General features: G+C 56.5%; 49 protein-coding genes, 2 tRNA genes and 4 pseudogenes (1 of these 55 running past the window's edge). 20 read left to right on the top strand and 35 right to left on the bottom strand.

Going from position 1 to position 57,159, the window contains the following annotated elements:
• Positions 1-178: 178 nt before the first annotated feature.
• Positions 179-2,455, top strand: coding sequence for a bifunctional 23S rRNA (guanine(2069)-N(7))-methyltransferase RlmK/23S rRNA (guanine(2445)-N(2))-methyltransferase RlmL (gene rlmKL / locus RHM59_RS05160; protein ID WP_322286104.1), 2,277 nt, complete (start codon positions 179-181; stop codon positions 2,453-2,455).
• Between the two features lie 68 nt (positions 2,456-2,523).
• On the opposite strand, the gene dacB is transcribed toward rlmKL, so the two are convergent.
• Positions 2,524-3,993, bottom strand: a complete 1,470-nt coding sequence (gene dacB, locus RHM59_RS05155) for a D-alanyl-D-alanine carboxypeptidase/D-alanyl-D-alanine-endopeptidase (RefSeq protein ID WP_322170015.1) — start codon at positions 3,991-3,993, stop codon at positions 2,524-2,526.
• A gap of 321 nt (positions 3,994-4,314) precedes the next feature.
• Here dacB and RHM59_RS05150 point away from each other — a divergent pair, with 321 nt between their 5' ends.
• Positions 4,315-4,659, top strand: a complete 345-nt coding sequence (locus RHM59_RS05150) for a YggL family protein (RefSeq protein WP_322170018.1) — start codon at positions 4,315-4,317, stop codon at positions 4,657-4,659.
• Between the two features lie 77 nt (positions 4,660-4,736).
• Here the strand turns inward: RHM59_RS05150 and RHM59_RS05145 are convergent, their stop codons facing one another.
• The 16 genes and pseudogenes from RHM59_RS05145 to RHM59_RS25370 form a co-directional block, all read right to left on the bottom strand.
• Positions 4,737-7,697 carry an HD domain-containing phosphohydrolase gene (locus RHM59_RS05145; RefSeq protein WP_322286103.1) on the bottom strand — a complete coding sequence of 987 codons (2,961 nt, stop codon included), beginning with the start codon at positions 7,695-7,697 and terminating at the stop codon, positions 4,737-4,739.
• A gap of 96 nt (positions 7,698-7,793) precedes the next feature.
• The gene (locus tag RHM59_RS05140; RefSeq protein ID WP_322170024.1) at positions 7,794-8,267 is read right to left on the bottom strand and encodes a GNAT family N-acetyltransferase; all 474 of its coding nucleotides are present in this window, start codon (positions 8,265-8,267) and stop codon (positions 7,794-7,796) included.
• 27 nt (positions 8,268-8,294) lie between these two features.
• Positions 8,295-11,945: a transporter substrate-binding domain-containing protein gene (locus RHM59_RS05135; RefSeq protein ID WP_416195054.1), complete on the bottom strand. Its 3,651-nt coding sequence runs from the start codon at positions 11,943-11,945 to the stop codon at positions 8,295-8,297.
• Positions 11,946-11,953: 8 nt separating this feature from the next.
• A complete protein-coding gene (locus tag RHM59_RS05130) occupies positions 11,954-12,580 on the bottom strand; it encodes a response regulator transcription factor (protein WP_322170027.1) in 627 nt (208 codons plus the stop codon).
• Positions 12,581-12,919: 339 nt separating this feature from the next.
• Entirely contained in the window at positions 12,920-13,333 is a 414-nt protein-coding gene (locus tag RHM59_RS05125) for a response regulator (protein WP_322286102.1), read from the bottom strand.
• A 316-nt stretch (positions 13,334-13,649) separates the two neighbouring features.
• The gene (locus RHM59_RS05120; RefSeq protein ID WP_322286101.1) at positions 13,650-14,981 is read right to left on the bottom strand and encodes a deoxyguanosinetriphosphate triphosphohydrolase; all 1,332 of its coding nucleotides are present in this window, start codon (positions 14,979-14,981) and stop codon (positions 13,650-13,652) included.
• 250 nt (positions 14,982-15,231) lie between these two features.
• A complete protein-coding gene (locus RHM59_RS05115) occupies positions 15,232-16,305 on the bottom strand; it encodes a chemotaxis response regulator protein-glutamate methylesterase (RefSeq protein ID WP_322170036.1) in 1,074 nt (357 codons plus the stop codon).
• The gene (locus tag RHM59_RS05110) at positions 16,271-16,801 is read right to left on the bottom strand and encodes a chemotaxis protein CheD (RefSeq protein ID WP_322170039.1); all 531 of its coding nucleotides are present in this window, start codon (positions 16,799-16,801) and stop codon (positions 16,271-16,273) included. Before RHM59_RS05110 ends, RHM59_RS05115 begins: the two co-directional genes overlap by 35 nt.
• Positions 16,798-17,607: a protein-glutamate O-methyltransferase CheR gene (locus RHM59_RS05105; protein ID WP_322170043.1), complete on the bottom strand. Its 810-nt coding sequence runs from the start codon at positions 17,605-17,607 to the stop codon at positions 16,798-16,800. The genes RHM59_RS05110 and RHM59_RS05105 overlap by 4 nt, the downstream gene beginning before the upstream one ends.
• An 18-nt stretch (positions 17,608-17,625) precedes the next feature.
• Entirely contained in the window at positions 17,626-18,159 is a 534-nt protein-coding gene (locus RHM59_RS05100; protein ID WP_322170046.1) for a chemotaxis protein CheW, read from the bottom strand.
• Between the two features lie 38 nt (positions 18,160-18,197).
• The gene (locus tag RHM59_RS05095; protein ID WP_322286100.1) at positions 18,198-19,856 is read right to left on the bottom strand and encodes a methyl-accepting chemotaxis protein; all 1,659 of its coding nucleotides are present in this window, start codon (positions 19,854-19,856) and stop codon (positions 18,198-18,200) included.
• Positions 19,853-21,619 (bottom strand): annotated as a pseudogene (locus RHM59_RS05090) (chemotaxis protein CheA); the annotation flags it as partial. The pseudogene RHM59_RS05090 and the gene RHM59_RS05095, both read right to left, overlap by 4 nt.
• 93 nt (positions 21,620-21,712) lie before the next feature.
• A pseudogene (locus tag RHM59_RS25375) lies at positions 21,713-22,105 on the bottom strand (Hpt domain-containing protein); the annotation flags it as partial.
• 55 nt (positions 22,106-22,160) lie between these two features.
• The gene (locus RHM59_RS05085; protein WP_322286098.1) at positions 22,161-22,484 is read right to left on the bottom strand and encodes an STAS domain-containing protein; all 324 of its coding nucleotides are present in this window, start codon (positions 22,482-22,484) and stop codon (positions 22,161-22,163) included.
• Between the two features lie 12 nt (positions 22,485-22,496).
• On the bottom strand, positions 22,497-22,865 hold the full coding sequence (locus tag RHM59_RS05080) for a response regulator (RefSeq protein WP_322286097.1): 369 nt from the start codon (positions 22,863-22,865) through the stop codon (positions 22,497-22,499).
• A 10-nt stretch (positions 22,866-22,875) separates the two neighbouring features.
• Positions 22,876-23,553, bottom strand: coding sequence for a methyl-accepting chemotaxis protein (locus RHM59_RS25370; RefSeq protein ID WP_416195080.1), 678 nt, complete (start codon positions 23,551-23,553; stop codon positions 22,876-22,878).
• 944 nt (positions 23,554-24,497) lie between these two features.
• Here RHM59_RS25370 and RHM59_RS05070 point away from each other — a divergent pair.
• From RHM59_RS05070 to tnpC, 3 genes and pseudogenes are all read left to right on the top strand, one after another.
• Positions 24,498-24,571: transfer RNA gene (locus tag RHM59_RS05070), tRNA-Cys, on the top strand.
• 139 nt (positions 24,572-24,710) lie between these two features.
• Positions 24,711-24,797: transfer RNA gene (locus RHM59_RS05065), tRNA-Leu, on the top strand.
• Between the two features lie 186 nt (positions 24,798-24,983).
• A pseudogene (gene tnpC, locus RHM59_RS05055) lies at positions 24,984-26,272 on the top strand (IS66 family transposase); the annotation flags it as partial.
• Positions 26,273-26,318: 46 nt separating this feature from the next.
• Here the strand turns inward: tnpC and RHM59_RS05050 are convergent.
• On the bottom strand, positions 26,319-27,083 hold the full coding sequence (locus tag RHM59_RS05050; protein WP_322286667.1) for a helix-turn-helix transcriptional regulator: 765 nt from the start codon (positions 27,081-27,083) through the stop codon (positions 26,319-26,321).
• 121 nt (positions 27,084-27,204) lie between these two features.
• Here RHM59_RS05050 and RHM59_RS05045 point away from each other — a divergent pair, with 121 nt between their 5' ends.
• The 4 genes and pseudogenes from RHM59_RS05045 (at position 27,205) to RHM59_RS05025 (ending at position 30,373) form a co-directional block, all read left to right on the top strand.
• Complete coding sequence (locus RHM59_RS05045; RefSeq protein WP_322170060.1) at positions 27,205-28,011, top strand: sulfite exporter TauE/SafE family protein; 807 nt, start codon at positions 27,205-27,207, stop codon at positions 28,009-28,011.
• Positions 28,012-28,392: 381 nt separating this feature from the next.
• Positions 28,393-28,733: pseudogene (locus RHM59_RS05040) on the top strand (type II toxin-antitoxin system HigB family toxin).
• On the top strand, positions 28,723-29,082 hold the full coding sequence (locus RHM59_RS05030; RefSeq protein ID WP_322286094.1) for a helix-turn-helix domain-containing protein: 360 nt from the start codon (positions 28,723-28,725) through the stop codon (positions 29,080-29,082). Before RHM59_RS05040 ends, RHM59_RS05030 begins: the two are co-directional and overlap by 11 nt.
• Positions 29,083-29,245: 163 nt before the next feature.
• Positions 29,246-30,373, top strand: coding sequence for a diguanylate cyclase (locus RHM59_RS05025; RefSeq protein WP_322286093.1), 1,128 nt, complete (start codon positions 29,246-29,248; stop codon positions 30,371-30,373).
• 117 nt (positions 30,374-30,490) lie between these two features.
• Here the strand turns inward: RHM59_RS05025 and RHM59_RS05020 are convergent, their stop codons facing one another.
• Entirely contained in the window at positions 30,491-30,919 is a 429-nt protein-coding gene (locus RHM59_RS05020; protein ID WP_322170069.1) for a potassium channel family protein, read from the bottom strand.
• A 902-nt stretch (positions 30,920-31,821) separates the two neighbouring features.
• Entirely contained in the window at positions 31,822-32,193 is a 372-nt protein-coding gene (locus RHM59_RS05015) for a helix-turn-helix domain-containing protein (protein ID WP_322170072.1), read from the bottom strand.
• A 724-nt stretch (positions 32,194-32,917) separates the two neighbouring features.
• Between RHM59_RS05015 and RHM59_RS05010 the strand changes: the two genes are divergently transcribed.
• On the top strand, positions 32,918-33,133 hold the full coding sequence (locus RHM59_RS05010; protein WP_322286092.1) for a hypothetical protein: 216 nt from the start codon (positions 32,918-32,920) through the stop codon (positions 33,131-33,133).
• Positions 33,134-33,144: 11 nt separating this feature from the next.
• Here the strand turns inward: RHM59_RS05010 and RHM59_RS05005 are convergent, their stop codons facing one another.
• The 3 genes from RHM59_RS05005 to RHM59_RS04995 form a co-directional block, all read right to left on the bottom strand.
• Positions 33,145-33,387, bottom strand: coding sequence for a hypothetical protein (locus RHM59_RS05005; RefSeq protein WP_322170077.1), 243 nt, complete (start codon positions 33,385-33,387; stop codon positions 33,145-33,147).
• Positions 33,388-33,466: 79 nt separating this feature from the next.
• Positions 33,467-36,163 carry an excinuclease ABC subunit UvrA gene (locus RHM59_RS05000; protein WP_322286091.1) on the bottom strand — a complete coding sequence of 899 codons (2,697 nt, stop codon included), beginning with the start codon at positions 36,161-36,163 and terminating at the stop codon, positions 33,467-33,469.
• 46 nt (positions 36,164-36,209) lie between these two features.
• On the bottom strand, positions 36,210-36,917 hold the full coding sequence (locus tag RHM59_RS04995) for a hypothetical protein (protein ID WP_322286090.1): 708 nt from the start codon (positions 36,915-36,917) through the stop codon (positions 36,210-36,212).
• A gap of 303 nt (positions 36,918-37,220) precedes the next feature.
• Here RHM59_RS04995 and RHM59_RS04990 point away from each other — a divergent pair, with 303 nt between their 5' ends.
• A complete protein-coding gene (locus RHM59_RS04990) occupies positions 37,221-37,613 on the top strand; it encodes a helix-turn-helix domain-containing protein (RefSeq protein ID WP_322286089.1) in 393 nt (130 codons plus the stop codon).
• A gap of 19 nt (positions 37,614-37,632) precedes the next feature.
• On the opposite strand, the gene RHM59_RS04985 is transcribed toward RHM59_RS04990, so the two are convergent.
• The 6 genes from RHM59_RS04985 to RHM59_RS04960 all read right to left on the bottom strand — a co-directional run bounded on the left by RHM59_RS04985 (position 37,633) and on the right by RHM59_RS04960 (position 43,454).
• The gene (locus tag RHM59_RS04985) at positions 37,633-38,685 is read right to left on the bottom strand and encodes a DNA topoisomerase IB (protein ID WP_322286088.1); all 1,053 of its coding nucleotides are present in this window, start codon (positions 38,683-38,685) and stop codon (positions 37,633-37,635) included.
• A 71-nt stretch (positions 38,686-38,756) separates the two neighbouring features.
• Positions 38,757-39,854, bottom strand: coding sequence for a molybdenum ABC transporter ATP-binding protein (gene modC / locus RHM59_RS04980; protein WP_322286087.1), 1,098 nt, complete (start codon positions 39,852-39,854; stop codon positions 38,757-38,759).
• Between the two features lie 3 nt (positions 39,855-39,857).
• The gene (gene modB / locus RHM59_RS04975) at positions 39,858-40,538 is read right to left on the bottom strand and encodes a molybdate ABC transporter permease subunit (protein ID WP_322170094.1); all 681 of its coding nucleotides are present in this window, start codon (positions 40,536-40,538) and stop codon (positions 39,858-39,860) included.
• Entirely contained in the window at positions 40,539-41,243 is a 705-nt protein-coding gene (gene modA, locus RHM59_RS04970; RefSeq protein WP_416194796.1) for a molybdate ABC transporter substrate-binding protein, read from the bottom strand.
• Positions 41,244-41,421: 178 nt separating this feature from the next.
• Positions 41,422-42,498, bottom strand: a complete 1,077-nt coding sequence (locus tag RHM59_RS04965; RefSeq protein ID WP_322286086.1) for a nitronate monooxygenase — start codon at positions 42,496-42,498, stop codon at positions 41,422-41,424.
• Positions 42,499-42,563: 65 nt separating this feature from the next.
• A complete protein-coding gene (locus RHM59_RS04960; protein ID WP_322286085.1) occupies positions 42,564-43,454 on the bottom strand; it encodes an alpha/beta hydrolase in 891 nt (296 codons plus the stop codon).
• 148 nt (positions 43,455-43,602) lie between these two features.
• On the opposite strand from RHM59_RS04960, the gene RHM59_RS04955 reads away from it, so the two are divergent.
• From RHM59_RS04955 to RHM59_RS04945, 3 genes are all read left to right on the top strand, one after another.
• The gene (locus RHM59_RS04955; RefSeq protein WP_322286084.1) at positions 43,603-44,238 is read left to right on the top strand and encodes a TetR/AcrR family transcriptional regulator; all 636 of its coding nucleotides are present in this window, start codon (positions 43,603-43,605) and stop codon (positions 44,236-44,238) included.
• Positions 44,239-44,283: 45 nt separating this feature from the next.
• Complete coding sequence (locus tag RHM59_RS04950; protein WP_322170108.1) at positions 44,284-45,267, top strand: MDR family oxidoreductase; 984 nt, start codon at positions 44,284-44,286, stop codon at positions 45,265-45,267.
• Between the two features lie 74 nt (positions 45,268-45,341).
• Complete coding sequence (locus RHM59_RS04945) at positions 45,342-45,935, top strand: CGNR zinc finger domain-containing protein (RefSeq protein WP_322286083.1); 594 nt, start codon at positions 45,342-45,344, stop codon at positions 45,933-45,935.
• A 19-nt stretch (positions 45,936-45,954) separates the two neighbouring features.
• Here the strand turns inward: RHM59_RS04945 and copD are convergent, their stop codons facing one another.
• The 3 genes from copD to RHM59_RS04930 all read right to left on the bottom strand — a co-directional run bounded on the left by copD (position 45,955) and on the right by RHM59_RS04930 (position 48,066).
• Complete coding sequence (copD, locus tag RHM59_RS04940; protein WP_322286082.1) at positions 45,955-46,833, bottom strand: copper homeostasis membrane protein CopD; 879 nt, start codon at positions 46,831-46,833, stop codon at positions 45,955-45,957.
• A 4-nt stretch (positions 46,834-46,837) separates the two neighbouring features.
• Positions 46,838-47,215, bottom strand: a complete 378-nt coding sequence (gene copC, locus RHM59_RS04935; RefSeq protein ID WP_322286081.1) for a copper homeostasis periplasmic binding protein CopC — start codon at positions 47,213-47,215, stop codon at positions 46,838-46,840.
• A 284-nt stretch (positions 47,216-47,499) separates the two neighbouring features.
• Positions 47,500-48,066, bottom strand: coding sequence for a tetratricopeptide repeat protein (locus RHM59_RS04930; protein ID WP_322170120.1), 567 nt, complete (start codon positions 48,064-48,066; stop codon positions 47,500-47,502).
• A 267-nt stretch (positions 48,067-48,333) separates the two neighbouring features.
• Here RHM59_RS04930 and RHM59_RS04925 point away from each other — a divergent pair, with 267 nt between their 5' ends.
• From RHM59_RS04925 to RHM59_RS04915, 3 genes are all read left to right on the top strand, one after another.
• Positions 48,334-48,939 carry an NADPH-dependent F420 reductase gene (locus RHM59_RS04925; protein WP_322286080.1) on the top strand — a complete coding sequence of 202 codons (606 nt, stop codon included), beginning with the start codon at positions 48,334-48,336 and terminating at the stop codon, positions 48,937-48,939.
• Positions 48,940-49,027: 88 nt separating this feature from the next.
• Positions 49,028-49,945 (top strand): site-specific integrase, encoded by a 918-nt coding sequence (locus RHM59_RS04920; RefSeq protein WP_322286079.1) that lies wholly within the window; start codon positions 49,028-49,030, stop codon positions 49,943-49,945.
• A 461-nt stretch (positions 49,946-50,406) separates the two neighbouring features.
• Entirely contained in the window at positions 50,407-51,735 is a 1,329-nt protein-coding gene (locus tag RHM59_RS04915) for an OprD family porin (RefSeq protein ID WP_322286078.1), read from the top strand.
• Between the two features lie 70 nt (positions 51,736-51,805).
• Here the strand turns inward: RHM59_RS04915 and RHM59_RS04910 are convergent, their stop codons facing one another.
• Positions 51,806-52,630 carry an AraC family transcriptional regulator gene (locus RHM59_RS04910; protein WP_322170129.1) on the bottom strand — a complete coding sequence of 275 codons (825 nt, stop codon included), beginning with the start codon at positions 52,628-52,630 and terminating at the stop codon, positions 51,806-51,808.
• A 135-nt stretch (positions 52,631-52,765) separates the two neighbouring features.
• Between RHM59_RS04910 and RHM59_RS04905 the strand changes: the two genes are divergently transcribed.
• From RHM59_RS04905 to RHM59_RS04895, 3 genes are all read left to right on the top strand, one after another.
• Positions 52,766-53,284: a carboxymuconolactone decarboxylase family protein gene (locus tag RHM59_RS04905; RefSeq protein WP_322286077.1), complete on the top strand. Its 519-nt coding sequence runs from the start codon at positions 52,766-52,768 to the stop codon at positions 53,282-53,284.
• Between the two features lie 287 nt (positions 53,285-53,571).
• The gene (locus RHM59_RS04900; protein WP_322286076.1) at positions 53,572-54,228 is read left to right on the top strand and encodes a hypothetical protein; all 657 of its coding nucleotides are present in this window, start codon (positions 53,572-53,574) and stop codon (positions 54,226-54,228) included.
• A 298-nt stretch (positions 54,229-54,526) separates the two neighbouring features.
• The gene (locus RHM59_RS04895) at positions 54,527-55,906 is read left to right on the top strand and encodes a CoA transferase (protein ID WP_322286075.1); all 1,380 of its coding nucleotides are present in this window, start codon (positions 54,527-54,529) and stop codon (positions 55,904-55,906) included.
• Positions 55,907-55,922: 16 nt separating this feature from the next.
• On the opposite strand, the gene RHM59_RS04890 is transcribed toward RHM59_RS04895, so the two are convergent.
• Both RHM59_RS04890 and RHM59_RS04885 read right to left on the bottom strand, forming a co-directional pair.
• Positions 55,923-56,747, bottom strand: coding sequence for a sulfite exporter TauE/SafE family protein (locus RHM59_RS04890; protein WP_322286074.1), 825 nt, complete (start codon positions 56,745-56,747; stop codon positions 55,923-55,925).
• Positions 56,744-57,159, bottom strand: partial view of an FAD/NAD(P)-binding oxidoreductase gene (locus tag RHM59_RS04885; protein ID WP_322286666.1) — the final stretch only. The gene runs 856 nt beyond the window's last position; 416 of the gene's 1,272 nt are visible here — the last part of the coding sequence; its start codon lies off the right edge, out of view; the stop codon is at positions 56,744-56,746. Before RHM59_RS04885 ends, RHM59_RS04890 begins: the two co-directional genes overlap by 4 nt.

Genomic DNA, 57,159 nt, shown 5'->3' with positions numbered 1-57,159 from the left:
GTTTATCTGATATATAGCATCGCTGCCTTGCAAATGAATGCGCTCCCAAAGGGATCGTTCAAGGTGGAACGGCACAATGTGTGTGCCACGCAGGCGTTCTCCAAGAAAGGCGCCTGTTTAAAATCTGGTTGGGCAATGCGTTGCCTCACCGCTACTCGCCTAAGGCGTTGGATTATCCATGTCGGACCGTTTTGAACTCTTCCTCACCTGTCCCAAAGGCCTTGAGGGCCTACTCGCTGAAGAAGCGACCGGGCTTGGCCTTGAGGAAACCCGCGAACATACCTCAGCCATTCGCGGCCTCGCAGACATGGAGACCGCCTACCGGCTGTGCCTCTGGTCGCGCTTGGCTAACCGTGTGTTGCTGGTTATCAAGCGTTTTCCCATGAAAGACGCCGAGGACCTGTATCACGGGGTCCTGGACGTTGAGTGGGAGGATCACCTGGACGCCGAAGGCAGTCTCGCGGTGGAGTTCAGCGGTAACGGTTCGGGCATCGACAACACCCACTTTGGTGCGTTGAAGGTCAAGGACGCGATTGTCGACAAACTGCGCACGCCGTCAGGCCTGCGTCCTTCGGTGGACAAGCTCAACCCTGATCTTCGCGTTCACCTGCGCCTTGATCGCGGGGAAGCTATTTTGTCGCTTGATCTGTCCGGGCACAGCCTGCACCAGCGCGGTTATCGTTTGCAGCAAGGTGCTGCTCCGCTGAAAGAAAACCTTGCCGCTGCAATTTTAGTGCGAGCTGGCTGGCCGCGTATCGCCGCTCAAGGCGGCGCGTTGACTGACCCCATGTGCGGCGTTGGTACCTTCCTGGTAGAAGGCGCCATGATGGCGGCGGATATCGCGCCCAACCTCAAGCGCGAGCGTTGGGGCTTTTCGGCCTGGCTTGGGCACATTCCTGCCATTTGGAAAAAGCTACACGACGAAGCGCAGGAGCGGGCCGACATCGGCCTGGTCAAGCCACCGTTGTGGATCCGTGGTTACGAAGCCGATCCGCGTCTGATCCAACCTGCGCGCAATAACATTGACCGCGCGGGTTTGAGTGATTGGATCAAGGTTTATCAAGGCGAAGTGGCGACCTTTGAGCCGCGTCCTGACCAGAACCAAAAAGGCTTGGTGATCTGTAACCCTCCTTACGGCGAGCGTTTGGGCGATGAAGCCAGTCTGCTTTATCTCTACCAGAACCTCGGCGAGCGTTTGCGACAAGCGTGTCTGAACTGGGAAGCGGCGGTGTTTACCGGTGCGCCGGACCTGGGCAAGCGCATGGGCATCCGCAGTCACAAGCAATACGCGTTCTGGAACGGCGCATTGCCGTGCAAATTATTGCTGATCAAAGTAGTGCCAGATCAATTCGTCACCGGCGAGCGCCGTACGGCTGAACAGCGGCAAGTCGAGCGCGATCAGGTTGAAGCTGATGCCAACGAATCCACCGAAGTCGAAGCGCCGGGCAAGTACGAGAAATACAACAAGAACGGCAATCCGATCAAAACGCCCGAGCCAGTCGTTGAGCACGCGCGCCTGAGCGAAGGCGGGCAGATGTTTGCCAACCGCTTGCAGAAAAACCTCAAATTGCTGGGCAAGTGGGTGCGCCGTGAAGGCATCGACTGCTACCGCGTCTACGACGCCGACATGCCGGAATACTCACTGGCTATCGACCTCTATCACGACTGGGTACACGTTCAGGAATACGCTGCGCCGAAGTCTATTGACCCGGAAAAAGCCTCGGCCCGATTGTTCGATGCGCTGGCAGCTATTCCTCAAGCGCTGAACATCGACAAGAGCCGCGTTGTCATTAAGCGTCGCGAGCGCCAGAGCGGCACCAAGCAGTACGAGCGTCAAAGCGCGCAAGGCCAATTCCGTGAAGTCAGCGAAGGTGGTGTCAAGTTGTTGGTTAACCTGACCGACTACCTGGACACCGGGCTGTTCCTCGATCACCGCCCAATGCGCATGCGGATTCAGCGAGAAGCGGCGGGGAAGCGTTTCCTCAACCTGTACAGCTACACCGGCACTGCCAGCGTGCACGCGGCCAAAGGCGGCGCACGGACCACCACCAGCGTGGACCTCTCGAAGACGTATCTGGATTGGGCGCGGCGCAACCTGTCGCTCAATGGTTTCTCGGATAAAAACCGTTTGGAGCAGGGCGATGTCATGGCCTGGCTGGACGCGAGCCGCGATGAATATGACCTGATCTTCATTGATCCACCGACGTTCTCCAACTCCAAGCGCATGGAAGGGATCTTCGACGTGCAACGAGACCAAGTGCAACTGCTTGATCTGGCGATGGCGCGCCTGGCACCCGGCGGCGTGTTGTATTTCTCGAATAACTTCCGCAAGTTTCAGCTCGATGAAAACTTGAGCGAACGGTACGCGATTGAAGAAATCACCGCCCAAACCGTCGACCCGGATTTTGCCCGTAACACCAAGATCCACCGGGCGTGGCGTATTACCGCGCGGTAAGCAATCGTCGCCCCAACACCTGGCTGAATGGGTCAGGTGTTGGCGCGGCCCGGTGTCTCAGCGGACCATCAAGGCCGTTGCAACGAGATTGAGGTATTGGCCAGCTTCGGTTGGCGATACAGATCAAGCAGTACGGTATCGAGCACGGATGCGGTACCGCCGACCTGCGACCCATTGAGAATCGCCACCACTGCCCACGTGTTGCCATTGCTGTCGCGGCTAAAGCCGGCAATCGCCCGCACGGTGTTCAGGGTGCCGGTTTTGATATGCGCCTCGCCGCGCATTTGCGTGGTTTTGAGACGTTTACGCATGGTGCCGTCAACCCCGACCAGTGGCAGGGAGCTTATGTACTCAGCGGCATACGGGCTCTGCCAGGCAGACTGGAGCATTTGTGCCATTTCTCTCGCGCTGACGCGTTCAGCCCGGGACAGACCTGAGCCGTTTTCCATGACCAAGTGCGTGGCGATAATGCCTTTCTTGGCCAGCCACTGGCGAATCACCCGTTGTGCAGCCTTGGCGTCGTCACCATCGGCATCGTTGCGAAACTTCGCACCCAAGCTCAGAAACAATTGCTGAGCCATGGTGTTGTTACTGAATTTATTGATGTCACGGATGATTTCCGCCAGATCCGGCGAATAGGCCTTGGCCAACAGTCGAGCGTTGCCAGGCACCACCTCTTCCCGGTCCTTGCCTAAAATGCTGCCGCCCAACTCTTGCCAAATCGCGCGCACTGCACCAGCGGTATAAGTCGGGTGATCCAGCAATGACAGATAGGTCTGAGAGCTGCAGCCCTGACCAAGTTGACCACTGATAATCACGCTGATGCTGCCGTCGACCTGAGGCGTCGGCGTGTAGCGCACATCGCCGGTACAGGCGTCGGAGGCCAGCGCCTTGACTTGGTTGTCGAGGTGGATGCTGGCAATTGGAGGCTCAACGGACACCATCACTTTGCCGGCGTCGTTGCGCGCGATAAAGCGCAGGGCCTTGAGGTTGACCATCAGCGCATCGGGCTTGACCAGGAACGGTTGATTTTCATCGTTGCCATCGTCGTTGAACACGGGCAATAGCGGCCGAATGAAATGGCTGCGGTCCAACACCAAGTCTCCCGTTACCTGCAGCACCCCGTTGGCGCGCAGATCGCGCAGCAGCAGCCAGAGTTTTTCCATATTCAGCTTGGGATCACCGCCGCCCTTAAGGTAGAGGTTGCCGTGCAGAACACCATTGCTGACAGTGCCGTCGGTGTAGAACTCGGTTTTCCATTGGTGGTTCGGGCCGAGCATTTCCAGCGCGGCATAGGTTGTCACCAGTTTCATGGTTGACGCCGGGTTGACCGAAACGTCCGCGTTATAGACCGTCGCAACGCCGGGGCCGGTGAGCGGTAAAATGACCAGGGAAAGCGCATCGTTTCGAAGTTTGGCGGCCTGCAGCGCCTGTTGAACCTTGGGCGGTAACGAGGTGTTGATCGGGGCGGCGGCGACGGACATAGCCAGAGGGAAGAAAAGACTGGCGAATAACAGGGGGCGTAAAGATTTGATCATTGGAAATAAAGCCCTACTGCTGAGAAGGGAAAAGTAGAGGGCATGGATGGATTCCCTCGTTGATCTTGACCGTTACCGAGATAAATACGGCCATTCAATAGGCTGCCCGGATCACCTGCATCTGAGCAGAATTGAGCGGCATTATGCCCCAAGCAAGGGTGACGTGTGCCGAGGAAACGCCGTCCAACGGGCAGTTTTTTGTCGATAAACAGCTAATATGGGTCTTAAGCGCGCTCCCGGACGAACATCCGGCACTGAGGCGGGCATTTAGTCGCCCAAGCTGGTAAAGTGCCGCCCGTTATTACTTATGAGGATTGTTCCATGGCCACTAACCGTTCCCAGCGTCTGCGCAAAAAACTCTGCGTTGATGAATTCCAAGAGGTTGGTTTTGAACTCAACCTGGACTTCAAACAAGACCTGGATGATGAGGCTATTGACGCCTTCCTCGATGCCTTCCTGACCGAAGCCATGGATGCCAATGATCTGAACTACGTTGGCGGCGAAGACTTTGGTCTGGTTTGCCTGAAGAAACGCGGCTCGGTTAACGCAGAGCAGCGCGCAGTGGTTGAAGGCTGGCTCAAAGGCCGCAGCGAATTGACAGAAGTGACTGTCAGCCCGTTGATCGACGTTTGGTACCCGGAAAAGCCGATCAATCCGGTTGCCTGATCCACGTTGATACAAAAAAAGCAGGCTCAAATGCCTGCTTTTTTTTGCACTACCTATTCCCCCGAAGTCTCTTCGACCTAGCGTGACCTCCCCATTCCCGCTTTTTCCAACACGCTGTGTTTATCGACGGCGTCGATTTGCTGTGGCTGAAGATAGCGGGTCGCATAGTGCTGATAGATGTCCGCCTGAATGAACAACTCGAACAGGGGCGGGTCGATGTGCTCATCGATACACATCTGCGCCATGATCGACAGCGCTTCACTCAGGCGTTTACCCTTTTTGTAGGGCCGGTCGACGGCCGTCAACGCTTCGAAGATGTCCGCGATGGCCATCATTCGTGCCGCGATACTCATTTCGTCGCGCTTCAAGCGTTTGGGGTATCCCGTCCCGTTCATTTTTTCATGGTGACCGCCAGCGATCTCTGCAACGCCTTTCAGGTGTGCGGGAAACGGTAAACGACTGAGCATCAAAATGGTTTGAACCATGTGATGGTTGATGATGTACCGCTCTTCAGCGGTCAAGGTGCCGCGACGAATGCTCAGGTTGTACAGTTCGCCGCGATTGAATTTGTACGGTGGCACATCCAGTTTGAATCCCCAGGGATTGTCAGCCGGTATTTCTTCAGCCTCTGCGCGCTGGAACAAGTGCTCAGCCCGGTCCACCAGCAAGGTTTCTCTGGCAGGCAATGCCGTCACAGGCTGACGGGCCTGACGGCGGTTCTCCTCCCAGGAAACGCCCAGCCGGTCATCTAGCGTACGCATCCAGCTGCGAGCGCCAATCTGCCGCAGGCGTCGTAAATCGGCATCGTCCATCGCTTCTCCCCCAAGATTGCACCGTGCAACAAAACTGAAGTCGTTATCCAGTTCGGTCAGCTCAAGGTCTCGGGCAGCGGCTAACTGAGGCTCGTGGCTTCCCATTGTTCGTCCTTGCCAATAAGTGACCCAGGCATCGCGTTTTAGCACCTCGAAGCGAGTGCGGATTTCATGAATCCGGTCGTACAAGGTTTCAAGTTTGGTGGCCTTGTCGACCACATATTCGGGAGTGGTGACTTTGCCGCAATCATGCAGCCACGCAGCGATGTTTAAGGTTTCCCATTCGTCTTCGGTTGGGTGGAAGTCGAGAAACGCCGGTTGCTGGCTTGCGGCGGCGGCGCGGGCCAGCATCAGGGTCAACACCGGCACCCGCTGGCAATGGCCGCCGGTGTAAGGGCTCTTCGCGTCGATGGCACCGGCAATCAGCTGGATAAACGAATCCAACAGCAGTTTTTGCCTGGACTGGAGGCGCTGGCTTTCGATGCATACGGCGGCTGCCCCAGAGACAGCCTCGGTGAAGGCTACCCGCTCAGGGCTGATGTTCTCCAGATCAGACGGGGTGCCGGTGTCGGCATGGATTAGATTAAGGGCGCCGATGGTTTCGCCATGCTGATTGCTCAAACGTATACCCAGTAGATGAATCCTCGGCGCGTCAATGGCTTGCATGAGCCCTTGCAGATCGCCTGCGTGCTCGAAGCTCAGCGCAACTACCACGCTGCTCCTGTTCACGACCAAATGTTGCAGCCAGCCGGGTTGTTGATCCGTGTGCAGATCATGGGCGCCTAGGCCGTAGTCCTGCGGCGCATGTTGGGCGCCAAGCATAACGAGACCAACGGGCTCTAGGCATCTGCTCTCGCTATTGACCAAATAAATCAAACCGGCCTGGGCCTGATTGATCGCCACGGTCTCGCAAAGAAGTCGTTGCAGCAGCGTATCGAAGTGGGTTTCGGCGGATAAGCTGGCGGTGATTCGAAGGAAACTGGCCAATGTTGCCTTCATCCGCGCCATGGACAACGACAGCTGGTCGACTTCCAGCACCAGCGATCGATGGCCGGCCGGACTCGTGAAATCAAAACTGCGGATCCCATCAGCTTCGCGCACCAGTGTCCGCAAAGGTTTAACCATGATGCGGGACATCAACCAACCCAGCGGTAAGCACAACAGCAGGGTGCTCAATGCTACCAGCGCTCCTTGCCATCGCAGGCGTATGGCGTCTGCCAACAGCTCATCCTCTGGCACTAACATTGCCAGTTGCAGCCCGGATGGACCGCCTTCTTTCAGATGGCTATGGGCAACTATCCAGTCGCGGTTACCCAGTGTCAGGCGGCTTGTGGATTCTACTCCTTGATCAAATAACCCCTTTAACGCCGGGCTTAGGTCTTTCGCGTTGACCAAATGGGCCGTGCCGCTTTCGATCACCAACTTTGAACTATCGGGGTACGCCACTGCGTTGCCGTTGCTGTCGAACACCACCACCTCGGTACTGGCGGTGATCTTGTGTTTGGCCAGTGTCGCGGACAAGGCATCTAGGGTCAGGTCTGCCGCGATAACGCTGTCCGTGCCACTTCGACGGGCCAATGTAGTGCCCACCACATGGCGGTTTAAAAAGACATAGGGTTCACTGGTGATCTGATCGGAACCGGCGCGGGCTTGCTCAAACCACCCCCAATCACGGGGGTCGAACCGTTCGTTCAGGTTTTCCTGTTGGCTGATCAAGTGCAGTGCGGCGTCGAAAAACAGCGACTGCGAGCGCGGCAAGGGAGTGCCGGCGATGTGCTCAATACTCCAGACCTGGTATGAGGCGTTCGCAGGTGCTTGAACATAGTGTTGCGCGGTGCCAGTCCGTAAAGGCCGGACCATGAAGAAATCGCCATTGCTGTAGCCCAGGTACAACGACGCAAGATTGGGATCGTTTTCTAATGCCTGTGCAAAGGGTTTGAGCAATGCCAGCCGTTGTCCCAGCGCGTAGGCGTGATTGGGATCATAGGCGGCCAACAGACTGAGCAATCGACGGATCGGTTGATAGGTGCGGTGTAAGTCGACCTCCACATCTTGGGCGATGGCGCCGAACAGCTTCTCGCTGCTGGATAAAATGATTTGCGAGGTTTGCCAGTAATTGAAAATACTCAGAACGACACTGGTAAACAGCAGCAGCACGGTGAACATGACACTGATGTGAAGATGCAGGGGGAAGCGGCGTTGTCCAGTCGAAGAATTCCAAGGCATCGCAACTCTCTCCATAGTTGTGCGCTGCATTACCACTCTTCAGCATAGACAAGGGTTACCGCTGTCACCCGGCTAGAGGCTAGTCACACTGCTGTGTCAATCCAGCTGCTTGCCCATGGTTATCTCGTACGGTGCCAGTCCACACGCGTGGTAGAGCGCCTGGGCCGCGTGATTGTGTGCAAATACGTTCAGCTCCAGACGACCGATATCGTTGGCGACAGCCCAGCGCTCGATCATGTCCATGACTTCAGTGGCATGGCCGCGACGCTGCGCGCGTGGATAGATTTCCAGATCATAAATAAACAGCGTTTTGACGCTGTATTCCTCGTAGGTGCCGAACCAGAGAAGGCCAATGTTTTCGCCTTCAGTGGAGTGCAGCGTAAAGAGATAGTGATTCGGCGTGTCGACCCCCTGCGGGAGCAACTGGTCCATTGACCAGCTTTGTTGCGCTGGCGTCAGGTCAAGCGGTTGCTTGTAGGTGAGTTGGATATCGTTTGCGTATCCGACGCTTGAATGCGCGGCGTAGGCCAGAAACTGTTCGGTATTCATCTCAATCCATTGCGTGGTCATGTTCTATTCCTTTTGGTTGGAGGACGCTCAGTCGACGTCGGTTTGTTGCAAGCGAAGGTCATGTTCCAGCGCTTTCATTGCGGCGTTGATGGCATGTCGATGCCCTTCGATCACTGCGTCCGGTGCCCCTTGGACGCAAGCGTCCTCCAGCGCCTCGCAGTGTTTAATCACCTCATGTGCCTGGATGATTAATGCCGCCCCTTTGATTTTATGCGCCATTTCTCCCAGGTACTGACGATTGTTGATGTTCCCAATCGCCTCTAGCTCCTTGCGGTCGTCCTGGCTGCTGCTGAGTAATTGCGCCAGCAAGCGTTGGATCATGTCCGGTTTGCCTCCGGTCAAGGCATGAATACCATCAACACTGAACGCAGCTGAACCCAGGTCAATGGATGACGTGGGGGCGGCCGGAGGACGATGCGGTTTTATCGTGACCAACGCTTCATTGAGCGCATTTAGGCTGACCGGTTTGAACAAGCAGGCATCCATCCCGGCCTCTCGGCAGCGTTGATGCTCCTCAGGCTGCGCATTGGCGGTAAAGCCGAAAACAGTACAGTGCTCAAGCGCGTACTTTTGTTCATGGGCACGGATAGCGCGGGTCAAGTCATAGCCATTCATGACCGGCATGTTGCAATCGGCCAGAACCAGATCGAACGGGTCAGTAAGCCAAAGTTGCAAACCCTCTGCGCCGTTTTCCGCCGATTGGAAACTATGGCCGAGAAAGCCCAGTTGCTGGCACATCAACAGCCGGTTGGCAGGGTGATCATCGACGATCAGAATGTTCAGCGGCGTGCCGGTTTCAGGTGGCTGATCACGCAGTTGCTCGTTGGTCTTGAGCGGTTCCAGGGTGGTCAGTGTCAATGCAACCTGAACCAGTGTTCCTTGACCAGACTGACTGCTCAGACTCAGCCGTCCCCCCATCATTTCACAGAGATTGCGGCAGATAACCAGCCCCAGTCCTGCGCCGCTCCTGGCCAAGTGGCCGGAATTATCCGCTTGGGCGAAGGGCTGGAATAATCGATGCTGATCCTCATCACTGATGCCGATTCCACTGTCCTGAATCCGCAGTTGTACGTGCAGTTGTTGCGGGTCTGGCCGGTCTTCAACGACCACGCTTATTTTGACCTGGCCTTGCTCAGTGAACTTGATGGCGTTGCTGAGCAGGTTTGACAGGATCTGTTTAAACCGTAACGGGTCGAGCAGAACATCACCATTGATGCGGCTGTCGAGGTCGAGCAGCAGGTTCAGGCTTTTCTGTCGGGCGAGACCGTCAAATACCCGCACAACTGACTCCACTAGCTCGCGCAGATTAGCCCGTTCAGGACACAGGTTGAGGCGACCGGACTCAATTCGTGCGATGTCCAGAATGTCACCGATCAGCTCCAATAGATCGCGGGCAGAGTTGTAAGCCACCTCAATGGCCGGCCGGTCCAGATGACCTTGATCGGCCCGTTTGAGCGCGAGTTCAAGCATGCCAATGACGGCGTTCATCGGGGTGCGGATTTCATGGCTCATGGTTGCCAGGAAGGTCGTTTTGGCTCGACTGGCTTCATCTGCCAGGTCCTTGGCCCCGCGTAGCTCTTCCATCAGTTGACGGCGCTCGCTGATGTCGATCCAGCCACCAATGATGCCTTGAACTTCACCCAGCGAATCGCGAAAAGGCAGAATCCAGTGATAGATGGTGAGTCGGCGGTCTCCGATTTGCAGGGGGCGATCAAGTATCAACGAAGTGCCTTCGGCCATTACCCGATGATAATCGGCGGCGAATTCCCGTGCCTCGAATGCATTGCTCAGCACGCCGTCCATCACGTTCTTGCCGATAACCTCTTCACGTGTGGCTGAGAAAGCGGCCAGGTAGCTGTCGTTACAGGTTTGCAGCAACCCCTCACAGTCCCGGACATAAATGGGATGTGGCGTGCCGTTAAGCAACGTGCGCATAAACTCGAACTGATCATTCAAGGCACGTTCAGCCACTTCGCGTTTTTTAATCTGGCGGCGCATGTAAGCGTTCCACGCCAACGAGCCCAACAGCAGCAGACCAGTGCCGATCACGATCTGATAAATCAACTCATGGTAATTGCGCCAATAACCGCCACTGGGTGGCACGTATGCGCGCCATCGGTTGTTGATTATCGCCAGGTCCTCGGGAGCAATGCTGGAAAGCGCCTTGTCGAGAATCGAACTGAGCTCTGTCGCATCACGTGCAGTGGCCATGGAAATACGCGCTTGATCGTCGCCGACTGTGGCGCTCATCTGCAATTTATCCTCGAACAACTGTGAGGACAGAAAATAGTTGGCGCTGGGTAGCGAGACAATCGCACCCTGAACTTGGTGTTGAGCGAGTATGTCCAGGGCCTGAAAAGGATTGTCTGTTTCCACCACTTGGGCGCCGGGGTGTTCTCGTCGGACAAAGGGCAGGGTCGGGCTGTTTTGGAGGACCGCCAGACGTTTGCCGTCGAATTGATCCAGGCTAACTGGACTGTCCGCCTCCTGACGAGTGACCAGAACGAATGAGGTATCCACATAAGGACGGGTGAAGCTGAAGCGACTTTCCCGTTCATCGCTGGGGATCATCGTGCCAATAATGTCCGCCTGACCTTCGCTGACTTGTTTCATCATGTCGGCCATGCTCGGGGCACGTCTGACCTCGAAATTCAGCCCCGTACGCAGTCGGATCAAATCGAACACGTCAGCGGTGATGCCTCGAAAGTTGCCGGAGGCGTCGAAGAAGGTCAGTGGTGCGTACGCCTCGTTGATCACAATGCGCGCCACTGGATGCTGTGCAATCCAGCGCTCCTCGCGCGGAGTCAGTTGTAGCTTTTGGTCCGTGAGCAACAAGTCGCTACCGGCATTCCAGCGCTTGGAAATACTCACTCGCTCGACGATAGGGATCGCTTTCAGCACTTTATTGACGATGTCCAACAACTGGGTGTCATCGCTGCGCATGGCAAAACTGAACCCATTGGCCTCATGTTTGCCGAAATTGGCCATCTGAACGTTGTTCAGATAGCCCTTGTTGATCAGGTAATGGGTGGAAATGGTATCGCCCAGAAAGACATCGGCCTGATTGAAGGCGACTGCGTTGATCGCGCTTTGAAACGACGGATAGGTCTGCAACAGCGCGTTGGGGTAAAGGGCTTTGACTTCTTCACGGGGCAGGTAGTGATAAACCATACTCACGCGCAAGCCTGCCAAACCGTCGGAAAGCGGGCGGGTTTCTCCGGTGCGAGTGACCAGTACCGGCTGGTCAACCGCGTAGGGGAGGGACAGCGTAAGGTGCTTGCCTTGCGCTTCGAAACCATTGGCGCTTCCGAGCAGGTCAATTTGTCCTTCGGTTAAGGCTTCAATGGCCGCGTCCCTTGATTCGAAGCGCAAAACCTTGATTGGCGTGTCCAGTGCGTGGGCAAGAATGCCGGCGTAGTCAGCCGTGAATCCTTCGTAATCGTGACCGGTCAGGGTCATGTCGAACGGCGGATAGTCGGGGGCTGACGTGCCGAGCCTCAGCTCACGCTTGTTTTGCAACCATTGCCATTGCGCTCTGTCCAGCCGGGTATCCATATGGCTGGGGCTGGACCGACTCAGCAACGTGTAATTCTGAGACGCAAGGTCAGCTGCCTGCACAGTGACGCTCAAGCACATGCCAGCGAACAGCTTCATATAATCCATTAAGCGCTTCGACATCCGGTCTCTCACACTAGCGCGTTACGTTTTGCCAGCTCGATAAGCTCCACCAAGGTTTTTACCCTGAGTTTTTGCATAAGGCGTGTTTTATAGGTGCTGACGGTCTTATTGCTGAGAAACATTCCTTTGGCAATCTCCTTGTTGGTTCTACCTTGAGCGAACAGCTGCAATACCATGAGTTCGCGGTCGTTGACCAGTTTGAATAATTCAATTTCGGAAGGCGGGCCGTCTGCGCGAGATGCCGGGCTCAGGGCTTGGCTTGGAAAGTAATTGTAGCCCGATAATACGGCTCTTACCGAACTGAGTAACTCACTCAAGTCTTCCTGCTTGCATACATAGCCCGCAGCACCTGATTGCATACAACGTATAGCAAACAGATTGGGTGTCTGCGCCGTCAATACCAGGATTTTCGACGGCAAGTTCATTGCGTTGAAGCGGGCCAGCACCTCCAGGCCGTCCAGCTTGGGGATGCTGATGTCGAGAATGATCAGGTCTGGCAGGCATTCACGGACCATTTGCATGGCATCAACCCCGTTATCCGTTTCTCCCACCACTTCATAATTTTCGTTTTCCAATAGCATCCGAACCGCGAGGCGAATAACAGGATGATCGTCGATGATAAAAACCGAGTGCATAGTTCATTTCCATACAAGCAAAGAGTAAAGCGCGCACCTTAGCTCAGAAGCTTGGGCCGGCGCATGAACCTACAGGACCGTTAAGTGGATATAGGAAGTTTCCTACACGAATTAACGTATTAACGTACGTAAATGTTCATAACCTCCAAGGCAGTGTTTAATTTTGAGCGGCCATATTGTGTGGATTCGAAATTGAAATACAGCCGGTTTATAGCGTTTCGGAATTATCCTACAAACAATTAGGTATCGGCCCACATGTTAGGGTTGTTTAATAGCGCAGTTGATTAGAAGAAAAGGGTTGAACGACTGTTTAAAGCTGTTTGCCCGCATCGCTAAGGGCTATTCGCGCCGATATGTGAAGTGTGCATCGGCGTTCTCCAGCAGGTCAGTGAGCGCCTGAACCTTCAGCGGTTTGCTCAGGCACCCGAGTAAGGGAAGACGAAGCACTCTGGCTTTCTGCTCAAGCTCCTGGAGCTGTTCGTCGCTTAATCCGCTGAGCAATACCGCTTTGTGAATCAAGCCTTGTTGACTGGCCAATATGATCAATTCCAGCCCTGTCAGATCTGTCAAGCACTGGTCGCAAAGCAGCACATCAAAGGGCTCACTCGCGGTTTCCATGGCCTGCATCGCTTCGCCAGCGCTCAATACCGGGGTCAGTCGGAAGTAACCTTGATTGTTCAGCAGTATTTGGGTGGCAATCAGTTGGAAGGGGTGATCTTCCACTAGCAGGATGCGCAGGTTGTTTTTTGACATCAGAGTATTCCGGGCTAACACGATGGCGCGACATGCGCGTACCAACCAGCCGGGCAGTCGTTGCTCGGGAAGCGTCAGGCTCTTGATGACCTTTTTGCATCGAATACGACCACTGCGTCTGGTTAATAATTCGTCTGGCCAGTGACGGCCAGAAGTAGATCGAATTATTCGGCAGCAGAGCCTCTTGAGCGATAAGACGTTTCTGTTCTCGGTGTAGGCTGTGTCCCTAATTGTAGTGCGGGGACGCATTATTGAAGATCGGCCGCCGGATGACGGCGCACAAGGGTCGCCTCATCCGGTCGTACCGCTGAAACAATTAAACCGGGCTTGAGCGCCCGGTCATCTCACCTGCCATCTCACTGGCATAGCTGTCGGTCATGCCAGCGATGAAGTCGATCATTCGTAGAAACGACGCATGTAAGGGCCAGTGGGGGTCCGGTGCGTTGTTGCCGAGGAGGTCAAGAATGCGTCGGTGTTTGAACGAAGGTGTACGCCCGCCAAATTGCTCAAGCGCTGCGCCACAAAAGGCATTCAGCAAAACCTCCAAGGTGGTGTAAGCGCCTATTTCATGCAGCGTTTTACGTTTGTCCTGGAAGATTTTCTTGCGTGCCATGTCTTTCGCATCAAGGACGCATCGCTTGGCAGGACCGTGCATGTGCTCCACCAAATCGCCAGTCAGGGTGCCTGCCAAGAGAGCTTCTTGTTGCTCGACGAACGCCCGGGCGGCAGCGTTGGTCAGGTGTTCGATGGCTTTGCCACGCAGAATGGCCAGCTTGCGGCGACGTGAATCGTTAGGCCCCAGCTGACGATAGGTTTCCGGGATGTCATCACCCACTAACCCCAGCAGCAAGGACTCGACCTCGGAATACTCAAGCAAGTCCATTTCCAGACCGTCTTCAAGGTCGATCAAGGCGTAACAGATGTCATCGGCTGCTTCCATCAGGTAAACCAACGGATGGCGCGCCCAGCGTTGCTCCTCGAGTTGCGGCAAACCAAGTTTGTGCGCGATTTGCTCGAGAATCGGTAACTCGCTTTGGTAGCAACCGAATTTGTGTTTTTTATAGCCCAACGAGTCCGCATGACGAGCGGTCCAGGGGTACTTCAAGTAAGTCCCCAGCGTCGCGTACGTCAGCCGGGTCCCGCCGTCGAACTGGTGATACTCCAGCTGGGTGAGTACCCGAAAGCCCTGAGCATTGCCTTCGAAATTCAAGAAGTCGTTGCGCTCGACTTCGCTCATGGCGTCCAGCCAGCCGCGTCCGGCGGCCTGCAAGAACCAATGGCGAATGGCGTCTTCGCCGGAATGGCCAAACGGTGGGTTGCCTATGTCATGGGCGAGGCACGCCGATTGTACGACCATGCCCAAGTCACTGGGCTCACACCAGTCGGGCAGGGCATCTCGAATGGTTTCGCCAACCCGCATTCCCAGCGAACGCCCGACGCAGCTGACTTCCAGCGAGTGGGTCAGGCGCGTATGAATGTGGTCGTTGCTGGTCACCGGATGGACCTGAGTCTTGCGTCCCAGCCGGCGAAAAGCACCGGAGAAGATGATGCGGTCGTGATCTTTATGGAACGGGCTGCGGCCCAGCTCCTGAGGGCTGTGTATGGGCTTGCCCAGTCGTTCGCGATTTAGCAGGGTTTCCCAATCCAAGGCCGTCACTCCATCTATTGAATGCGCCTAGCTTCCCGGTTCAGTCGCTCGGCTGCAAGCGGATAGAAGACTCGCCTTGGCTTTGACACCGCGTTGTATCGCAGCAAATGGGGGAGATGGGCGTCGAGCTGAAATGCGGTGGTGTTAAAAAGCTGTTTGAAGCGAGGCTTAACGATCTCGTTACACCCTTCGTCAGTCTTGGAGAAACGACGACTCCGACCGGGGCCGTTCAGTGAGCCGATATGGCGATTCACTTCCCCATTACTGCCAGATGAATGTCCTGCAACGGCAAAATCCGCTTCGCTGCGCCCAGTTTGATGGCTTCCTTGGGCATGCCGAACACCACGCAACTCGCCTCATCCTGGGCAACGGTGGCAGCCCCGGCGTCGAGCATTTCCTTTAGCCCTCGGGCGCCGTCATCGCCCATTCCGGTCATGATGATGCCGCTGGCGTTCTTGCCTGCGAATTTGGCAACCGAGCGAAACAGTACGTCCACCGAAGGTCGGTGGCGGTTGACCAAGGGACCATCGACCACTTGAACGTGGTAATACGCGCCGCTACGGGTTAACAACATGTGTTTGCCACCCGGCGCGATTAAGGCCAATCCAGGCAGCACGCGGTCGTTGTGCCGGGCTTCACGTACTTCGATCTGCGAAATGCTGTTTAGGCGTTCGGCAAAGGCGGCGGTGAATTTCTCGGGCATGTGCTGAACGATGACGATGCCGGGACAGACCCGTGGCAATGCCGTCAGTACCGCTTCAAGCGCTTGGGTGCCACCGGTGGAGGTGCCGATTGCGACGATTCGTTCGGTGGTGTGAGGCATCGCGTGGCCGTTGGCAGCAGACAAAATCACGTCGGCGCTCAATTTGCCGGCCGGTTCCAGGCGCGCAGTGGTGGCGCGTTTGCCGAGGTTCTTCACGTTTGCCGTGGCCGCCGCGCGAATCGCTGCGATGAGTTCGGCGGAAGATTCGAGGAGGAAGTTTTTCAGCCCGCTCTTGGGTTTAGTGATGATTTCCACTGCGCCCGCCGCGAGGGCCTGCAAGGTAGTTTCCGCGCCTTTTTCAGTCAACGACGAGCAGATCACCACCGGGGTAGGCCGCTCGGCCATGATTTTTTTCAAAAACGTGATGCCGTCCATGCGCGGCATTTCCACATCCAGCACGATGACGTCGGGCCATTCACGGGCGAGCTTGTCCATGGCGAAGATGGGGTCAGAGGCCGATGCCATGACTTGAATGTCTGGCGTGCTCTCGAGAATGGCCAGTAGGACTTGCCGCACCACGGCGGAGTCATCGACGACCAGTACCCTTATTTTTTTCATCATTGCCTTCAGCTGTTTTCAATGAGGTGTGCCTCACCCAGACGTGACCGCTCCAGGTGTCGAAGATGAGGGTGCGATGCCCAAGGCCGCCCAGGTCCTGGCTTTTTGGGGTTAACCCCGATTGCGCGGCAAGCTCATGGGCAGCGGCCACGTTCATGTGGGCCACGTTGCTGCCCATCAGGTCGCGGCGTTGCTCAGGGAACATTTCGCCGCCACCGAATAGCTTGAGTTGATACTCCTCAAGCGTTGTCTGGTGGGCAACTATCTCCTGCTGGAACAGCGCTAAGGCTTCGTCAACGTATCTCCCGTCAAGCTCGGCGCCTCGTCGCGCCCGATACGGCAGCATGCAATGGCACAGGCCGCCGATGTTGTGCACCGGGTGCCACAGGATAATGGCGATACAGGAACCGAGCAGGGTACGCATCCGTGCAGGCCCGCTGCTGAAATGGAATTGACCGGGGGCCAGGTAAAGGTCAATTGCGCCTGGGGGCGTATTCATGGTTTACGGTAAATGGACGGCGTGACCATTTTCAGCGCGTCGCTGACGCCGTTGAGGCTTTCCGAGTGACTGATAATCAAGTGCCCTCCGGGTTTGAGCAGGGGAAAAATCCGGGCGACGACCTTGCGCTTGGTGTCCTGGTCGAAATAAATCATCACGTTGCGCAGGAAGATCACGTCGAATTCACCCAGGTTGGGCAGGGCCTCGTTGAGGTTGACCTGAATGAAATTGACCCGATTGCGCAGGGCTTTTCCGATGAGAAAGGTCCCGTCCTGACTGCCCGTACCCTTGAGGCAATATTTCACCAGCAGCGGTTGGGGCAGGGTGCGTGCGCGCTCCATGGGGTAGTGGCCGTTACGCGCCGTGAGCAGCACTTGGGTGCTGATGTCTGAGCCGACTACTTCCCACGGCGTAGTGCCCAGTCCTTCGGCGAGGGTCATCGCCAGGCTGTAGGGCTCCTCTCCCGATGAGCTTGCCGCGCTCCACACTCGGAAAAGCTGTCCAGGCCGAGCCTTGGTAAGTACCTCTTGGCGCAGGAAATCAAAGTGCTTGGGTTCGCGAAAAAAATAGGTTTCGTTGGTGGTCAACAAATCCAGCGCGATTTGCAGTTCAGGAGTGTTTTGGTTGCCCATGATCAGCGTGAAGTAATCGCCGTAACTGTCCAGTTGGTAATGCTTGAGGCGTTTGAACAAGCGGCCAGCCACCAAGGCCTTTTTCGCTGGCGACAGGTTGATCCCTGAGGTGCGGTAAAGCCAGGTTTGAAACTGATCGAACTCGCGATCATTCAGGGATGCGGTGGTCAGCATGACGGTCCTTGCCGGGTTTCATTGCGGATCGACGGTGGCATCGGCTTGGGCACCGGCAAGCCTTGACATCTCGTCGATGGACAACACGTTATCGACCTCTAATACGATGACGAACTTGCCCTCGACCTTGGCCATGCCGCTGATAAAGTCGGCCCGCACCCGGGCGCCAAAGCTGGGCGGCGGTTCAATCTCTGCCGCTGGAATTTCCAGCACCGCGCACACGGTGTCCACCAGCAGGCCGATGTCTTGCGATTGGCCGTCGTCGGTGTTGGCTTCGATAATCACCACGCAGCTGCGGCGGGTGGTGCCTGAATTCTCCCGCCCGAAACGCGCCGAGAGGTCAACCACCGGCACCACAGCGCCCCGTAAATTAATCACCCCGCGAACGAAGGCGGGCATCATCGGCACGACGGTGAGGTGGCCGTATTCGATGATTTCCTTGATGCCAAGAATGCCGATGGCAAACATCTCGCCACCGAGCATGAAGGTCAGGTATTGCGCCTCCTCGGCAACGACAGCGGTGGTTTGCCGGGTGGTCATGATTGAGCCCATGCCTTTTTCTCCAAAAAATCTAACCTATGCAGCCTTCATCAGAACCGGGTGAATTCGGTTTCGTCAGGGCCAGTCGTTTGCTGGGCAAATGACCGGTTGAGCGGAGTTTGACGAGGCTGTTTACGGCCTGCACTAGCGCCGTTGATCGCAGGCTTGGTGGCCCCGCGTACGGTTTTACTGCCCTGTGACGAAGCATCCAGGGTAAAGAAACTCATCGCTTGTTGCAGTTGCTCGGCCTGGCTGCTCATCTCTTCGGCGGTGGCCGCCAGCTCTTCGCTGCTGGAGGCGTTCTGCTGTGTCACCTGATTGAGCTGGGTCATGGCAGTGTTGATTTGCGCAACGCCTGCGGCTTGTTCTTCAGAGGCGGCGCTGATTTCCTGCACCAGGTCCGAGGTCTTGTTGATCGAGGGGACCATTTCGTCCAGCAACTTGCCGGCGCGCTCGGCCAACTCGACGCTGCTGCCAGACAATTCACCTATTTCCTGTGCGGCCACTTGGCTGCGTTCGGCCAGTTTGCGGACTTCGGCAGCAACCACGGCAAAGCCTTTGCCGTGCTCACCCGCCCGTGCGGCTTCGATGGCGGCGTTCAACGCCAACAAATTGGTTTGATAAGCGATGTCATCAATGATGCTGATGCGCTGGGCGATTTTTTTCATCGCCACCACGGTTTGCTGCACCGACTGACCGCCATCGGTGGCTTCCTTGGCCGCTTTGCTGGCCATGCCGTCGGTGACTTTGGCGTTCTCGGTGTTCTGATTGATGCTGGCGCTCATCTGTTCGATGGAGGCGCTGGTTTCTTCGACGCTGGCCGCTTGTTCGCTGGTGGCCTGGCTCATGGACTGGGCAGTAGCACTGACCTGTTCCGAGGCGCTGGCCAGGTTGTCAGCGGCATTGCGCACTTCACCAATGATGTGGGAGAGCTTGCCGACCATGTTGTGCATGGCGTTGAGCACCATGCCGGTCTCGTCTTTCGAACCTGGTTCGATCTTCGCGCTAAGGTCGCCTTCCGACAGTTGGCTGGCAACGCTGGCGGCCAATCGCAAGGGGCGGGAAATGATTCGCGAAATGAACAGCGCCAACAGTAAGCCCACTACCAAGGCGATGATCAACACGGAAATGATCGATATACGGGCACTGGCGTAGAGATCGTTGCCGTGCTGATTGGCAGCGGCGGCACCGTCGTCGTTCATGAGTACCAGTTTTTCCAGGTCCCCAAGCACCGCATCGTAGGTGCGCTTTGAGTCGCCTCTGAGAATGACCTTTGCGTCTTCGACGGTATTTTGCCGTGAGGTATCAAACAAGCTTTTGCTGGTGACGAGGTAGGCTTCCCAGTCACTGCTGAACGTGAGGAAGAGGGCGCGCTCTTGCGGGTTGGAGATGAGCTTTTCGTAAGACAGTCGGCGCGCGTCCATCTCTTTTCTAACCTCGCCGGCTTCTAATTCCATTTGAGTTTTTTCAGCCGCCACGTCGGTGAGAATATGCCGAGCCTCTTTGATGCGGTAGTTGGCAGCGTAGAAACGCATGGCCGAAGCTGCGCGCACAGACGGCATCCAGTCGTCGCGTATTTCGGTGGAGGCGTTATTGACCAAGCCCAGTTGAATGATGGAAAAAACGCCGATCAGCGCTGTCAGCGCGAGCACCACCAGAAACGAGGTGATCAGCTTGGTCGCTATCCTGAGATCGTAAAACCATTTCATTGGGTGATTCCTCCGTGCGCAGTTCGGATGCCGGCTTGGCGAGTGCGTGCGTTCAAATGTGGGGTTGTTGAGGTATGGCGAGTTTCAAGCTGTACGATTTGCGCGAGCAGCGCCGGTACGTCGAGGATCAACGCAACGGCGCCACTGCCAAGGATGGTCGAGCCGCTGATACCGCGTAGCGTGCTGAACAGTTTGCCGAGAGGTTTAATGACGGTCTGGAACTCGCCCAACAGGTCATCCACCACCAGCCCGGCTTTGTGCTCAGCGCACCGCACCACCACCACGTTTTCCCGGCGCACCGGTTGGCCGTCATGGTTGAAGTGATCGCGCAGGTAAACCAGCGGCAACACTTCGCCACGCAAGTCCAGGTAACTGCTGTCCCGGGCCTGTTGGCGATTTTCTTCACTGAGTTCGATGCATTCTTGAACCATGTCCAAGGGAATGACGTAACTCGCTTGGCCAATACCGACCAGGAATCCGTTGATGATTGCCAAGGTCAGGGGCAGGCGGATACGAATGAGCGTGCCTTGACCGGGCTGGCTGTCGAGATCGACCGTGCCGCGCAGTAAGGTGATGTTGCGTTTGACCACGTCCATGCCGACGCCACGTCCGGAGAGGTTGGTAACGGCCTCTGCAGTGGAGAATCCAGGCTCGAAAATCAGGTTGTAGATTTCCTGATCGGTCAGGGTTGCAGAGGCGGGGACCAAACCCCGTTCATGGGCTTTTTGCAGAATGCGGTCGCGGTTCAGCCCTGCGCCGTCATCGGCAATTTCCAGGACGATGCTGCCCGAGTCGTGGTACGCGTTGAGGTGCAGTTGGCCCTTGGCCGGTTTACCCGCCGCCAGCCGTGCTTGGGGTGTCTCGATTCCGTGGTCCATGGCGTTACGCAGCAGGTGCATTAACGGGTCGCCGATTTTCTCGACCACGGTTTTATCCAGTTCGGTGTCGGCGCCGCTGATGAGTAAGTCGATGTCCTTACCCAATTCCTGGCTGACATCGCGTACCACTCGCCGAAAGCGATTAAACGTGTCACCGATGGGGATCATCCGCAGGCGCAACGCCCCGTCGAGTATCTCCTCGACCAGCCCGGACACCACCGATGTAGATTCCTGTAGCGGACCGTTGTGGCTGCTGCGGGCCAACAGGCTGGTGCCGGCGCTGGCGATGACCAATTCGCCGACCAAGTTGATCAGTTCGTCCAATTTGTCGGCGTTGACACGAACGAAGTTACCTTCTTTGACCTTGCTCTCCTGCAGGCTGCTTTGCTTGATCAGCGCCGATTGCACCACGACGGGTTCAACCGTGCGCTGTTCAATGAGAATTTCGCCCAGCGGCACGTTGTTTTCGCCGGGCGCGTTGGCGATTTGCAGTTGTGTGGCAAGGCCGCTTTCCAGCTCGTGCAAAGTCAATGCCCCGCAGCGGGTAAGGATCTCGCCCAGACGTGCGGGGCCCTCCGGCAGTGTGTCGATCAGTTGCAGGTATTCTTCGATGCGGCTGTGCGGGGCCAAGATATGGATCACGCAGTCATCACGTACGAAGTCGAAGGCTTCGGCAATGGCGGTGCGGGTAGCGTCTGAGCGGAAGTCGATTTCAAACCCCAGGTAGCAGCTCTCGGCATCCAGCTCATCTAACCTAGGCATGGCGTCGGCCAGGGTCGTGATATAGACGATTTCACCAAGGGTATTGAGGTAGCGCAGGAACGACAGGGGGTCCATGCCGTTACGGAAGACGTTGCTGCCAAAGCGCAGGGAAATGTGCCACAAATCGGAACTGACGGAGGTGTTATCCGTCACCACCTGAACCGTCGACGCTTCGGCCGCTGACGCACAGACCGAAGCGGTTTTTTGCGGAGTGTCCTGATACGCCTGCAATCCTTCACGCAGGCCTGTTTCGCGATCAACGGCTGCAGCGCTCAGGTCACCGCCTTGGCTGGCTACGACTTCAACCAGTTCAAGCATGTGGTCAGCGCATTTAAGCAACAGTGCGATCAACGCTGCATCGGCCGCCACCGCGCCATCTCGAAGCCGGTCCAACACGTCTTCGACGATATGGGTAAAGCCGACAATGGGCATCAGCCCGAACAAGCCGGCGGAGCCTTTGATAGTATGCGCAGCACGAAAAATCGCACCAAGGGTGTCGCTGTCGTCGGGTTGATTTTCAAGACGCAGCAAAGACGTTTCCATGTCTTGAAGCAGTTCCCGGGCTTCAACGATGAACGTCTGTTGCGCCTGGTCGAGGTTAATCGTCACGATAAAGTCCTTTCCACTCCGATTATTCGTATTTTTCTTATCGGTCACTTGAGCGTCAGTGGCTGTTGGCCGCCAGCACCAGCGGGTCGCCAAAATAGGCCGCCAAGTCACACAATTCGAAGGTGTCGAGCACTGCCTGGCTGTGTTTGATCAAGCGCAAGGGGCGACCGGATTGCACGGTTTCGCGCTTGGCGAGCATCAGCAATTGCAGGCCTGCGCTGTCCATTTCGGTGACGTGGGACAGATCAATTTCAAGGTCGCTGGGCGGTGTCAGCAGCGGCAATAGCTGGGTCGCAAGTTCGGCGGCGGTGTAGATGGTCATCTCGCCCTCTATCCGCCAATGCGCAATACCCGCGTTGGTGTCGTGAATGATCGGCATGGCCGCTATTCCTCAGGGCATGATCAGTTTGGCGACGGCCGCGAGCATTTGCGCGGGCTGGAAGGGCTTGACCACCCAGGCGCGTGCGCCGGCAGCCTGACCTTCGGCCTTCTTCGATTCCTGGGATTCGGTGGTGAGCATGATGATGGGGGTGAACTTGTAGTGGGCCAGCTTCTTCACTTCTTTGACGAAAGTGATGCCATCCATGTTCGGCATGTTTACGTCGCTGATGATCAAATGGACTTTTTGACCGGTCAGTTTGCTCAGAGCGTCCTTGCCGTCACTGGCTTCGATGACGTCGTAGCCAGCACTTTTTAAAGTAATGCTGACGACTTGGCGGACACTGCTCGAGTCGTCGACGACCATTACGTTTTTAGCCATTATCCAGCTCCTAGAAAAAAGTGATTTCAGCGGTGGTTGCAGGCTTTGCCCCGGGCGATGCGGTGCCGCCACGGTGGTTGTGGCGTTGTTCGTCGGTGGCGTAGGTGAGTTCCATTTCAGCCAGCCACGCACCTGCGTCGATCTCAGTGGGCTGCCCCGGTGTTTTTCGTGACGCCTGAAGCTGGCCGTGCAATGCCTGCATGTTGTCGCGCACGTGGGCGAGGATCTGGCTGACCCGGTCTTGGAACTGCAAGCTGACCAGCACTTCGGTCACCTCGTCGTGAATGCCGACACTTTCCTGTTGTAGCAAGGTGGCCGAGTCCGACAGACGCCCGGTGATGCTTTTGAAACGTTCAAGCACCCGCTGGATGCTGGTTTCGGAACTGGCCACAGAGTCGTTGTCATGGTCGGAGCTGCTGGAGGCTGCCTGGACCAATTGGGTGATCGCGCCATTGATGATGTCGACCTTGGCCGACATTTTCTGACCGGTTTCGCTGGATTGGCTCGACAGCGTGCGCACGGCATCGGCCACCACCGCGAAGCCACGTCCTGCTTCCCCGGCGCGGGCTGCTTCGATGGCTGCGTTCAGGGCCAGCAAATTGGTTTGTGCAGCAATCGCCGCCACTTCGGCGGCCATGGTGCGCAGCTCGCCGGTGTACGCGGTGAGGTTGCGAACCTGCGCCAGCATCTGATCACGGCTGTGTTGGCTGGCTCTCAACGAGTCAATAACCTTGATCAGCTCGACGTCACTTTGCGCCAGCACCTCGAGTGCGCCGCCGCCAGCTGTGCCCGACAAATTACCTGCCGCCGATTGGGAGGCGTTGACGGTTTCCTGCAACCGGTTGGAAATAGCGTTGAAGCGGTTGCTTAACTCCACAATCGCCGTTTCGGTTTGCTGACGTGAGCTTTCCACTTGCTTGGCCCAGATCGGTACTGCTTGCATACACACCGCTTCGAGACCGCTGACTGCTGCCGAAGACTGCTGCAACTCAATAGCCGCATGATCTGCGCTCAACGCCTGAGCAACGGAATCGGCGACTAAGCGGCCCTGTCGACCGGCGCTCCAAAATCCGGCAGCCAGCCCGGCCAACATCAATCCAGCGCTGAGTAACACTGGCAGCATCTGCGGGCCTGCCAACGTCAAGAGCGCGGCTGCGCCGGCAATCGACATCACGCAGGGCAGCCAGCAAAAACCGATCGGGCGAAGAGGGGAGTGGGCGAGTTCGGCGTACTGCGGGCTGGAAGGCATGTCTCATCCCTGAACGTTGGATTACGGGTGGTGGCTAATAGCTATATCTGCCGACTGGTTCGCAACTTTAACCCGACGGTCAGATAAATGGCGTCATTATTTTACTGACTACGCCGAATGGACTAGAAAATGCCAGAAAGGTTGGTCCAAAGGCGATTCGTTGAAATAAATCTCTCGAAAAATTGACTGATTAGAGCTGTGAGGAATTATTTGCCCTCAGTTCTTGACATGGCAATCGAACAAGTCCAAAATTGCGTCCATTCCTGATGTGGGAATTTAGAAAAACCTATAGATTTCAATGAGTTGAGAGATAGATTAATGTCTCTTCTTCAACTCGAAGTTGTATGCGTTTAGTGTCAGTTGTAGGGACACTGTACGTTTGGGGCCGAGTAGCAAAATGGTTATGCTGCGGATTGCAAATCCGCCTACGCCGGTTCGATTCCGACCTCGGCCTCCATCATAAACAAGCTCCGTAGATCCATGATTTACGGAGCTTTTTTATTGGGCTTATCTGCAAGATTTTGTCGCACCTTGCTGGCCCAGTAAACTTGCTTCACCGAGAAGGGATGTATATATTCCCTGCTCTTGGCGCTACCGCCCGAATGGCGAAATTGGTAGACGCAAGGGACTTAAAATCCCTCGTTCGTAAGGACGTGCCGGTTCGACCCCGGCTTCGGGCACCATTTAAATCAAGGGCTTACGTGCGTTCTCGCAGGTAGGCCCTTGTTGGTTTTGTTGCCGCAATTATGGAATGTTGCCGCAATTCGCTATTTTGTCGATGTGACTCTCTTCCCTTTGCGGTTGCGAATGTACTGCTCAGTCATGGCGACGGTGGTATGGCCAAGCTGGTCCATAGCCTGGCGAATGAGGCTATCGACGCTGAGCTGACGGCACTCCAGCCGGCTCCGGCTCCATCAGAGGTGCGCCAGAAACCAAAGCGCGCACCGCTGCCGCCGCAGTTTTCCACGCACCGTTATTCATCACGAACTAGAAAACACTCAGTGCACTTGCGGTTGCCAGCTTCAGCGCATCGGCGAGGACGTCAGCGAGAAGCTCAATTACACGCTGGGAGTGTTCACCGTTGAGCAACATGTACGTGGAAAATGGGCCTGCCGTCAGTGTGAAACGCCGATCCAGGCACCGGTGCCGGCCCAGGTAATCGACAAAGGAATACCTACCCCAGGTCTGCTAGCTCATGTGATGGTAGCGAAATTCGCCGACCACTTGCCGCTGTACCGGCAGGAGAAATCTTTGGCCGTGCCGGTTTAGCTATCGCCCGCTCGACGCTGGCGCAATGGGTTGGACAGACCGGCGTACAACTTCAGCCACTGGTTGATGCCTTGCGAGAAGTTGTTCTAGCCCAACGAGTCGTCCAAGCCGACGAGACGCCGGTACAGATGCTCGCACCGGGCGAGAAGAAAACCCATCGCGCCTATGTCTGGGCTTACTGCACCACGCCGTTCTCGGCGGTTAAGGCTGTGGTCTATGACTTCAGTCCGAGCCGTGCGGGTGGGCATGCGCGTAACTTCCTAGGCTCGTGGAACGGTAAGTTGGTGTGCGATGACTTTGCTGGCTACAAAGCTGGCTTCGAGAAAGGCATGGTCGAAATCGGCTGCATGGCCCACGCCCGCTGCAAGTTTTTCGATCTGCACATCGCGAACAAAAGCCAGTTGGCAGAACAGGCACTGCACTCGATTGGTGGCTTGTACGAAGTTGAGCGCCAAGCCCGCGACATGAGCGATGAGGATCGCTGGCGAATACGGCAAGAAAAAGCTGCACCACTGGCGAAAACGCTGCACGACTGGATGTTGGCCAGCGCGATCTTGTGCCCAATGGATCGGCAACAGCCAAAGTTCTGGATTACAGCCTCAAACGCTGGGTAGCGCTAACGCGCTGCCTGGAAGATGGGGCTGTGCCCATAGACAACAATGCAGTCGAAAATCAGATCCGGCCATGGGCACTTGGACGCTCGAACTGGTTGTTTGCCAGGTCGCTGCGCAGCGGAAAACGGGCGGCGGCGATCATGAGCTTGATCCAGTCGGCGCGCATGAATGGACATGATCCGTAAGCTTATCTGAAAGATGTCCTGACGCGGCTGCCGACGCAGCAGGCGAGTAAGATTACGGAGCTGCTACCACATAAGTGGTTGGCAGTTTAACTACGCAAGGCGTGATGGCCGGAAGTAGCTGGTGCCGATAAGCGGCCTAATTAATGAGGTACACCGAAGGTGCCTGTCCCAATACCCGGCGAAACATGGTCGCGAACGCGGCGGGGCTTTCATACCCCATTTCTAGGGCAACGGTGGTGACGCTGTGGCCGTCGGCCAGTCGTGAAAGTGCCAGAACGACGCATGCTCGTTGACGCCATTGCCCAAAGCTAAGGCCGGTTTGTTCCCGAAAAAGGCGAGTGAATGTCCGCACACTCATGAATAACGAATCAGCCAGTTGTTGGGGAGACAGGTTGATATCCGGCGTCATCAGAAAGGTTTGACAGCTTGCCAGCAACCGCTCATGTGTGGGCATAGGGATATGCAAAGGGAGTTCGTTTGCACGTTGTATTTCGTGCAACAGAAGACTGATCACCACGCCGTCTCGACCTTCCTCTTCGTACTCATAAGGCAAATCCACGGCCTCCTGAAGCAGATGGCGCATCAATGCGCTCACCTCGATCACTTGGCATTGCTCTTGATTGATCAGTGATTCGTCGGGCTCGATGTACAAACTGTGAGTCGTTACGCCAATAAAGAGCACTTCATGGGGTACCTGCGGCGGTATCCACACCGCGCGTTGGGGTGGCACCACCCATGTGCCAAGGCTCGTAGTTACCTGCATGACGCCTTTCGATCCATAGAGCAATTGAGCGCGCCGATGGCTGTGCATCGGTAGACGATGCCCAAGGTCGTAGTCTGTGCTGATAGCCACAACGTTACGAGGGGTGGAATCTAGAATGGCGATGGAAGCATTGTGCATCGTGATGATCCATGAGGCTTTGGCCGAAACGAAAACACGGTTGGCTTGTTCGCTAAGGTCGTCCAGGCGCCGCATCACTAAGATGCCTGCTCAATAAACATTGAGCAATGGAAGATACTGGATGAGCCTTTTGATCCTCGCAGCCTTTGGCTGCTTGACTGGAGTGACCACTGTGCTGTTCGGGTTCGGCGGCGGCTTTGTGGTCGTGCCGCTGGTATATCACGTGTTGATTTCCGGTCACAGTCCGGGCGAGCCTGGTTATGACTCTGCGATGCAAATCGCGGTGGCCACTTCAACGGCCGTTATGGTGATCAGCGCATCGATGGCAACGTTCAAACAGCATCGGGCTGCAAAACTTGTTCATGGCTACATCTGGCCGCTGGTAGGTTACATCGCACTTGGTTCGGTGGCTGGAGCATTGCTGGCCAGTGCAATGAGCAGTAACGGTGTCCGGATAGCGTTCATGGTTTACCTGGGGCTGACCATCGCGGACTGCCTGTTTCGCGAGGGTTTTTTACAGAGCGCAGGTCACACCAAAAGGACTGTGCCTGCGATACCTATCAAAGGTGTCACTATCGGAACGGTTGCTACTCTGCTGGGCGTAGGGGGCAGCGTTATGACCGTGCCGCTAATGCGCAGAGCCGGTTTGAGCATGGCTCAATCATCGGCACTGGCGAACCCTTTGAGCATGCCAGTAGCGCTAATAGGATCGCTGATGTACGCAGTTACCGGGCAACTCGAAACGGCGGGAATTAACAGCGGTTTTCTGGGTTACATCTACCTCCCCGCATTTGGCTTATTGACCGTCGGTTCGTTGATCGGCGTTCGCCTGACACTACCTTTTGCAGGGAGGATCCCGGACAAGCTGCATGCACACATTTACGTTGCGCTGCTCATACTTGTCTTGTTAGCGCTTGGTATCAGTTAGCTGAAGGCTACAAAAGGCTGCCTTGCGACACAGGATAGATGACTCGGCCGGTCGTTTACGCTTAATTTGCCTGCAAAATCCGTTCAACGCTTATTCAAACCAAGGCAGTATCCCGTCCCCGGATTGAGGCGCCCGTTGTCTAACAAGGGCGCATTTCACCTCACTGTTGAATGAGCCAGTAAAAATCGGCTGCAGATCAAGGTTCACTGCGAAAGGACATCGCGAAACAGATCAGGATGCAAGGTGGCGATGTGCAGTAAAGACCCGCAGTGCTGGGAGGGGGGGCGGTCCTGTTCACATTCTTGCCAAATGCTCACAGAAATATCTGAAAGCTCTGCCTCTGCATGCCCGCTGGCCATTTGCGTTGATCAAATTTGAGGCATGGAGTCTCCCAAAACGGGAGGTTGCTGCAAAACGCGGGTTATTGCCAAAAGAAAGCTGGTGAAATTCCGGGAGGTCCCTGGACATGACGACGCTGAAGCATCTCTAGAAAGCTGGCATGACACCGCGTTAAGGGCCATCTGGAAGACGCCTCAGGACGTAAAGGACCAGATTGGTAACGCTAGCGTATGCGGCAATAACCCCGTGGTGTTCAATATCGGTGGTAACAAGTACGGCTGGTTGTCGAGATGCAGTATAGAGCGGGCATTGTCTGGGTAAAATTCATCGGAAACCACCGGCGCTACGATGAGATAGATGTGCAGACGATCGATGAATATTAAGCCTATCCATAACGACGAAGACCTTCATGCCGCCTTCAAGCGTCTTGAGTCAATCTTTCAGGCCGAAGCCGGAACGCCGGAGGCTGACGAGATGGAGGTTCTTGTGACCCTGATCGAGGTGTATGAGAACAAGTACTATCCGATCCAGGCCGCCGATCCGATCGAGGCGATCAAATTCCGTATGGATCAACAGGGTCTGACCCCGCGCGATCTAGAACAGTACATTGGGCCAAGCGGTCGCGTTTCGGAGGTTCTGAATGGCAAGCGGCGCTTGAGTTTGAAAATGATTAAGCGTCTGCACGAAGGGCTGCGAATTCCTTACGAGTCGCTCCTCGCTGGAGCTGCTTAACCGAAGGCGGGCGTGACCGGCCTATTGTATCAAGAGGATTGAGCTGATAAGCCCTCCAGTGCTTTGAGTTGGCTGGTTAGCCCAGCGACTAGAAAGAAATGACCGTGTTGCAGGCTGGATGCCATACTGTTTTTTGTTCGAGCATCTTGATCAGGCGGGTTGAATGGGTAGCCTAGGACGTAAGCGGGACCAGGATATCCTCATAGAGGTGCAGGTACGAACGGATCGATTGCATCAGTTATTTCGCCAATCAGCGTCGGCAGTTTTCGGCAGTTTACTGGGTGCGCTGATGTTGTGCGGGCTGTGCTGGGACCGTTTTGACCACACCGTCATTGTTTGGTGGATAGCCGTATTGACGGCTTCGTCGCTGCTGCGTATCTCGATGTTTTTTTTCTATTTTCGCAGTCCTGTCAGTGAGCGTACGCCTCAGCGCTGGGAGCGGAGATACTGGGTTACGCTCACATTGTCCGCTGGCATTTGGGGCGTGGGTGCATTAGCCGTCATGCCAGCCACCGACCTGCTGGCGCAGGTACTGGTTATATTGTTTACCGTTGGAATGTCTGTTAGCGCTGTGGCTTGCTACTCCGCCTATCGCGCCATGACCTTAGTGTCCATTGGGTTGGTGTTGTTGCCCTGCACCCTATGGCTACTGTTTCAGCCCTCAGGGTTACAACTCGGTATCGCGTTAGCCGTTCTCGTATTCTCTTCATTTGTGGTCAGCGCTACACGCAGGCTCTTCGATGCATTGGAAACGGCCTTCCGCTTAACCCGTGAAATGGAGCAGGCGCATAGTATTTCTACTCATGCGGCGCAGACCGACGAGTTGACCGGCCTGAAAAATCGCCGCGCTTTTTTCGACAATGCTCAGCAGTTGCATAACTATTGCAAGCGAAACAAGTTGCCGTTGTGCGCCTTGATGTTGGATATGGACCACTTCAAACTTATCAACGATACCTACGGTCATCAGGTCGGAGATCAGGTGCTGCGTCAAATTGGTGGAGTCATCAGCACGTCGTTTCGCGAAGCGGATGTCTGCGGCAGGCTGGGGGGAGAGGAGTTTGCGGTTCTGCTTCCTGATACGTCCCTTGAGACCGCACTTGGCGTTGCTGAGCAACTCATTCAGACAATCGCTGGATTGAAGGCTGAGCCAGTGAACTACATAACGGCTAGCCTGGGTGTTGCCTCAACGCATGTGGGTGATAAAGACCTGCACAACTTGATGAACAGTGCAGACAAAGCGTTGTATCGAGCAAAGGCGCTGGGGCGTAATCAGGTGGTTGTCGCCGACTGAATGCATACCTGCTGTAGGCGCTGCCGAAGGCTGCGATAAGCCCGAAGTATGTTGCCAACAAGTGGGCTCCTACAGGGGCGTGGGTCGCCGATAACCCGGCAGCCGGTCCCACCTCTCTCAGCGTTCGGGCTTCCAGTATTTTTGCATCTCCAGAAACAAAAATGACGCCGTCCACGTGATCAGCATGAGCCCTGTCAGCGCCTCAAGCCCCGTGAGGAACTTGATGTGGCCGACGGGATGAATATCGCCGAAGCCGATTGTTGTAAAAGTAGTAAAAGAAAAGTACGCGCAGTCGAGCAGGCTGCCGTCGAATTGACCCTGCAAGCCGCCCCAATCACCGAATTGAATGATGAAGTAGTAAGTCAGCGCAAAGCACCAGACTTCCAGCGCATGGGCCAACATCGCGCCAAGAACACCCAATACAATCCGAAAACGATGCCGCCCGGTGAGCTTGGATAACATCAAGTTCATCCGCAACAGGCACTCATAATGGATCATCACAGCAGTAATAATTACAACCAAATTGACCAGGGTCACCGCAATCATTCAGTACTCATCCTCAATCGACTTCGTGCGGGCCCTCAGGCATTTGGCGGCCCACACGCTTTCTATAAATAATGCTCGGTGTTGCTCGCGATTTGAATGGCTGCAGCCAATACGGAGACGGTGGGGTGGATTGCTAAGTCCCCAGGCGAGCTAATGCCGACGGGATCATACTTTATTAGCGTCTCGTCATTGCTGGAACTGCTTATTGATGTGCGTTTGGCGATTACGTGACTCAGAACTGCCTTCGCCATCTTCATCATCCGATCCAGACACTGGCATGCTGGAGGTAGCCTGAATCGAGCCATCACCGCTGCTGAAGCGGCCGGAATGCAAAAAACTGCTTTTCTGCTGGCGTTAGTGGACCCCGGGTTCTCGGCTCGTCGGTGATAACGTCAAAGCACCATTGCTCTAGTCCCTAGCCATATTTTGGAGCGCGTAAACTCTAGCCTCGACCCAGCAATTAAGTTCGTCAGCATCGAAAGCCTGGAATATGACAATATTCTCGCCGGCAACCAATTTAGCGACGTGTTGGGCATAGGGCTTTCTCCATGATCGGCAGCCTGCCTAGCGGCACAGTACCTCGCCAACAGTCAGCATAGTTCGAACCTTCTTCTGTGCACGTCAAACCAACTCTCGAGCGAAAGAGCAAAAACCATGCGAAATTCGAAGAAAAAACTAGCGTTATTCAGCGTTGGCCTACCGTTAGTGGTATGCGGCATAGCCTTTGGCGTTATCGGCCCGCTATCGGCAGTAACCCTTCCCCTTACGCGCTTGCAGGGTTCTTACTCCCAGGATTGATCCTGATGTTTTTAGGGCTTCACAAGCCGCGCAATGAATAAGTGGCCTAACGGACACGGGTTCTATCTCAGCGGCTGCCTGTGTCCGGTGACCTGAATTCCTCATCACTCCCGCGCAATTGATTCGTTTTTTGATGATGCCGTCAGGAGTCCAGCAATAGTCGTGGTCAAACGGCTCAGCGCTTCTTGGTCTTGGCGCTGAAGCGATCTAAAACTGATCAGCACTGACTCTTCGTCCTGACTCAAATCATAGGAGCAAGGTGGTGTCGCCTTACCCGTCAAGACGAACAATATGTCGATGCCGGTTTCTGCAACAGCCACAAAGTATTCAGACTTTGGATAGCGAGTTCCGTTTTCGTAATTACTTTGTGCGTTAGTCGCTACGCCGCCCCGCTGTCCAAATGCTTTTTGGGACAGTCCTAAGCGCTCACGTTCTTTTCTAAGCCGCACACCGATTCCTCTCGTCTGGCTGTTCATTCGGCAAACCCCCGCTTTTTCCGTTGCTGAATCGTATTTCCCTTTTGGGGCTGCTGTGCATTTCAGGTTTCGCGGTCTCTGAAGATTATGGTCGACCTGACACGCCTGTTATAACTCATATCCTGTACAGGGTTTATAAGCATGTACAGTTATTTACTGTTATGTACAGGTCTGATCGGATGTATATCCGTATGCGTGTTATGACTGTTGGATAAACACGTTTATGGGTGTTATATTGCGGTCGGAAACGTTATTGCACACTCTCGACAGCGGACAGTATATCCATAGACTGGGCCGCTCTATCTTGGGGCTTTCAGCCTGCCTCAAATAGGAAGCAGTGTCATATAACGGATGTTGGGTATATCGAATCGAATAGAGTATATTGCTCTGAAAACTCGTTTGGATAGAAAGACATGGTGATGATGTCGTGCTGGAAGATGTTATTGTCGATCGGCATCTGGATCATGTGCGTTGTGTTAATCGTCGTGGTCAACTATTGACGTCCATCTTCAACATCGGAAGAAAGAATAGCGCGTTGACCTATTTACTTGGGGTCTCGCCCTGTGTGCTTCATCATGATGAAGCACACAGGGCGAGACCCCGATAAAACTCAACGGAACATTTCAAGTGTTGCCTGGTATACCTTGCGCGCGCTGTCGAACCAGCAGATCATCCATTCCTCTAAGTTTCGGGCCTTACTTCAACGGTCCACTGCGAGGTGTATATGGATATCAGTTTGAACTGCCAAGGCGACGTTCAATACCCGGTCCTATCAATGCCGGTGCCAACCCCTAATGAACGTGACGAAGATACCGAGAAACCGGATCAGGACATCGATACGTTCACGGACGATGACAATCCCCCGCCGCAGGATTGGAAACATCCTGATGATGGCAAAAGCCTGTCGGATCAGGATGTCGAATGGCCGCTTAAGCCCTGAGCGCGTAGCGCTTACTGTTTCTTTCTGGCAGCGGCTTCTGCGGCGAGGCATTCCAGGGCGAATTGTTCTGGATAAGTCATCTCAATCGCAGTGGTAACACCTTTGACGGTACGCGAGCCGTCGAGGATGTAGCGGATTCGACGATCGGTAACGCCGATTCGTTTTGCGATCCAGCCGGGTGTCTGGCCGATGCGCGTGACGAGCTTGTCGGCGTAGTCGGTGGAAGGGTTATAGAGTTCTGCATTAGGGGTCATAGGACTACCAGATAAAAGTTAAGCTGAGTTGCAGTGACGAATGGGCGACACAGTGCGGGAATCATCTAAACGTGTCGCCCTAATTTTTTAAAACAGTATTACTGCCCGACAATATGTTGGCCAGAAAGGGCGCCGTCCGGCTCGCTTTGACGCCGACCACGGCTTCCGGCGTACCGCAGGCGACCAGCCTGCCGCCTTCATCGCCCGCACCAGGGCCGATGTCTATCACCCAATCGCTTTGCGCAACAACGCGCATTTCATGTTCGACAACAATTACCGTATGGCCCGCGTCGACCAGGCTGTTGAGCTGTGTAAGCAAGCGGTCAACGTCGCAGGGGTGCAGGCCGGTAGTGGGCTCATCAAGGACGTACAGCGTGGACCCGCGTTGGACACGTTGCAACTCGGTCGCCAGTTTAATGCGCTGCGCTTCGCCCCCAGAAAGTTCGGTCGCCGGTTGACCGAGTCTTAAATAGCCGAGGCCGATGTCACGCAGGACTGTCAGGGAACGCAGCACGCTCGGTTGTTCGGCAAATACCGTCACGGCTTCCTCTACCGTCAGTTGCAGCACTTGCGCAATGTTCAAACCCTGCCAGCTGATTTGAAGGGTGTCCTGGTTATAGCGGGCGCCGTGACAGGTCGGGCAGGGTGCATAAACGCTGGGCATGAACAACAACTCCACACTGACAAAGCCTTCGCCTTCGCACGCAGGGCAGCGCCCTTTGGCGACGTTGAAGGAGAACTGTCCCGCGTCGTAGTGTTTATGTTTGGCGTCGGGCGTCGCCGCGAACAGCTTACGAACGCTGTCAAACAGCCCGGTGTAGGTCGCCAGGTTCGAACGCGGTGTACGACCGATAGGTTTTTGATCGACCTTTACCAGTCGCCGGATGGATGTCAATCCGGCCGTCACCTGACCGCTGCTGACTTGCGGAGCGTCGTCTTCCAGGCTGGGTTCTTCCTGTTCGACATCCGCCAAGGTTCGGCCCAGATGCGTGCCCACCAGCTCCAGCAATGCCTGGCTGACCAAGCTCGATTTGCCCGAGCCGGAAATCCCGGTAACGGCGGTGAAGCAACCCAGGGGAAACGCCGCCGATACGTTATTCAAATTATTGCGGGTAACGCCCTCAAGTCGAAGCCAGTCTTTGGTTTCTCGACGAATTTGATGATGGGGCGCCTGTGCAGCAAACAGGTGCGGGCGCGTTTGTGAGGCTGCGATGTGGGCCAGCCCGGCGGGCGGTCCGCTGTACAGCACATGACCGCCATGTTCTCCCGCCGCAGGGCCGACGTCGATCAACCAATCAGCCCGACGCATGGTTTCGATATCGTGCTCGACCACAAACAGCGAATTGCCGGCCGCTTTCAGTCGCTGCAACGCGCCAAACAAGGCTTCACCGTCAGCCGGGTGCAAACCTGCCGAGGGCTCATCCAGCACGTAGATCACACCGAATAATTGAGAGCCCAGCTGCGTTGCCAAGCGTAAACGCTGTAGCTCGCCGGATGAAAGGGTTGGGGTGCTACGTTCCAGCGCCAGATAGCCAAGGCCCAAATCGGTCAGGGTGCTGACCCTCGCCAGCAAGTCGTGGGCGATACGCTGCGCCGCCAAGCGTTTTTCCACGGACAAATTGGGTGTCAGCCGGACATCTGGTGCGGCTCCATGCGCCGAGCCGCCTTTGGCCACGCGTTGTTGACGGGCAGCTTCGATCTGCCGTTTGCTCAGTACACGGTTGTCAGTGGGGTCCTCAACAAAGGCATTGTCCGCCACTGGACGCAAGACCTCGGCCAGCTGCAACAACGGCATTTGCGAGAGTTCACCGATGTCGTAGCCGGCAAACGTGACAGACAACGCTTCACCGGTGAGGCGCTTGCCCGAGCACAGCGGGCATTGGCTGCCGATCATGAAGCGCGCCACACGCTTTTTCATCAGTGCACTTTGTGAGTGGGCAAAAGTGTGCAGGACGTAGCGCCGGGCACCGGTAAACGTGCCTTGATAACTGGGTTCAAGTTTACGTTTTAAGGCCTGTTGGGTTTCTTGTGGCGACAGTCCGGCATACACCGGGGCGGTGGGGGTTTCTTCGGTGAACAGAATCCAGTCACGCTGCTTTTTCGGCAAATCGCGCCAAGGGATATCGACGTCATAACCGAGGGTGACCAGGATGTCGCGCTGGTTTTGTCCTTGCCAAGCGGTGGGCCATGACGCCACGGCGCGCTGGCGAATGGTCAGCGTATCGTCCGGCACCATCGTCTGCTCGGTGACCTCGTACACCCGGCCCAACCCATGGCAATCGGGGCAGGCGCCCTGGGGTGTATTCGGCGAAAAGTCTTCGGCGTAAAGCATCGGTTGCCCGGCCGGATAGCTGCCTGCCCGGGAATAGAGCATCCGTACCAGGCTCGACAGGGTGGTCACGCTGCCCACCGACGAGCGTGTGCTCGGGGTGCCGCGTTGTTGTTGCAATGCTACAGCGGGGGGCAAGCCTTCGATGGAATCAACATCGGGCACGCCCACTTGATCAATCAAGCGTCGTGCATAAGGCGCCACTGACTCGAAGTAGCGCCGCTGCGCCTCGGCATACAGGGTGGAAAACGCCAGGGACGATTTGCCTGAACCCGAGACACCGGTAAACACCACCAACGCATCACGCGGAATATCGACATCCACGTTTTTTAAATTGTGTTCCCGCGCACCGCGCACCCGGACGAAACCCGAGCTGTTTAGCGGTGAGGTGTTTACCGAAACGGCTGATAAGGCTTGATCGTCAGGGGTGTTGCGCTGCGAAGTCATGATCGAGCCTTAAGCCAATAGGGTAGGTACTGAAATACCGATGAATCTATGACGTTATGCGCCGAAAGCCAACCACCCAGACCCAGGGGTTGTCGTCCCAGGACTCCACACCATTGAGGCTCTGCCAGAAAACTGCAAAAGCGATCACGGGAGTCGTACTGATGCCTGCACTGGGCGGCGGTAAATGATTGGCGAAGTAACCATGCATGCCGTCATGCAGCGCTGAAAACCCTTCAGCGATGGCCTGTTCGTCGGTGATGTCCCGCAGGCGCTCCTTGTGTACCTCGGTGATCTCAAGTGTGATGCGTGAGGCGCGGCGCGGCATGAACACGCTGGACCGCAGCCACCAACAGGGACGCGGGTCGGATCGCGCGGTTTTGAGGTAATCAGCTGGCTGCTTATATTGATAGGTCAGCCCGCTGGTTGACGTGAGGTCGAGAAAGCGCCACTCATCGCGATAAAGGTCTTTACTAAACCGAGCCTCCCATCGGCCGAACGCATAAAATGACTCCTTTAACCACAGCAGGTCCCCCGGCTGACCGTAGGGGCACGCTTCGTCGGCCACGTGAAGAGGCACAGATGAAGGTTCTATTGTTGTTTGCTCCATTTCACTGCCCATGCTGAGTGCAAGTGAAGGCCGCTGCGAGGCCGATGCAGATGACTCAACCTGTTTGACGATGCGGCGAGTGACTGTTTTTTTGCCGCGCAGTATTGCTGTCACCATGGGTGCGCTGAATAGGATGGGTCGTTCCATGAAGGTAATTCCTCAAAAGTAATAGGGCGTTGTTGATCACGTAGTTCGTTGATCCGTCCATAGGGGAGATGTTCAGTAAATGTCGATGACCGTAGTTGAAAGAATGCATGCCCGCGGTATGTTCGGATTGAAAGCCGCTTGGAAAATATGTCAACCATCAAATGAATGGTGAGGAAGTATATAGACGGCCGGAGGGGGCGGCGTTCCGACCAACAGTCGACTTTATGAAACAGAGGACATTTAAATTGTTGTTTTTTTTTGAGAGACTTTGGCAGTCAATGACCGTTTAGGTAGTCAGAGAAAATGAACGAGATGGGTGCGAGACTCAGGCAAGAGCGCAAGCGGCTGGGGTATTCACAACGAGAAATGGGTCTTCTGGGCGGCGTTGCGGCCAATGCGCAGGGTAAGTACGAAAGCGGTGAGCGGGTGCCGAAGGCGGATTACCTGGCGGCGCTGGCGAGCGAAGGATTAGATGTTTTGTATGTGTTGACCAACCAACGAAGTGCCGGGACTGCTGTTGATACCCTGCTGAAACAGGTGGCGCAGGTGGATGAGCCCGATGCGGTATTTAAAGAAGTTAAACATGCGGTGCGCCATCTACTGCTCCGGATTGAAGAGCTGTCCAGTAGTTACGTTCAGAATGGAAAGCCTGTTCGTACGTTGCATGACCGCGCCGTAGACAGGGTGAGCGAGTAGTTACACTTCGCGCTAGCATTCAGTCAGCGCTTTTAGCCATTTCGGCGGCTTTTGTGGCTAGCGCTTGGAGGAAAGTCGCCAGCGCGACTTCTTCTTGCCGCAGGCCCTTGCGTTGTCGAACCCGGGGCAGTTTGGCTAGATTACCCAGTAGAAAACCTTCGAGTACCGCAGGATGGATATAGCAACGTCGGCAGACCGCCGGGGTGTTGCCCAGTTGCCGCGCGACTTCCTTCACCATGTCGACGATGTGTTTTTTTGCGTCGGCCTCAGTCTCCCATTTCAGCTTGCGCAAGGTTGTCAGCGCCAATGCGCTGCCGGCCCAGGTTCGGTAGTCCTTGGCGGTGAAATCAGCGCCGGTGAGGCTGTGCAGATAAGCGTTAATGTCTGAAGAGCTCACCGAGTGCCGCTCGCCGTTGTCGTCCAGATACTGAAACAGATTCTGCCCCGGCAGCTCCATGCAGCGCTTGATGATGCGCGCCAAGCGTCGATCCTTAATGCTGATTTGATGCTCGACGCCACTTTTGCCGCGAAACTGAAACAGAATTGCGCTGCCTTTGACTTCCACGTGTTTATTGCGCAGCGTCGTTAACCCGTAAGACCGATTGTCTCGAGCGTACTGACTGTTGCCAATACGAATCAACGTGGCGTCCAGCAGTGAAATAACGGTCGCCATGACCTTGTCCCGACCCATGCCCGGCGCATTCAATTGCGCTTCCAGTTGCTTGCGGACCTTGGGCAGCGCCATGCCAAACTCAATCATCCTTGAGTACTTGTTCTCGTCGCGGATCTCGCGCCAGCGCGGGTGATAGCGATACTGTTTGCGGCCCCGTGCGTCGCGTCCGGTGGCTTGCAAATGCCCTTGAGGGTCAGCGCAAATCCACACATCGGTGTAGGCCGGTGGTATCACCAGCGCATTGATCCGTTTGATTTCCGATTCATCGCGGATGCGCTGTCCGGCGGTGTCGAAGTAAGCAAATTTGCCGCGCAAGATTTCTCGACTGAACCCCACTTGAGTGTCGTCGACATAGTGCAGGTCGGAAGGCAGTTGGATGACGTCGGTCGAGTCGGACATGGCGAATTCCTTCAGCAGTTATCAGCATTGACCGCTGGAATTCGCAGGGGTGCCACTGGCGTTTCGGTGAACTATGCCAGGACCGCCACCGACTTGATCTGTGCCCATAATTGTTGGCCGGGATAGAGGTGCAGCCGGTCGCGGGAGTAACGGGTGATGCGTGCGAGCAGCGGTACGCCAGCAGCCTCGAGCCGGACCAACACATGGGCCGTGTTATCGGCCGCCACCTCACCGGTCACAGTCACCGGCAAGCGGTTAAGAATGCTGCTTTGGTCGTCGGGTTGCAGGTTCAGGCTGACGTCCCTGGCCTGCACGGTGAAACGCAAGTGTTTACCGATATCCATGGGCGCATGGGCCACACGCACGGTTAAATCGCTGCCGGGCAGTTGTACCGTCAGCAACTGGTAATTGACGTCGTACGCGCTGACGACGCCTTCAATCACTACCCCGGCAGCGTCACCGGTCGCCATCGGTAGGTCGAGTCGCGCCAGGGTTTCACCGATAGGACCGCTGGCCAGGGCTTTACCGTTGCTCAACAGCACAATGTGGTCGGCCAGCCGTGCGACTTCGTCTTGGGAGTGGCTGACGTACAGCAGCGGAATATCCAGCTCGTCGTGCAGCCGCTCCAGGTACGGCAGGATTTCGCTTTTACGTTTGGCGTCCAGCGCCGCCAAGGGCTCGTCCAGCAACAACAGGCGCGGGCTGGTCAGCAAGGCGCGGGCAATCCCGACGCGTTGGCGCTCGCCGCCAGACAATTTGTCCGGGCGTCGATCCAGCAGGTGTTCGATGCCGAGTAACGCGGTAGCCTGAGGCAGTTGCACTTTGCGCTGATGACTTGCGATGCGTCGCAAACCGAATTCCAAGTTGCCGCGTACCGACAGATGCGGGAATAGGCTGGCCTCCTGAAAGACATAGCCCAGCGCACGCTTATGCGGGGCGAGGAAAATGCCTTTACTGCTGTCTTGCCATACCTCGTCGTTGATTTGAATAAACCCGTGGTGCGCTTTTTCCAACCCGGCAATACACCGCAGGCAGGTGGTTTTACCCGAACCGGAATCGCCGTAGAGCGCTGTCACTCCGCGTCCCGGCAGCTTGAGGTCGACGTCCACGGCAAAGCTGGGGTAAGCCAGTTGCAGCCGAACCTGAATCTCAGCGAGCGGCAATGTCATGGTTTAACTCCAGCTCGCTTTGGTTTTGCCGCTGGAGTACAGCGCCAACAGCACTAGAAAAGAAAACACCACCATGGCCCCCGCCAGCCAGTGCGCGTGCAGGTACTCCATGGACTCAACGTGGTCGTAGATTTGCACCGAGACCACGCGGGTCTTGCCGGGGATATTGCCGCCAATCATCAGCACCACGCCAAATTCGCCCACGGTGTGGGCAAACCCAAGGATTGCCCCGGTAATGAACCCCGGCTTGGCCAGCGGCAGCACGACGCTGAAGAAGGTGTCCCACGGATTAGCGCGTAAGGTGGCGGCGACTTCCAGTGGCCGTATTCCAATCGCGCAAAAGGCATTCTGCAAAGGCTGCACGACGAAGGGCATCGAATAGAGGACCGAGCCGATGACCAGACCGGGGAAGCTGAAGGTTAGCGTCCCCAAGCCAATGCTTTGGGTAAAGTGCCCGACAAAACCGTTGGGCCCCATGGTCAGCAACAGGTAAAAGCCGATCACGGTGGGCGGCAGCACCAACGGCAAGGCAACCACCGCACCCACCGGGCCCTTGAGCCACGAACGCGTGTGTGCCAGCCATAACGCGATGGGTGTGCCGATCAGCAACAGAATGAAGGTGGTCAGTGACGCCAGTTTCAGCGTCAGCCAAATCGCTTCCAGGTCTTCACCACCCAGGGGCATTTACAGCTCATAGCCGTAGGATTTAATCACCGCAGCGGCTTTTGGCCCCTTCAAGTATTCAACCAGTGCTTTGGCAGCGGCGTTGTCTTTGCCCTTGGCCAAGATGACCGCGTCTTGCTTGATAGGGTCATGCAGGTTGGCCGGAACCAGCCATGCCGAACCACTGGTGACTTTGCCGTCCTTGTAGATTTGCGAGAGCGCCACAAAGCCCAGCTCAGCGTTGCCGGTGGAGACAAATTGATAGGCTTGAGTGATGTTTTGGCCGGTAACGAGTTTGTCTTTCGTCGCGTCGGTCAGACCCAGATGGGCCAAGACCTGAGTCGCCGCCAGGCCGTATGGGGCGGCTTTTGGATCGGCGATGGACAGGTGCTGATACTGGTTGGCCTTGAGGACGGCGCCTTTGTCGTCAACGTAACCGTCTTTGGCCGACCATAAGGCCAATTTGCCCACGGCGTAGGTGAAGCGCGAGCCGGGAACGGTGTCACCCTCTTTTTCCAGCTTGGCCGGGGTGGTGTCATCGGCAGACAGGAACACATCAAACGGGGCACCGTTTTTGATCTGGGTATAGAACTGCCCAGTGGCGCCATAGGCTGCAATCAATTTGTGCCCGGTGTCTTTCTCAAAATCTTTGGCAATGGCCTGGATCGGCGCGGTGAAGTTGGCAGCGACCGCCACCTGGACGTCATCGGCGAACGCTGCGTTCATGCCAAGCGCAACGAACACGACAACCAAGGCGTTGAGGGAGATGCGTGATGGACCCGTTAGCATGAAGGCTTTCCATAGGTTTAGGGCGGAATAACTGTGTGGCTAGGCCGCCATGGGCCTAGCGCTATAGAGCGGAATATATAGCGGCAAATCCCTACGGGGAAGCGAAGCCCCGAGATTAATGCCTGGAACACTTCTTCAGCGCTTGGGCGCCGAGTTGTCGTGTCAGTGCTTCGGCGGACAGTTCGTGCTTCAGGCCCACCGCCTGACCGGCCCATAGGTTCAGGAAATCACCGCTGCCTTGGGGTTCGGACCGGGCGCGTAACGGGATCAGTGCGCCCCCCGCCAAAGGAAACGCCGGCGTGATAGCGCTGATCGGGCCTTGTTCACGCATCACACGGTTGACGATGCCCCGGGCCGGCCGCCCGGTGAAGAGGTTGGTCAACGCTGTTTCACTGGCTTTGGCGCTGCGCAACGCTTGGTAATGCGGCGCACTGACCTTGGCTTCCGGGCAGAACAAATAGGCCGTGCCCATTTGCACCGCCGCAGCGCCCAACGCAAACGCGGCGGCGATACCTCTGGCGTCGCCAATCCCGCCTGCGGCAATCACCGGAACACTGACCGCATCGACAACTTGTGGCACCAACGCCAACGTGCCGATCTGGGTGTACAGGGCCTCACTCAGGAACAGCCCGCGATGGCCGCCGGCCTCGTAACCCATGGCGATAATGGCGTCACAGCCGTGTTGCTCCAGCCATATCGCTTCATCAACCGTGGTGGCCGATGAAATCACTTTGGCGCCGGTTGCTTTGACCCGTTTCAACAGCGCTTGCTCGGGCAGACCGAAATGGAAGCTGACCACTTCGGGCTTCAGCTCTTCGACCAGTGCGCACATGGCCTCATCGAAGGGCGCGCGGGCCGATACCGGGGTGGGCGCATCGAAATCAGCACCCAGCTCGGTGTAATAGTCTTTCAGCGATTCTTTCCAGCGAGCCTCCCGCGCTGGGTCTGCAGCGGGTGGCTGGTGGCAGAAAAAATTCAAATTCAGTGGGCCGGGACTCTGGCTGCGAATCAGGCTTACTTCTTCGCGGATCTGCTCTTGGCTCAGCGCGGCGCACGGCAGTGACCCAAGGCCGCCAGCCTTGCCAACGCCAATCGCCAGGGCCGAACCGCTGGATCCGGCCATGGGTGCTTGCAGAATCGGCAGTTCGATACCGAATAGATCAAGGATGCGACGGTCGGGCCATGTACTCACGGTTGAATTCTCCTAATAGAACAACAGCCAGGCCACCGTTAAGCGGGCAGGGTGACCTGAGGTGTTCAGCGGATAGCGTCTCCCAGCACCTCGATGATGCGCTGGGCTATGTAATCGGCATGAGTTTCCAGCGCAAAGTGGCCGGTGTCGAGCATCTCGATCACCGCGTTAGCGTTATCGCGTTTATACGCCTCGGCGCCGGGTGGAATGAAAAACGGATCATGTTTGCCCCAAATCACCAGCGCAGGTACTTGGGTCTGTTTGAAAAAAGCCTGAAACGCCGGGTACAGCGTCAGGTTGTTGGCGTAATCGAGAAACAGGTCCAGCTGAATATCAGCGTTGCCCGGACGCTGCATCAGCAGCACATCCAAGGTGTACGACTCCGGCGCAATCAGTTCCGGGTGGGTGACGCCATGCACGTATTGATACCGCACACCGTCGAGGTTCAGCACCGCCTCGCGAATGATTTCCCGGTTGGCCGCACTCGGCGTTTGCCAATAATTACGAATCGGCTCCCACGCGTCGCCGAGGCCTTCCAGGTAAGCGTTGCCATTCTGGGATATCAGCGCAGTGACCCGCTCAGGGTGCGCAACCGCCAGCCGTAGGCCGACTGGGGCGCCGTAGTCAAACACATACAGCGCGTAGCGGCTCAGGCCCAGCACCTCAACAAAGTGCTCAACGGTTTTTGCCAGGCTGTCGAAGCTGTAGCGGTAGTCCCGTTCGGCAGGCACGTCGGTGAAGCCGAAGCCCGGCAGGTCCGGTGCGATGACGCGGTGGCGGTTGGCCAGATGCGGGATCAAGTCGCGGTACATGTGCGATGAACTCGGGAAACCGTGCAGGAGCAAAATCACTGGGGCATCAGGCGCGCCGGCTTCGCGGTAGAAAACCTTTACGCCGTCGGCATCGACGTGTTGGTAGCGAACAGTGGTGGTGGCGTGAGCCGGGTAAGTGGTCATGGCAACGGTTCTCGATAAGCGACGAATGAAGGGGGCGTTTATTTTTCCGCCATTCATTGTAACCTGTCAAATAGTATTTTATAGGTTACATGGCTGTTTTCTTGGCGGTGGCATTGACATTAAAGACGATCAGTCTAGTATTCCTTGGATGACAACACTTAGCGCTAAACCACGGGGTCCAGGCCGTCCGCCCAAGGTCGACAGAGACAACGTTGAAACCCGCGACGCATTGATTCGTTGCGGGACTGAGGTCCTGACCGAGCAAGGGTTCATGGCGACGGGCATCGACAGCATCCTTAAGCGGGTCGGTGTGCCAAAGGGCTCGTTCTACCATTACTTCGACAGCAAAGAGGCGTTCGGCCGAGCGGTGTTGGACCATTACGCGGCATTTTTTGCACGCAAACTGGATCGCTGGCTGTTGGACGAAACACTCTCGCCGTTGGAGCGGCTGGCGGCTTTCGCCCAAGACGCCAACCTCGGAATGGCCCGTTATGACTACCGGCGCGGGTGCATGGTCGGCAACATGGGCCAAGAGGTCTGTGTGTTGCCGGAAGGGTTTCGCGCCGCGCTCGAAAGCATTTTTCTCGATTGGCAAGCACGGTTGACGCGGTGTTTAAAGGCGGCCCAATCAGCGGGGGAATTGTCGGTGACGGCTGACTGCGCTGAATTGGCGGCGTTTTTCTGGATCGGCTGGGAGGGCGCTGTGTTGCGCGCTCGGCTGGTTCAAAGTGGCAATCCATTGAATACCTTCATTGCGGGCTTCCTGCGGGGCTTACCGCAGTGATTTTTTGATCTATTACTAGACGATCGGTCTATATCGGAGGCATGCATGTTCAAGGGCATTTTGATCGAGAAAGACGAGGCGGGTTATCGCGCAGGCTTGAGCGAGATCAGCGAAGACCGACTTCCACCCGGCGACGTCACCGTGCGCGTGTCTTACAGCACGTTGAACTACAAAGACGGTTTAGCGATTACCGGCACCGGGCCTGTGGTGCGCAAATTTCCGATGATTCCGGGCGTGGATTTGGTGGGCACGGTGGAGCACAGCAGTGACGCCCAATTCAACGTCGGGGACGAGGTGTTGCTCAACGGCTGGGGCGTCGGCGAAGCGCATTGGGGTGGCCTCGCCGAAAAAGCCCGGCTTGAAGGGAAATGGCTGATTGCGTTGCCCACGGGTTTTACCGCTGCACAGGCCATGGCCATCGGCACGGCCGGGTACACCGCGATGCTCGCGGTGATCGCCTTGGAAGAGCACGGTCTGCACCCGGATAAGGGCGATGTGCTGGTGACTGGGGCCAATGGTGGCGTCGGCAGCTTCGCGGTGGCTATTTTGGCGAAGCTGGGTTATCGCGTCGTGGCCTCCACCGGGCGCGTTGCCGAAAGCGAGTATTTGAAACAGCTGGGTGCCGCCGAGATCATTGAACGCGCCACCTTGTCAGAACCCGGTAAACCGCTGGCCAAAGAGCGTTGGGCCGCCGCCATTGATTCGGTCGGCAGCCACACGCTGGCGAACGTCTGCGCCGGCATCAAATATCGAGGCACCGTGGCCGCGTGCGGCCTGGCGCAGGGCATGGAATTTCCGGGCACGGTGATGCCGTTTATTTTGCGCGGCGTGACCTTGGCGGGCATCGACAGCGTCAATCGGCCTCGGGCTGACCGGATTGCCGCTTGGGAACGTCTGGCGAAAGATTTCGACGTGTCGTTGCTCCCGTTGATCAGCCACGAAATTGGGCTCAGTGAGGTGGTCGAGGTTTCAGCTCAGTTGATTGCCGGAAAAGTCCGTGGTCGGGTGGTGGTGGACGTCAATCGCTGAGTAGTCGATCAGTCTGTAACTGTTCATATCACCCTATAGGGGTTACGATGGCAGCCTTGATTCAAGGAGGCACCATGGCTACCGTCACCCCTGATGCGCACTCGAACGAACCGGCTCTTGTGGCCGATGACCCGATTCTGGACATGCTCAACACCCGAGCCAATGTCGATGGAATATTGATCGATTTCTGGCAGCACGACGCCGATGTAGCGCGCTGGCTGATACGTGCCGGCTGGTTTGACGCCTCGGGAATCCCGACGTTTGCCGAAGGCGCGTTATTGGCGGCCGCCGTTGAGCTGCGCGAGATCATTCGTGTGGGCATTGAGGAGCGTAAAGCCTGGATTCTGGGTAATCCAACCGCACTGAATGCCTACTTGCGCAAAGCGCTGAGCCACCCGCAACTGATCTGGGATGCCCCGGACACATTGCGCCTCGAACGTGTGCGCAAACAGCAAACCGCTGAACAGTTTCTCGCGCCGCTGGCGGAAGCCGCTGCGCAACTGCTGGTGGGTGGCGATTTTTCGCTGATTCGCACCTGCGAACATTCGGACTGCGTGCTGTGGTTTTATGACCGTACCAAGTCCCACAAACGCCGCTGGTGCAGCATGGCGCAATGTGGCAACCGTCATAAAGTGGCTGAATTTCGCAAGCGCAAACTACAGGTCTGAAACGCTTTGGTGCCGGCCGTCAGGTCGCCAGCATGGGCGGCAGTGTTCCCAACAACGATACCGCCGCCACCGCCAGTAAACCGAACAGGCACTCCACGGCGATGCTCGTGCGCAGAACATTGAATTGTTGAGCGTGATGATTGAGTAGCAACCGATTAAACAGCGCCAACAGCAGCATGCACAGCACTAGGCACACCTTGATCAGCAAAATCAGTCCGAACCCGGACAGTGCGGGTTCTGGCCATAACGCGCCGCTCATGACCCGGACGTTGATCAGGCCAGTGGTGATAATCAACGCCACGAAGCCGTAGCCGACGCCACTGAATCGCAGCAGCAGCGGCAGGACATGGTTGGCGGGCGCCGAGTTCGCCATCAGCAACGACAACAGCAACAAGCCGCCTAACCACGCGCCTACGCCGTACAAGTGGACAAGTTGATTGAGGATCATCAACTCACCGAGCGTGCCATCGAACATCGCCCCATGACCGACCGGCGCCAGTGTTGCGAGTAGCAACGCGGCGAGGATCAGGCGCAGGGTGGGCGAAGAGCGTCGAGGTGAAACCACACCGACCAACAGCAGGGCGTTCAGCAGCAGATGGACGCTCCAGACCTTGCCAAAAAATGTTTGTTTCAAGACCAGCGCAAGGGTGTTTGGATCGAACCCTTCTTGCCAACTGCCCGCCATGCTCGCGGCGATAAACACCAGCAGCAGCACGCCACTGACAAGGGCCAGAGGAATCAATGCGCGTGCGCACCACGTGAGCTTTGTGTCTAGCGCAGCGGTGTCTACGGTCTTTAGCTGGACGCGGAATAACCCTGTCCGAAACAGGCAGCTTCCAAACAGCAACAAGACCGCAGCAAAGTGCAAGAAACGGCACAGGATGAGCGCGTTTTGCATGAAGTTAAGGGCTTACCGTGAACGCGTATGAGCCATCGCTCTTATGGGTATCGACCGAAACCGCGTGCCATTCGACGTGGTATTGACCGGCAACCAGCGGCGCCGCCGGGGTCACAATCAGGATTTTTTTATCGTCTGCAGCAGTGGCAATGCTTTTTACGCTAACGGCTTTACCGGTGTCGGTCGTGAGAACCACCTTGGTGAATTTTTCCTCGACGCCTTCGGAGAAGTTCAGGCGTAATTCTTTAGGCGCGCTCACGGTGCTGTCAGCCGCGGGTGTCTGGCTTTGCAGGTGAGCATGGGCGAAGACGGAGGTGGCAGTGACGAACGAGGCGAGCAGGGCGAACGAGGTCATGGCTTTCTTAAAACGTTGGGCAGACATTCGATTACCTTTTTTCAGAGCGGCGGTTCAGGCTGGTGTCGTAAAGCGACGCGCTAATAGACCAGAATCGAGCGACCGATTCCAGCCATGATCGCGGCTATTGCTGCGCGCAGATGTCGCATCCAGCGCGCCCCGTGCTGTTGACGCGACAGCACCAAGCTGTAGGTGCGCAAGGTTCTGTCTCAGCTTGGCCCGGAGGTGGATAGTTTTCGCGATGACGGCCTGCGAATTGAGCCAGGCAGTGACGGCCCGGAGGACACCGGGCCAAGCGTGCCCGCTAACGGTCACGTCCGTGAGGAGTGATTGATGGCGTGAGCCAAATCACGGTATTCCTCGCAGGTCGTGCTGCACAGGGTTTTGATGGTTGCCAACTGTTCCTTGGCCAAATCCAGCTGCCCCTTGATGACATAGGCCTCGCCCAAGTATTCGCGGACTTGCGCGTAGTTAGGGTCCAGCGCCACGGATTTCAGGTAATAGCTGATGCCTTCATCGGTGCGGCCCAGTTTACGGGTGGCATAACCGCGGTAATTCAGTGCCTTGGCCGTGTTCGGTTCTTTCAGGGTGTCCAGCAGCGAAAGCGCCTCTTGGTAGCGCCCGGCCTTGGCCAGTCGGTAGGCGTAATCGGTTTTGTCCGCATCGGGAGTCAGGCTGCTTTGTTGATTCACGCAGGACTTGGTTTTGGTGTCGTAGACCTGGCCCTTGGGACAGTTTGGTTTTTTCGGCGTGTCCGATTCATCGCTGTCACCGCCGGAGGCCAGCACCTGCGCGCTTAACAACGTGGCAGCCAAACAGCCCGCCAAGAGCAAAGCCGAAGGACGACGAGCGGATCTTGTGGTGGTATTTTTGTTCATGAGCAGCTCCGATTGAACTAATTTGTTAACACAATGGGTTGGTGACAACACACCCTGAGTGGGCTACGCGACAGCGCGGCCCCTCCTAAAGACCTGCGACAACGCGGTGTTGGTAAGTGAACACCTATGAGGGTAGGTTTATTCAGCCGTCGCAAGAATTTATTTCAGAGCGTTGGTCTCGGTTTTGGCGAATTAATTCCTCGCTCGGAAGCGAAGCTATAATTTTCGCGTTTGGCCCATTTTTGTCTACTGCATTAAGGGGGAACCATGAACATCGGAATTATTGGCGCGGCAGCTGTCGGTGAAACCTTGGCGGCAGAATGTATTCGTGCGGGCCATGAAGTGCTCCTCAGTAACCGCAGGGGACCCGCTAGCCTGACGTCGCTGATTCATCGGCTGGGTCACAAAGCCAAGGCCGGCACGCTGGAGCAGGCTGCGGCGTGCAATCTGGTGATACTGGCGATTCCTTGGGTCAGCGTGGCGCAAGCGTTGCCGGCTTTACCAAAATGGGAAGGGCGCATCCTCATCGATGCCACCAATACCTTCCTCAATTACTTGCCCGATTACAAAGTGGCCGACCTGGGCGACGACAGCGGCAGTGAAATCATTGCCCGCCTTGCACCGGACGCCAGGGTGGTCAAGGCGTTCAATACCTTGCCTATCGCTGGTTTCTTCACTGGGGCGCCCGATGGCCACAGGCGCGTAGCGTTTCTCGCTGGAGACGATGCCCAGGCCAAGGCGTGCGTCACCGAACTGATCAAGTCCCTGGGGCTGGCGCCCATCGACCTCGGCCCGTTGGCCAGTGGCGGGCGGCAGATGCACTTGGGCGGGGTATTCAATGGTGCCGAGCTGTTGAAGCCTGACGAACGCTGAATATTAAAATACTGTTTTTGTTCAGTTAGTTAGCCGCGATGGTTGTGGTGTAGAGTGGCTTTTTTCGACCCTAGAAGGCCGTTATGCCATGTCGCTGGGTGAGGTACACAATCCGTTGGCGCTTTATCTGGCGCGACTAGCACCGTCGAGTCAGCTCACGATGAAGTACGTGCTGCAAGACGCAGCGGATCGCTTGGGGTTCAGCGAGACCGACATTCACGACGTGCCGTGGCACGAACTGCAACCGGGGCATGTCATCGCCCTGGTGGCGACCTTGCGCGAGGATGGTTACGCGCCCAACACTTCATCGCTGTACGTCAATGCGATTCGCGGTGTGACCAACGAGGCGTGGCGGCAAAGCCTGATCAGTCACGAACACTTGTTAAAAATGCGTTCGGTAAAACCCATTGCCGGAACGCGCCTACCCAAAGGAAAGAACATTCGACGCTCGCTCATTCGCGAACTGATGGATGTCTGTGCCGCAGACCCTCGGCCACAGGGCAGACGCGACGCGGCGATCATCGCCATCTTGTATGGCTCGGGGATGCGCAAGTCAGAATCGGTGAACCTGGACCTGGCGCAGATTGATTTCGCCGAGCGCAGTTTGCAGGTGACGGGCAAAGGGAATAAACAATTGATCAAATACGCGCCTGCATGGGCGTTCACCGTGCTTAACGACTGGCTTGAACTTCGCCGGAGGTCCCTGCCAGAAGGCCAGGGCGACGACGCTTTCCTGTTCAACCGTATTCGTCGCGGCGCTCATATCACCCGTGAGCGGATCACCAAACATGCGATCTACTTTATCGCCAAGCAGCGCGGACGGCAGATTGGCATGGACATCATGCCCCACGATTTTCGGCGCTCATTCATTACGCGGGTCATAGAAGAGCACGACCTGTCCATCGCCCAAAAGCTCGCCCATCACACCAACATCTCGACCACTGCCAGCTATGACATGCGCGATGACAATGAGCGCCGTCGAGCGATTGACCGGTTTGATCTCTGATCAATACCACCGCATCGCAGCCATAAAAAAGCCACCGCACGAAAGGTGGGGTGGCAAAAAATGTGTAACCAAAGGATCGATGAAGTGGAGCAGCCAAATCGTTGCCTCCTGATGCGGAGTCAGAAAGCGGTCGAGGCGTGGTCGGTCATCGAGACGCACCTTAACATCGCCATGAATGTGGAACTATTACGTTAGTCGATACTGACTATCATGAAAATCGACATAAACGGTAGGGAACTTCGATGTTAAAAGTTGTACCGCACGGGGAGATCCCGTGATTAAAAAGATAAAAACAGGGCTGGATTGCCCGTGATTTCACCGTGATTTCAGTACACGGTCTTGATGTAAAAGCCATCTGCCAACGCACAACTATCGTTAATCCATTCGCCTGAACTCAGGGGGTATTCCCGTTCTCAGGTGTTTGATGGCGATGGCATATCAGAATTAGGGGATCGTCAAAAATGATTTCTGTTAAGTGGAATCTTGTGACCCTCGCGGTCTCTCTTGGCGTTTGCCAGTTCGCAGCGGCGGGTGTCGTTAGCGATCAAGCTGATGCGAAAGGATTTATAGAAGACAGCAGTCTTAACGTGCACCTTAGAAACTATTATTTCAACCGAGATGTAAAAAACGGCGGCGCAGACCGTAAAGACTGGACCCAGGGCATCCTGGCCAACTACAGCTCGGGTTTCACCCAAGGCACTGTCGGTTTCGGCGTTGAAGCGTTCGGTAACTGGGCGTTCAAGCTTGACGGCGGTGCGGGGACAACCGGAACCGGTAACCTGCCGGTGCAAGGCAACGGCGCCCCCGCAGATGAATACGGTCGGGCAGGCGGTGCGCTGAAAATGCGAATCTCCAAAACCGAGCTGCTCTGGGGCAATCTGCAACCCACGGCGCCAGTCTTTGCTGCCGGTGGTTCACGACTAATGCCGCAGACCGGTACCGGTTTCAATTTGCTGAGCAGCGAAATTAGTGGCCTCGAACTGGATGTCGGGCACTTTACCAGCGGCAATGGTCCGGTCACGACCAACAGCGAGCATGACCTGTTTGCCTCTTACGCCAACGTAGCGGCCGATAGCATCAGTTATGCCGGCGGCAAATATGCGGTGTCTGACGCGCTCTCGCTCAGTGTTTACGGGTCTGAGCTTGAAGATATCTGGCGTCAGTACTACGCCAACGCTAACTACACCTTGGCGATCTCGGACCTGCAGTCGTTGAACTTCGATTTCAATATTTATCGCACTAACGACGAAGGGTCGGCCAAGGCCGGCGATATTAGTAACACCGCGTACTCAATGGCAGCGGCTTACACCTTCCTGATCGCACACACCGTCACTATTGCGTACCAGAAAGTCCACGGCGATACCCCGTTCGACTACGTGGCATTTGGTAAGAACGGCCCAGGTGACACCGCTGACTCTATTAACCTGGCCAACTCAATTCAGTATTCCGACTTCAACGGCCCTGGCGAGAAATCCCTGCAAGCGCGTTATGACCTGAACATGACAAGTTACGGTGTTCCTGGACTGGCCTTCATGGTTCGTTATATCCACGGTGATGATATCGACGGGACGCGGATGGCCGCTGACAGCCCTTATCGTGCTTATGGTTATGGCGCAAACGGTAAACACCACGAAACCAACCTTGAAGCCAAGTACACGGTCCAGACTGGGCCGGCCAAGGACTTGTCCTTGCGCATGCGTCAGGCATGGCACCGGGGTAACGCGGATCAGGCCGAAGGCGACGTCAACGAGTTTCGTTTGATCGCGGATTACCCGATCTCGATCTTCTGATAACCCACCGGCGATAGCCTGCGGTTAAGAAAAGTCCGACGACGCCCCAGGCGACGTTGGACTTTATGGTTTATGACGTTTGGCTGCGCAGCCAGTCGCGCGGGCTGGTGCCGGTCTTGCGTCGAAAGGCCCGGGCGAGGGCGGAAGAGCTTTCATAGCCCACTTCGTCGGCAATCAGTGCGATGGGTTTGCCGTCCCGCAAGCGCTTTTGCGCCAGACTAATGCGCCAGCTCATCAAGTAATCCGCAGGCGGTTGCCCGAGCACGCTATGGAAATGCGCAGCGAAGCTCGCTCGGGACATGTTGGCCGCCGTGGCCAGCTCAGCCACCGTCCACGGTTGCTGGGGATTGGCATGCATCTGGTTCAATGCCCGTGACAACCGCGGGTCGGCCAGCCCGGCCATCATGCCGCTTTCCATGCCATGGGTTGCCAGCAAATACCGCAACAGCTGAATCACCAACAGCTCGAACAGGCGGTCCATTGTCGCGTCACGCCCGCAGTCATCCCCCGACGCCTCGCGAAACAGCCACTCCAGCGTGACCCCGAGCATGGCCACGTCTGCCAGCGGCAATAGCAGGTAGTCAGGCAGCGCGGACGACAGCGGATTATTCACTCCGCCGTTAAAGTTCAGCGACGCACAGACCAACCGCGTGCCATCCGCTTCGGTGGAACTCAGCCGGTGCCGATACGGCCGAGGGAAAAAAATCAAAGTGGGCTCAGTAATCAATTGCTCGCGGTTATCGGCCAGGCGGAGTTTGATCTGCCCCGCTTGCAGCAAATGAATATGGCCGCGTGGTTCTTCGTCGTCGAACGCAGAAATCCCGCAAAAGTCACCGCTGTGAAACGTTCCGGCGCTGACACCAAAGTGCGTCAAGAGGGCAGACAAGCGATCCATGGATGACCTCAGAAAAAACTGTTTTTTGGACGATATGTCGCATAACGGCGACGATTCGGATCCGATGGTACATGGATTGTTCCTAACATAGGCCCCGTCGGCGCATACCGCGACCGAATACTTCGGAGAATCACTATGTCACGCATCCCTGCTCTGAGCCTTGAACACGCACCCGCCGCTTCCGTGCCCTTGTTGGAAGGGGTGAAAAAAAGCTTCGGCATCGTGCCAAACGTCTTCAAAACCCTGGCACATTCACCTGCAGCTCTGGGAGGCTATCTGCAATTTTCCCAAGCCTTTGGCAAGAACTCGCTGAGCGGGGTCGAGCGTGAGTCGATTGCGCTGGCCACTTCCCAAGTCAATGGTTGTGAATACTGCTTGGCTGCGCACACGTTGTTCGGTAGTAAAGCGGGACTGTCCGCCGACGCGATCCGCAGCGCCCGTGATGGCGACTTGAGCGCTTATACGGTGTTTGCCCGTGAAGTGGTGTCCACCAAAGGACGTGTGAGCGATGAGTCCCTGGTTGCTGCCCGTGCTGCGGGCCTGACCGACGCCAAGATCGTCGAAGTCGTGACCCAAGTCGCGCTGTTGACCCTGACCAATTACCTCAACAACGTGGCGGCCACCGACGTGGATTTCCCTGCCGTGGAGCGTTAACAGACCGTCTGTAGCAGCCAACTGGTTGGCGATAGGCCGTCAGCGCCATGCGTGTCAATCCAGGCGCTTCGCCAACCAGTTGGCTCCTACAGATGGCGTAGCGATCAACGCGGCAATCACTTGCCGACGCCGGCCATTTGCTGCCTTTGATTTGTAAGCATCTATGACGCGGTTAATCTAAGAATGCCTTAAATCGTGCCCCGCAGGGCATATCGCCCGGCTGGCACGTGCTTTGCTCAGAATTCGGGAGATATATTTGTACAACGGCACTTATTGGAGTAACTGAAATGAGTTTTATCAGTGGCCTCGGTAGGACGGACTATTCAATTCCGGTAGTACGTTCCGCCTCCCAGTCGCCCGAAGCTGATTTCCTCAGTTTGAGCGATTCGACGGTTCAACCGACTGCAGTGGGTAGCAGCAGCGCGTCGGCTCAGTCGAGCGCGTCGAGCCAGCAAGAACAGGACCGTGAAGAAGCGTTCGCGAAAATGATGGTTAACCTGCAAAACCCCATGGGCCAAGTGGCTTCGACGGACAGCAGTGACAGCAGTGATAACCTCACCGCCGCTTCTGCAGTGGGCGGTGTGACCAACGCCAGCAGCGCAACCGGCACCACCGGTACGCAAAGTGCGGCGGATCAGTTCAAGGATTACATGGCGCTGACGCCTGCTCAGAAAATGCGTTACGGCGCATTGAAAAGCATGGGGCTGACCGAGGCTGATCTTAAAGCCATGTCCCCGGATGCGGCAGCCAAGGTAGAAACCAAACTCGCTGACATCATCAAGAAACAAACGGAAATGCAGGCTGCTGCAGCTCCAAGTGGTGGCGCGGCAGGTTCCGGCACCAGCGCCAGCACCGATGACAAAGGCAACACGTTCCTGAACAGTGCGTTAGTGAAAATGACTCAGGCGGCGAATGAAACCAACGCCAAGCTCGATCTCGCATAACTCGTGAAACATCTGGCCCGCGTTACTGCGGGCAGGAACCTGCAATAACAGTGGGTAATGCTGCGTGTTGTGTAGCAAACGCAGGACAGTTGTAGGGATGCCGAAGGCTGCGAAACCGGAACGGCCTGGGTTTTCATTGAAGGGGTAGATAGCAAGCAGACTTAGATACTGTGGGAGCAGGCTTGCCTGCGAAGGGGCCGATCATCATCTCGCTGATGTCGACCTGATACCTGGGTCGTCTGCATTGACGCTTTCGTCCGGTTCGCTGCTAAGGTGTCCTTTGTGCTGAGGAGGCCTGATGCGCGATATCCAATACTTGCACGCTCTATGGCAACTCTGCGGGTTGCCGTCCGAAGCGCTTAACTTCGTCCAGCTTAGCGGCGGTGACCCGGTATTCCCCTCGTCTTTTGCGGTCGGTAGCGCTGCGCAGCTTTCTATTGCCGCGGCGGCGCTGGCGGCGTGTGAATTGAGCTATGTACGAGGTGGTGCTCGGCAGAAGGTTGCCGTAGACACACTGCACGCTGCTGTCGAATGCAGCGGTTGGTTCAGCCTCGACGGGCGCGAGCCAAACCTGTGGGACGCTTTTTCTGGGCTTTACCGTTGCGCCGATGGCTACGTGCGCATTCATGCGAACTTCGCCCATCATCGCGAAGGCGCGTTACGCCTGTTGGGCTTGTCTCCCGCGACCACACAGCGCACCGAGGCTGAACAGGCGATGTTGCGTTGGCGGGCGCTGGATTTTGAACAGGCCGCCGCTGAGCGGGGCTTGGTTGCCACGGCCTTGCGCAGTTTTGATCAATGGGACGCCACTGCTCAGGGTCAAGCGATCCTCGCCAAACCGTTAATGACCCTCTCGCGCATCGGCGATGCAGAGCCCATCGAACTGCCTTCGCTGACCCCCGATGAGCGTCCGCTGTCTGGGGTGCGCGTGCTTGATCTCACACGGATTCTCGCCGGTCCTGTCGGTGGTCGTGCGCTGGCTGCTCAGGGGGCGGATGTGCTGTTAATCAACTCGCCCAACCTGCCAAACATCGAAGCCATCGCCGACACCAGCCGCGGGAAACGGTCGGCGCTGCTGGACCTGCACACCGAGCAAGACCGCGCCGCGCTTTGGCGATTGATCGACGGCGCCCACGTCTTCTCGCAAGGGTATCGGCCCGGCGGATTGGCCGCTTTGGGCTATTCCCCTGAAGCGTTGGCCGAACGTCGCCCCGGTATTGTCTATGTGTCCCTGACCGCCTACGGCACGGAAGGGCCGTGGGCGGGGCGGCGGGGGTTTGACTCATTGGTACAAACTGCCATGGGCTTCAATCATGGGGAAGGTGAATCCGCCGGCGAAGGCATTCCCCGTGCGCTGCCAATGCAGATACTCGATCAGGCCACTGGTTACTTGATGGCCTATGGCACGGCCGCCGCCCTGTACCGGCAGCAAACAGAGGGTGGCAGTTGGCACGTGCAAGTTTCATTAGCGCAAACCGGGCAATGGTTACGTAGCTTGGGCCGTATCCCCAACGGTTTTAGCCTCGATAAACCCAGCGTCGACCCTTGGCTTGAAACCTCAACCTCCGGCTTTGGTCAGTTGCACGCCGTGCGGCCAAGTGCGCGACTGGAACGCACTCAGCCACGTTACAGGTTGCCGTCCATGCCGCCAGGCAGCGCTGAGCCGGTATGGCTCTAGGTTTCACAAGCACAGGCTAAATCTTCATCCCCAACGCGCTGGTCGCGAGCATCAGCGAGGCAATCATTCCGACCAGGGCAAAGGCTTGTTGCAAGCGTGGGCCCGCCAGGCGGTGGGCGATTTGCCGGCCGCCCATTAATCCCACCACCGCACCGAGGGCAAAGGGAACGCCAGCCTCCCAATACATCACGCCGGTAAGCGCGGCGGTGGTTACGCTGCCGATGGACACCAGCGCGATGACGGCGAGGGAGGTGGCGACGACGCTTTTCATCTCAAGGTTGGAATACCGCGTCAGGGCCGGGATGATGACGAATCCGCCGCCCACGCCCAATAGCCCCGACAACAGACCGCACAGCAATCCGGTGAAGGTTAACGCGCGTGCACAGGGCAAGGTCCAGCGCAGTCGGCCCTGAAGCGGATTCAGCACGCACGGCAATGCGGCGGCGCGGGGCGCGGGTGCGCCTTGGTGAATCTCGCGATTGGCTTTTCGCAGCATACGGATGCTGGCGTAGAGCAACACCGCCGCAAATACCAGCGCCAACGGTTGATTGGGTAAACGGTGAGCGATGTACAAACCCACAGGCGCTGCAAGAATGCCCATCACGGAGATGAAAGCCGCCGCGCGGTATCGAACCACGCCCTGACGCAGGCCCAGAATCGCGCCCACTGCTGCGGCCAAGCCAACGGCCAACAGCCCGACAGGCGCCGCTTGCACCATCGACAGTCCGAGGCCGAAGACCAAGACTGGAACAGCCAGAATGCCTCCGCCAGCACCGGTCAGGGCCAAAATCGCCCCGATGACCGCGCCTAACGCCACCCCCAGTAAATCGTGCACCATCATTTATCGCGCTCGGTATTGGCAGTGACGGGCGCCGCCAGCCATTCATGGCCCTTAAGCATGCAATGCCAATACAACGGCGGCAGCAATCGCTCCTTCAAAAACCAGGCCAAACGGGAGGGTTTCAGGCCATTGATGAACCACGGCGCAAAGGTTGGAGCCAAGGTGCCGCCATAGGTGAACTCAGCCAACACGATCTTGCCGCGTTCAACGGTCAGCGGGCATGAACCGTAGCCATCGTAAGTGGCCAAAGATCGTTTACGTCCCAGCGCCACCAGCACGTTGTGGGCAACGACTGGCGCCTGTTTACGCGCGGCCGCCATGGTTTTGGCGTTGCTGGTGTTGGTCACATCGCCGAGGCCGTGGACGTTAGGGTACTGGCGGTGCACCAAGCTGGCGGGGTCTACGTCGACCC

It is taken from the genome of Pseudomonas sp. MH10 (assembly GCF_034353045.1).
Lineage (GTDB): Bacteria > Pseudomonadota > Gammaproteobacteria > Pseudomonadales > Pseudomonadaceae > Aquipseudomonas.
The sequence above is the reverse complement of the archived record's forward strand: the minus strand, read 5'-3'. Positions and strand labels throughout refer to the sequence as shown.

Coding starts and splice junctions, on each gene's coding strand:
- rlmKL (WP_322286104.1), top strand. CDS start 179: ATGTCGGACCGTTTTGAACTCTTCCTCACCTGTCCCAAAGGCCTTGAG.
- dacB (WP_322170015.1), bottom strand. CDS start 3,993: ATGATCAAATCTTTACGCCCCCTGTTATTCGCCAGTCTTTTCTTCCCT.
- RHM59_RS05150 (WP_322170018.1), top strand. CDS start 4,315: ATGGCCACTAACCGTTCCCAGCGTCTGCGCAAAAAACTCTGCGTTGAT.
- RHM59_RS05145 (WP_322286103.1), bottom strand. CDS start 7,697: ATGCCTTGGAATTCTTCGACTGGACAACGCCGCTTCCCCCTGCATCTT.
- RHM59_RS05140 (WP_322170024.1), bottom strand. CDS start 8,267: ATGACCACGCAATGGATTGAGATGAATACCGAACAGTTTCTGGCCTAC.
- RHM59_RS05135 (WP_416195054.1), bottom strand. CDS start 11,945: ATGTCGAAGCGCTTAATGGATTATATGAAGCTGTTCGCTGGCATGTGC.
- RHM59_RS05130 (WP_322170027.1), bottom strand. CDS start 12,580: ATGCACTCGGTTTTTATCATCGACGATCATCCTGTTATTCGCCTCGCG.
- RHM59_RS05125 (WP_322286102.1), bottom strand. CDS start 13,333: ATGTCAAAAAACAACCTGCGCATCCTGCTAGTGGAAGATCACCCCTTC.
- RHM59_RS05115 (WP_322170036.1), bottom strand. CDS start 16,305: ATGATGAAAAAAATAAGGGTACTGGTCGTCGATGACTCCGCCGTGGTG.
- RHM59_RS05110 (WP_322170039.1), bottom strand. CDS start 16,801: ATGAATACGCCCCCAGGCGCAATTGACCTTTACCTGGCCCCCGGTCAA.
- RHM59_RS05105 (WP_322170043.1), bottom strand. CDS start 17,607: ATGCTGACCACCGCATCCCTGAATGATCGCGAGTTCGATCAGTTTCAA.
- RHM59_RS05100 (WP_322170046.1), bottom strand. CDS start 18,159: ATGGGCTCAATCATGACCACCCGGCAAACCACCGCTGTCGTTGCCGAG.
- RHM59_RS05095 (WP_322286100.1), bottom strand. CDS start 19,856: ATGAAATGGTTTTACGATCTCAGGATAGCGACCAAGCTGATCACCTCG.
- RHM59_RS05085 (WP_322286098.1), bottom strand. CDS start 22,484: ATGCCGATCATTCACGACACCAACGCGGGTATTGCGCATTGGCGGATA.
- RHM59_RS05080 (WP_322286097.1), bottom strand. CDS start 22,865: ATGGCTAAAAACGTAATGGTCGTCGACGACTCGAGCAGTGTCCGCCAA.
- RHM59_RS25370 (WP_416195080.1), bottom strand. CDS start 23,553: ATGCTGGCGCAGGTTCGCAACCTCACCGCGTACACCGGCGAGCTGCGC.
- RHM59_RS05050 (WP_322286667.1), bottom strand. CDS start 27,083: ATGCACAATGCTTCCATCGCCATTCTAGATTCCACCCCTCGTAACGTT.
- RHM59_RS05045 (WP_322170060.1), top strand. CDS start 27,205: ATGAGCCTTTTGATCCTCGCAGCCTTTGGCTGCTTGACTGGAGTGACC.
- RHM59_RS05030 (WP_322286094.1), top strand. CDS start 28,723: ATGAATATTAAGCCTATCCATAACGACGAAGACCTTCATGCCGCCTTC.
- RHM59_RS05025 (WP_322286093.1), top strand. CDS start 29,246: ATGGGTAGCCTAGGACGTAAGCGGGACCAGGATATCCTCATAGAGGTG.
- RHM59_RS05020 (WP_322170069.1), bottom strand. CDS start 30,919: ATGATTGCGGTGACCCTGGTCAATTTGGTTGTAATTATTACTGCTGTG.
- RHM59_RS05015 (WP_322170072.1), bottom strand. CDS start 32,193: ATGAACAGCCAGACGAGAGGAATCGGTGTGCGGCTTAGAAAAGAACGT.
- RHM59_RS05010 (WP_322286092.1), top strand. CDS start 32,918: ATGGATATCAGTTTGAACTGCCAAGGCGACGTTCAATACCCGGTCCTA.
- RHM59_RS05005 (WP_322170077.1), bottom strand. CDS start 33,387: ATGACCCCTAATGCAGAACTCTATAACCCTTCCACCGACTACGCCGAC.
- RHM59_RS05000 (WP_322286091.1), bottom strand. CDS start 36,163: ATGACTTCGCAGCGCAACACCCCTGACGATCAAGCCTTATCAGCCGTT.
- RHM59_RS04995 (WP_322286090.1), bottom strand. CDS start 36,917: ATGGAACGACCCATCCTATTCAGCGCACCCATGGTGACAGCAATACTG.
- RHM59_RS04990 (WP_322286089.1), top strand. CDS start 37,221: ATGAACGAGATGGGTGCGAGACTCAGGCAAGAGCGCAAGCGGCTGGGG.
- RHM59_RS04985 (WP_322286088.1), bottom strand. CDS start 38,685: ATGTCCGACTCGACCGACGTCATCCAACTGCCTTCCGACCTGCACTAT.
- modC (WP_322286087.1), bottom strand. CDS start 39,854: ATGACATTGCCGCTCGCTGAGATTCAGGTTCGGCTGCAACTGGCTTAC.
- modB (WP_322170094.1), bottom strand. CDS start 40,538: ATGCCCCTGGGTGGTGAAGACCTGGAAGCGATTTGGCTGACGCTGAAA.
- modA (WP_416194796.1), bottom strand. CDS start 41,243: ATGAACGCAGCGTTCGCCGATGACGTCCAGGTGGCGGTCGCTGCCAAC.
- RHM59_RS04960 (WP_322286085.1), bottom strand. CDS start 43,454: ATGACCACTTACCCGGCTCACGCCACCACCACTGTTCGCTACCAACAC.
- RHM59_RS04955 (WP_322286084.1), top strand. CDS start 43,603: ATGACAACACTTAGCGCTAAACCACGGGGTCCAGGCCGTCCGCCCAAG.
- RHM59_RS04950 (WP_322170108.1), top strand. CDS start 44,284: ATGTTCAAGGGCATTTTGATCGAGAAAGACGAGGCGGGTTATCGCGCA.
- RHM59_RS04945 (WP_322286083.1), top strand. CDS start 45,342: ATGGCTACCGTCACCCCTGATGCGCACTCGAACGAACCGGCTCTTGTG.
- copD (WP_322286082.1), bottom strand. CDS start 46,833: ATGCAAAACGCGCTCATCCTGTGCCGTTTCTTGCACTTTGCTGCGGTC.
- copC (WP_322286081.1), bottom strand. CDS start 47,215: ATGTCTGCCCAACGTTTTAAGAAAGCCATGACCTCGTTCGCCCTGCTC.
- RHM59_RS04930 (WP_322170120.1), bottom strand. CDS start 48,066: ATGAACAAAAATACCACCACAAGATCCGCTCGTCGTCCTTCGGCTTTG.
- RHM59_RS04925 (WP_322286080.1), top strand. CDS start 48,334: ATGAACATCGGAATTATTGGCGCGGCAGCTGTCGGTGAAACCTTGGCG.
- RHM59_RS04920 (WP_322286079.1), top strand. CDS start 49,028: ATGTCGCTGGGTGAGGTACACAATCCGTTGGCGCTTTATCTGGCGCGA.
- RHM59_RS04915 (WP_322286078.1), top strand. CDS start 50,407: ATGATTTCTGTTAAGTGGAATCTTGTGACCCTCGCGGTCTCTCTTGGC.
- RHM59_RS04910 (WP_322170129.1), bottom strand. CDS start 52,630: ATGGATCGCTTGTCTGCCCTCTTGACGCACTTTGGTGTCAGCGCCGGA.
- RHM59_RS04905 (WP_322286077.1), top strand. CDS start 52,766: ATGTCACGCATCCCTGCTCTGAGCCTTGAACACGCACCCGCCGCTTCC.
- RHM59_RS04900 (WP_322286076.1), top strand. CDS start 53,572: ATGAGTTTTATCAGTGGCCTCGGTAGGACGGACTATTCAATTCCGGTA.
- RHM59_RS04895 (WP_322286075.1), top strand. CDS start 54,527: ATGCGCGATATCCAATACTTGCACGCTCTATGGCAACTCTGCGGGTTG.
- RHM59_RS04890 (WP_322286074.1), bottom strand. CDS start 56,747: ATGATGGTGCACGATTTACTGGGGGTGGCGTTAGGCGCGGTCATCGGG.